Source organism: Myroides odoratimimus (genome assembly GCF_038039805.1).
Taxonomy (GTDB): Bacteria; Bacteroidota; Bacteroidia; order Flavobacteriales; family Flavobacteriaceae; genus Flavobacterium; species Flavobacterium odoratimimum_B.
The window spans coordinates 1-57671 of record NZ_JBBPHK010000018.1 but is presented as its reverse complement, the minus strand read 5'-3'; the positions used below and the strand labels follow the sequence as shown (position 1 = coordinate 57671).

The following is a 57671-nucleotide window of genomic DNA, read 5'->3' as shown; positions in this document are numbered from 1 at the left end:
CAATTGGATAGCACAAACCTATTTTTCTAATTCTGCTGATACAGTAGAATTGATAGAACAATATTGGAATTCAGATGAGGAATTACAGAAACTTCACGATGAGTTTATTGAGAATACAATCACGAATTTTTACTTGCCTTTTGGTGTAGCACCTAACTTTAGAATTAACGATAGATGGTACACTATTCCGATGGTAATAGAGGAGAGCTCTGTAGTAGCGGCAGCTTCTAAGGCTGCTAAGTTCTGGTCAGAGCGCGGAGGGTTTAAGACTACTATACTAGGGACAGAGAAGATAGGACAAGTACACTTTATATATAAAGGAGAGAAGAGTAAACTAGTTCGGTTTATTAAAGATATAGATAGCAAGTTCTATGAAGATACGAACTCTATCACGCAGAATATGCAGAAACGCGGAGGTGGTATCTCAGCGATCGAGCTAAGAGATAAGACTGCTGATGTGGATAATTATTATCAACTGCATGTGACATTCGAGACAAAAGACAGTATGGGGGCAAACTTCATCAACTCTTGTCTAGAGCAAATCGCTAAAACGCTAAAAGCTGAGGCGATGAACTGTACAGCGTTTACAGAAGAGGAGAAAGCAATAGATGTGGTGATGAGCATTCTGTCTAACTATGTGCCTAACTGTGTGGTGAGAGCAGAAGTTAGCTGTCCTATCGAAGACCTAAAAGGTAAGGATATCAAAGCACCACAGTTATTTGCAGAGAAATTTGTACAAGCTGTGCGTATCGCAGAGGTAGAGCCTTTTAGAGCAGTAACACATAATAAGGGAGTGATGAATGGGGTAGATGCTGTGGTACTAGCTACAGGGAATGACTTCAGAGCTATCGAGGCAGGAGTACATGCTTATGCGGCTCGCAGTGGTCAGTATAGCAGCTTATCTCATGCGAGTATAGAGAATGGTATTTTTAAGTTCTGGATTGATTTACCACTAGCACTAGGAACTGTGGGAGGACTGACTTCATTACACCCTATGGTAAAGGTGGCTTTAAAGATGCTTCAGAGTCCTTCTGCTACTGAGTTAATGCAAATCATAGCAGTAGCTGGATTAGCACAGAACTTCGCTGCTGTGAAATCATTGACAACGACAGGTATTCAACAAGGACACATGAAGATGCACTTAATGAATATCCTAAACCAGTTCAAGGCAACAGATGCAGAAAGAGTAAAAGTAGTAGCTCATTTCGAAAAGAATGTGGTATCTCATAGTGCAGTAGTAGAACTGCTAGAAAGCCTTCGTAAATAATGGTGAAAGAATATTATAGCAACGGAAAGCTACTTATCTCAGGAGAGTATGTCGTGCTAGAAGGGGCTAAGGCTTTTGCCTTGCCTACTAAGTATGGACAGTCACTGAAGGTGAAGGAGAAGGAAGATGACTGTATTCATTGGACGAGCTACGATGTGGACGGTAGTATCTGGATGAGTGAGGTAGTGCCTCTGCAAGATGTACTAGGTACGCATGAAATCGAACATCAATCGGAGTATTATAAAACGCTAGTAGATGTACTGCGTGCTGCACATAGACAGAATCCTTCTATCCTAGTAGAAGGAACAGGATATGAGGTGGTATCTGAGTTAACTTTTCCTCGCTTATGGGGATTAGGGACTTCTTCTACTTGGATTAATAATGTAGCGGAGTGGTTCAATATCAACCCATATCAATTATTACAAGAATCTTTTGGTGGTAGTGGATATGATATTGCCTGTGCGCGTCATAATCAGGGAGTGTTTTATACCCTGACTGATGTAAACCATCCACAGGTAGAGCTGGTGTCATTTAACCCGTCTTTTAAAGAGCACTTATATTTTGTATACCTAAATCAGAAGAAGAGCAGTAAAGAGGCTATTGCTAATTTTAAAGCGAAGCGCCATGGTATTCACCATCAGATAGAGCGTATATCAGAGATTAGTAAGGCGATGTCTGTGAGCACTACATTAGAAGAGTTTAGTCAATTAATGGATGAGCATGAGCAGATTATGAGTGAGGTATTAGGAGTCGCTACTGTGAAGCAAAGTTTATTTGCGGACTTCGACGGATCGATCAAGAGTCTAGGAGGCTGGGGAGGAGATTTTGTAATGGTCGTTTCTAAAAATGACCCTTTGGAGTATTTTAGTTCTAAAGGCTACGAAATAATAGTAAACTTTGAGAATATGATTCTTTTTTAGAAGTTTAACTACTATTTTTGATTTTAAAGCTTTATATTTATCCTTTCATAATATAGTATTTTAAAACAAAATCTATTGGATTCATTAGTGATACTTAAGTTGATATCACAAAGAGACTATCGTTAATTAAAGAAGAGGCATAAGTGCTATGTTTTGAGTATTGATTTAATTAAATAGCGATATTAACAATTAGGCTTTACTAATGCTTAATGTAGGTTTTAAGTAAAGAAAGTCTGAATCTTTATGAGCAAGTTGGAGAGAATGACAATCTGGAGAGGTTATCTGTTGTAGGATAGCCTCTTTTTTTTGTAGTGTAGTGTCCCATTTTATGTGGCCATAAGTGTTCATTAATAGGCATAAGTATACAATATCGCCACAGGTAGAAAGTATTATTATAGGCTTTCGTATTTTTGACACTGTATAAGAATGATAAAAGATTAGATCGTTTAGCATAATAAAAAGAATACCATGAGAAGAATCATATTAGACATCGATGAATATTTAGCAGGACATAAGGGAAGTTTGGTGGAGGGGATTGTGACTTTGTTGAGTTTTGCTGAGAATAAGCGTCTTGTTTCTTCAAGTAATTTTGATGAATATGGAGCGCTGAAGCGTGAAGTAGTTCTATATGAAGATGATCTAACAGCAGAAGGGAAGTTGGTGTTCATGGATATCTTAAAAGATTGGTTAGTGTATATAGAAGAAGATGAGAAGAAAGGACGTGATGGTAAGTACTTAGCTCAACTTTATAAGCGTCAGAAGGAAATTATAGAGAAAATAGAAAAGCACACACAGTGGTCATGGGCATTAGCGGTATCAGAGCATTGATCTGTAGGTATTAATAATCCCATAGGAGAAGGATATCTAGAAGATACTTTATTATTTACGGCTGAGAGTGTAAAGGATGGTAAAGGTGTGTATGTGATGTATAGAAATGATAAGGTGGGGTATGAAGTAGAATATATGGAGTATAATCGTGTACTGGGCAGTTGGGATTATGAAGGTGAGTTTAGAGAGTATGAAGTCCTTTGTCAGAATCATGACTTGGAGATTGTGAAAGAGGTTGTGCAAAAGTTATTGAATCAGACAGATCGGGATTTGCTACAGTTTGTTCAGTATGGGTATTGGTATGTTGTCATTCATAAACTGATAAGAGGGACGAAGAGTTATCAATCCAATGAGCTACTATACTTCGCTAGTAATGATAAACTATTTATAGAGGTGATCTGGATAGATAATCAGTTTAAAATATCGCTAGGTAAGGTTAAACACCCTATTGCTAAAGGGGCAATCCTTGTTCACTTCAATAATATAGTAGAGCATCATACTATTTATGTAGATACAGAAGAAGAGCTAATGCGAAAATTAGAAAGGGTATTGTGTATGCCTTCTGAGTTTATACCTCATTAATTGTAATAAATATGAATGTATATTATAGTTATAATCATTTAGAACTCGAAGGAGTAGAAGATTGTATCAGTTATTATGAAATATCTGCTGAAGGCTATTATCTGCGTAGTGTGACCAATCATAACGGTCGTTGGACGAATAGCTATATTGAGATAAGAAATCAAGAGTTCTTTTTGCCAGAAACGTTATTGGAAGAGGAGGATAAAGAGTTTCTGAACCAAATAACTCAGGAGGAATTTTTAGCTCAATGGTTACAGAGTAAAATGCCTTATGAAGAGTCTTGGACTTTGTTTAAGCAGGAAATAAGTGATTATGTAGAAGGAGAGATAGTCTGTTTTTATCCACAAGGTGTCATGGTGTATCTAGGAAGTTCTTTTTATGGTTTAGCAGATTATGGTCAGTGCCTGTCTGTATTGTCTAGAGAGAAAATGTGTTCTGGTACAAAAGCTCATTTTAAGGTAGATGGGATAGATGAAGAGAACTTTCTCGTGTTGTTGACAATCTTAGTTTAACAATACTTTGTCAATTGTAATTGTTAAAATTAAACTTAAAAGGCTATTTTTGAGCCTTTAATGATGAGATTATAAACTAGATGTTAACCTTGAAAAAGAAAGTAGCGGTACAAATACAGTGTTATCTATGGATAGCACTCTTGATGTTTACTACAGTTGGCTGTTCTGCCAAGAAGGCTTTTTTTGAGGTGTCTGGGCTTCAGATGGAACGTCCTTTGAATGCAAATAAAGCACTGGGTATTAATCAGGTTTCTTGTGATGTAGAGACTTCATCTGTAACTGTTTCTTCAAAGCAGTTAAAACAAAAAGTAAAAGGAATATCGTTGAGTTCGTTAGCTTATACAGCGGGAGTAGACTTGGCATTATTTCATCACAGTAAGGGGGTACAACTAGACTATATCCTTAGTATAGCAGGAACAGATCCTCCTAAATATATATTATATCAGCAGTTTAAATTAGCTATAGCGTAAGGAATTATATACTTGCCTAAGTGTTGTTATTCTCTTGAATGAACGATAGATAGGTGTGTATTTTAATGAGTTAAAACAAATTGATTACACTATTTTAATTTAAAATCATGCAAATTTTTAATAAGCAGTCGTATACAACGGCTGGATTTTTTACACTTGGAATTCGCTTAGTAGTTGGATGGACTTATTTTTCTGCTTTTTGGCGTAGGTTAATATTAGAGAACAAATTAATAGAAGAAGAAGCGGGATATATTGGCGCAAAGTTTAATCACTTTTTGCCAAATGCTTTAGGGATAAAACCGCTTATAGAATATCTAGTGAGTAATCCTGATATGCTATGGTGGGCGATGGTTATTTTTACAATAGTAGAGGCTATTGTAGGATTGTTTATCATGTTAGGTCTATTCACTAGGCTGATGTCTGTAGGAGTATTCTTTTTGGCGATGGGAATCTTACTAGGCTCTGGCTGGATAGGGACAACGTGTCTAGACGAATGGCAGATCGGAGTACTAGGTGTAGCAACAGGGTTTATGTTATTCTTGACAGGGGGAGGATATGGATCTCTAGACTATTATTTTGCAAAGAAAGGCAAGGCATTTACTACTAAGAAATGGTTTGGTTTCTTAGGCTCTGGTGAATTACCTATTAAGAATCTTAAGCCTGTGGTATTCATAGGGTCCTTTGCAGTGTTATTATTGACCTTATATACGAATCAAGTTTTCCACGGAGGTGTATTCGGTACGCTACACAATAAGTCTGTTAAGCCTAAGCTAGAATTGGCAGATGTGACTTGGAGAGAAGGACAGTTGAAGTTTGAAGTATATCGCGTAGAAGGTGCAGATGTATATGGATCATTCCTTATAGGTGTGCAATTAGAAACTATGGATGGAGAAGTTATCCAAAAGTGGGATGGTGAAGCACTGTCTAAACTGAGTAAAGAACAAATCAGCAATCGCTATGTAGCTAAGATAGCTCCTGGTAAACACAGTTTGATTATTCCTTTAGGCGCAAAGGCAGATATTACTTTTGAGCCAAGTGTTGAGCATCCTAAACAGAGTGTTGTTCTTCGACTGATAGATATCAGTGGGATTGAGTGGACAGCGGAAGTGAATTAATGAATATAGTGATAAGGTAGCTTCTATTCAGCTCTTGATGGTTTGAGGGTATTTGATTGATATTAATTATCTTTAAATAGTGAGAAGGTTGTATTTATTTATGTAAATTGCTTAGTAAAAATACAATATGAGCCAAATAGATGATGTGTTAAGTTCAGTATCCCATCGCCCTTGGGCATTGCCTGAAGGACCTTGGAAGTTCTATCAAGAGTGGAATAGAGCTATCTTTTTACATTTTGAAGTGCCTTTAGAGGTACTGAGACCCTTAGTGCCAGAAGACTTAGAACTGGATAGTCTAGATGGGAAGTACTATGTATCTATCGTGCCATTCACGATGGAGAATATTCGCCCACGTCGTTTACCTGCGGTGAGTATGGTATCTGATTTTGATGAGATCAACGTACGTACTTATGTTGTGGTAGATGGAAAGCCTGGAGTTTATTTTATCAATATAGAAGTAGGGAAGAGCCTATCTGCATTTGTATCTCGTACGATATCTGGGTTGCTTTATGAAAAGTCAGATATAATTCGTGAGAAAAATGCTTATTTATCTTTAAACGAGAAGAAGAACTTCTTTCTAAAGCTTGAGTATCAGAAAGGGGAGAAAGTTAAGAATAAGACTACGTTAGATTTGTGGTTGACAGAGCGTTATTGTCTCTAAGTATATGTACATGAAGAACTGTTTCGATACCAGATACACCATAAAGAATGGCCTATTAGAACAATAAAATTTGATACAATGGAGTTTGATTATAGTATAGGCAATCTGCATTTGACAGAAGCTGATGTAATTGCACAACATTATTCTAAAGGTGTTGTAGTAGTGTCATGGGATAAAGAAAAAATCAAACTCTAATAATGTATATAATGTCAAGATTACTTTTTTTGTGCTGTAGTTTTTTGTTTATCTCCTCTGTTGCGATGGGACAAAACACAAGAAACTTAGAGCGTACCTTACAACCTAAATGGAAGATGCAGATATACGATAAGGAATCTCCTGTTAAGGCAAAGACGCTATTGTATAACGATATTCCGAAGACCTTTGATTTTAGAGGAACTGTAATGGAATCTATTAGTTGGAAAGATAAAGAAGGAGAGAAAATATTGATTCTAACAACTACAGGGTATTTCCCTTATAGAGACTTATCACAGAAAGGGTTTGGTCAATATTCTTCTGGAACGAAAGGTGAAATCTATATGTATATGTTCACGAATAAAGATGATGATAATGGCTATGTGATGACGATGAAGATGTATGATGTCGTACCCTGTGGTGAAGGAAGCCCTGCACCATATATAGGATATGTGCCTATGGGGACTGTGGTGACTGATTTAGATAATGATGGAGTGACTGAAGTGATCGTGTCTTATGTGACAAGCTGTAATGATGGTGAGAAAGGAGAGTATGATTTAAAAGTCATGTTGTTTAATGGTGAAGAGAATATTCTAGCCAAAGGAGCATCTATACCTAGTGAGGGCAAAGTAGATAAGCCTGTGATAGAAAAGGCAGATAAGACGAAGAAAGTATTCTCTAAGTCGGTAGAAGAAGGCTGGAAGAAAATAGCCAATAGTTTTAAATAATAAAAAACGCATAGTGGTATCTATGCGTTTTTATTATTTATGTTTGTGTTATCATTCGCTATAATAGTAACTATGAAATACAGAATCGAAATACCAGAACCCTGTCATGAAGATTGGGATAAAATGACTCCTCAAGATAAAGGGAGACACTGTGTTGTATGTGATAAAGTAGTCGTTGACTTCTCTAAAGCAAGTAAGAAAGACATCATTGCTATCATAAAGAAAGAAGGAAAGATATGCGGGCGTATTCCACGTCAGTATATAGGTACAGACTTAGAGGAGGAGAAGATCAGCAAGTCATTTGGACTGAATGGTATGGTGGCTACGATGGTAAATTTGTTAGCGCTAACAACTATAAGTACAGCTGTAGCTCAAGAGAAACCAAAGGTAGAATCTGTATGTCAAGATACTAAGACAAGTACTTCTGTACCAACAGTTGTTCAGAATGGTATTAAGTCTGAAGATGCTAGAGTAATTAGAGGAAAGGTTTATGAGTCAAACCTTGAATTACCTGGTACGGTTATTATGATTAAAGGAACTAATATTGGTACTCAAACTAATATGGAAGGAGAGTATGAGTTAGTTATTCCTAAAAAATATAATACTAAAAGGCTTACTTTAGTAGCTTCATTTATTGGATTTGAAGATAATAAAATCAAAGTTGGTAGATCAACAAATAATATTGATTTTCATTTAGAAGTAAGTAATGAGTCATTAATAGGTGAAGTAGTAGTAAAAGCGTATAAAAAAAGTAGAAACAAAAAGAAATATGAAGAGAAGTAAAGGGTTATTAATAGTAGGATTATTAATGATATCTATAGGTACAAGTCTAGTAGCAATGCAAAACTTTGGGATAGGACTATTTCTGCTTATTTCGGCAGTAGTAGTATTGTTGTTTGCCTTAGTGATCGGAGCTAAAGAAAAGAGAGCTTCTAAGAACTAAGTTAGACGACTTTTTAGGGTATTGATTTTATTCTCTCTTCCCCAATCGTAGGTCTTAGATGTATCTGATACGTATTGAAATAACAGGAGTGCTTTGCTATTTAGGAGAGCACTTTTATCGTCTAAAGCATCTTGAGTTTTGAGAGCTAGTAGTCTTAGAATGTCAGCCAGTGATTCTATATTATTTATATCCATTCCCTCTATGGTTAATAAAGATGCTAAAGCTTCTTCATCTGTATGAAGGATAAATCTGTCTATATCTAGGTGTAAGTTCTCCTTAATAGAAGAGGTGAAGTCTTGTACTTGCTGTTCGGTCTCGAAGTTATCGATAGGAAGCGAATTAAAAACGGCTCTAAGTAATTGAGCCGTTTGTTGTATCATTCTAAGGACAAGGTCTCTTTTTTCCATTATTGAAGATTATCGAACAGGACGCAGCGTATTGCTAAATGTTACTTTAAAAGGAGTTTCCTTATTCGCGTTGTTTTTCATCACATAGATGAATTTAAACATTTTAGCATGGTCACTTTCTATCGTCAGTGAGCCTCCTGTATAACTGTCTTTTAATACTATATTCTGAGTGTTGTCTACACGTATAGACTTAGCTATACCTGAGCGTAGGTCACTCATGGTCATGGCGTAGTAATAGGTTTTGCTACTTCCTTTAATAGAGATATTTTCTCCTTTGAAGCCTTTAGTTAAGATCACTACAGAGTAGTTATCAGCAGAGGCATTCATACCTCTAAGGTAATTATCTCTAGTTTTGTCTGTTACAGATCTAAAGTCGTCTCTCACCTGAGCATAATCAGGTAGGTCCATTACATCATCTTCTTCAGGAAGTCTGTCTTCCTCTTTGATTTTTTCGATACGCTCATCTACTGTCAGTTCTTTAGGTGGTTTAGTCGCTACGTGAGAAGCAGATTTACACATAGAGAACAAGACAATTAAAGCTAAGAAAGGTAATTTTTTCATATTCTTAATTTAACAATGATAGTGGTGCGATCGTAAGTAAGTATCTTTGTTGGCGTAAAGATAATTTTTTACACTCAATAAAAAAACTCTAGAAGAGAGTCTTAAACGTTAAAATAGGTTTTTCAATGAATTATGATGTCATATTAGTCGGAGGTGGAGCAGCAGGTTTTTTTACTGCAATTAATCTTGCAGAACAAAATAAAGGACTAAAAATAGCGATTATCGAGAGAGGAAAAGAAGTGCTTTCTAAAGTAAGAATATCAGGAGGAGGAAGATGTAATGTAACGCATGCTTGTTTTGATCCGAAAGAATTAACGCAGTTCTACCCTCGCGGTGCAAAAGAGCTATTAGGGCCTTTTCATCAGTTTTGTTCAGGTGATACTATTGAATGGTTTGATAGACATGGCGTGACATTAAAGATAGAAGAGGATGGTAGAATGTTTCCTGATACAGACTCTTCTCAGACTATTATAGACTGTTTTATGAAGGCAGTACAGAAGCTTAAGATAGAAGTCATCACGAGTAGTAGTGTACAGGGCATCTTTAAGAAAGAGAGCAGTTGGAAGCTAGATACCACAACAGGTAACTACGAAGCGACTTATCTAATCATGACTACGGGGAGCAATCCTAAGATGTGGAATACAGTAGCCGAATTAGGACATAAGATCGTAGAGCCAGTACCTTCATTGTTTACATTTAATATCAATGATAAGCGCATCAAAGATTTGATGGGAGTAGCTACACCTGCTGAGGTAAGTGTTAAGGGGACTAAGCTAGAAGCATCAGGACCTTTATTAATTACCCACTGGGGGATGAGTGGACCTGGTATATTGCGTCTTTCTGCTTGGGGTGCTAGAATATTAGCAGACAAGAAATATCAGTTTCATATCACAGTGAATTGGATGCCACAGCACAGCTTCGAATCTTTAAAAGAAGAATTGCAACGCATCCGTAAAGATCATGCAAAAAAGAATGTGATTAAGCGTATAGAATTAGACCTGCCTAATAGACTATGGGAGCGTATGGTCGTGATATCAGGAATAGCAGAAGATACCAAATGGGCAGATGTGACTAATAAGCAGTTAGATATACTATGTGGGGAGTTGACTCAAGGAGAATATCAAGTCAATGGTAAAAGCACGTTTAAAGACGAGTTTGTTACTGCTGGAGGAGTAGACCTAAAAGAGGTTAACTTTAAAACTATGGAAAGTAAATTGCACAATAATTTGTACTTTGCAGGAGAGATTTTAAATATAGATGCCATCACAGGAGGGTTTAATTTTCAGAATGCATGGACGAACGGATACCTTGCTGCATTAGCGATAACTACTAAAATAGAGCATAAATAAGATGAGGTTTAGTTATTATAATTTGACGAGTAAGATATTGCTATTCGTGTTTTGTTTACTTCCTTTTTTAGGGATGTCTATTTTCTTTATACAAGTAGGCAATGGATTAGCCAAGTCTCTCAGTGCTGTTATGTTATTCCTATTCGTCGTTTTTGTCTATAAATGCTTCTTTATCAAAGTAAGTATAGACGCAGAAGGAGTGACGTATAAAAGTCTGCTCAAAGAGAAGCAACTCAAGTGGAATGAGATAAACGATGTACTGATTGTGGTGAGAGAGAGACGCTCTGTAGCTGATTATTATAAATTTGACGAATGGATGAATGCGGGTAAAGCAGGTAAGAGTTATTTCGTCTTATTTAGAACGACAGAGGGGTTTCCTGAGAATCCTATGTTTATGTTTAGTGCACCTACTAGTGAAGATTATATCAGCGTACAGTTTAGACCTGCTATACAGAAGGCAATAGCACAATATCGAAAATAGAAACAATCATTTTAAAGAAAATATAAAATATCAGAAAAGGCAGTAAAACCACGGTTTTACTGCCTTTTTCGTTGGTTTATTTTTGATTTATCGCATAGTGGTCGCATAGTTATGGGATAGTGCTCACATAATTAAGGCTTTTTTTAATGCGATCACTATGAGAACACTATCCTATTTAATTGCGATTAAGGGGAGGGAGGAGGTTTGTTTTTTTTTGTAACATGCTTATTTTTAACTATTTGATTTTTTTATACTGGAGATTACTGACCTAAAGGAGAAAGTAGAGTTCATAGTAACGCCTATATTGTTTTATTATGTATACGTCTATACGATTAGGGGGGGCATAAAGAGTGTTGCTAAACTATGGCTAAGTAAATAGTGAACTATAAATTAGTAGAAAGAATTATATTGTAAATACTTACTGAAAATCAATGAAATAAAAGAGTTTGCTATTAGCAGATGCTTTTATTTTATTGAAAAACACAATTCGTATGTTGTACATTGAACTGTGTTTACTATATTTGTTTTTTAAGTTAATTTAAAGTTAATGTTTTCTAACTTTATTATTGTTTAATGTGACATGATGTTTATTTTGTTATATAAGTAAATATTTTGTTGTGATATGAGTTGTTTTGTTGTGATTATTTGTTAGTGTAATCAAAATAATTAAAATATATTGTAGACGAATAGAATATGACTCAGAAAGTATATCTAAATAGTGAAAAGGTACCATTATAATTAGCAAATATATTAGTGTTTAGCTCTATTGAGTGGCATGTTACCTCAAAAGCTTGTAATGGTACTCAGTATGAAGAGCTGTTTAATTTTCTTGTTAAAAATAATATTAATAGTTTCAAATTATTTATGATAATCTAGAAAGAGTCCCAAGACCAGTTGTTAGTTTTTGTATGATTTAAAAGTTTTTACAATCCTTCTGTTTACAGTAGATCAGTTTGTATTTAAGTAAATATATTGTCAAATGTTCAAGTATATCTTAGTCTTTTTTTTGTTGCCTTTATTTTTGTTTTCACAAACTAAAATAAAAGGACAAGTCCTTACTTCAGACGGTAATTCTATTGAATTTGCAACAATACAATTACAAACCAAAGATGGAGTTTTATTAGTATCTGATGTTTCTGATGAGAATGGTTTTTTTCAGATAGAGAAAGAACAAGGGAAATACCTATTTAAAATTTTTTATTTAGGGAATGAACTCTTTAAGAAAGAGATAAGCTTAATTGACGATGTAGACTTAGGAAGGATTACCATCGACTACGGAATAGAATTGAAAGAAATAATGATAGAGTCGAAGCTTAAAATGAAAAGAAACTTCGATAAATATGAAGTAACTAATATTTCTAACTCAGTATTAGCTAAAAATAAATCTACATTAGAGTTTTTAAATACTGTTCCTATTGTCAATGTTACTCCTGACGGAAAATCAATCAAGATTAAAAATAGCAAGAGTGTATTGGTTCTTATCAATGGTAGAAATGTAGGGGGTAATAATGTGGCGATGAGTATGTTACAATCTATCCCTGCAATAGATATAAAGAAAATAGAAGTGATAGAGAATCCTGGGAGTGGTTATAGGGCAGGTGATAATGGTATCATCAATGTGATTGTAAACAAAACAAAGGAACAGCCTTTTAAAGTAGTATTAAATGCTAAGTCTACACAATCATTTTATAATACACAAGACGGTTCAGCTTACTTAGCGTTCTCTAAAAATAAATGGGCGGTCACTTCTGGAGTAAAATTGGAAAATTCTAAATATAAAGCACATAGATATGATTCTTATACTGACTTTAAAAGTAATGAGGAAACTCAAATAGAAAGTAATGCTATTACAAAAGGAACAAATTATACTCCTTATGTAAATATTGATTATACTCTTAGCAAAAATCAGACTATAGGTATGAGTTTTAGCTCTAGGTTCAGTGATAACGAAGCCAATAGAGATATTGTTAGTTCTTATTACAATGTAACAACCAACCAATTAGATTCCTTGAATATTGCAAAAAATAAAGATAAAATAAGTAATTACCATGTAGTGTATTATAACTTAAACCATAAGATTATATTAGATACTTTAGATAGTAGTATAAACTCAGATTTTAACTATTATAATTCTAGGAATAATAGAGATATGTTTAATGTATTCGCTTACGCGAATGGCAAAGAAAAGAGGTTTATCCAAAATCCTGACAATACTGCAGAACTAATAGAGTTTAAAACAGAATATGAGAAAAACTTCAAAGACAGTAGTAAACTGACTACAGGGATTAATTATTCAAAGAGTAATATTAAAAGTGATAACTTTCTTGGGAATTACAATGGTGTTGAATATGTATCTGATGATAGGCAAACTAATGTGTTTAAGTATAAAGAAGACTATTTTGCTTTATTTGCGAATTACCGTAAGTTGTTTTCAGAGACTTTTGGAGTGCTTATTGGTTTGCGCTACGAATATTTATCGGCAGACGGTACTTTAAAATCAGACTCAGAAACTGTAAAAATTAGTAATTCTAACTTGTTTCCATCTGTAGCCCTTTTGTATGGAATAAGTGATGAGCATCAATTGACTCTAAATTTTGCTAGTTCTATAACTCGCACACCTTATAGTAATCTTAATCCGTTTATATATATAAACTCACCGAATTCAATTAGGGTGAATAATCCTTACCTTAAAAATACTAAAAAATCATTTATAGGTTTGACTTATACCTTTTTTGATGATTATAATTTAGAATTAGGTTATGCGAAAACCCATAATTTATTTAATAATTTTGATGCTGTAATTGATAACGTCATTGTGAATACAATAGATAATTATGGAAATGGAGATGGGTATGGAGGTAATTTCTATTTTAATAAGAATCTCTTTAAGAACTATTGGAGTTTTTCATTCAGTATGTCTTTAGAAATGTCTAAAATTAAAGGAGAGTATAATAATATTCCAATAAAAATAGACAATACGAACTTCTATTTCAACATCAAGAACAATCTGTTTTTTGATAAGAAAAAGAACACAGTTTTAACTTTAACTTACGGTTATGACAATGGTTTCGAAGATGTATTCGGTAAAGTAAATGCTCAACATTCTCTAAGTGTTGATTTTGGAAAATCGTTTAATGATTTCTACATAAGTATTGGGGCGTACGATTTATTAAGGCCAGATACTAATATGAGGTTTAGTAATTCTGCCTATAGCTTTAATAAAAAGCAAGAATATTTTAAGAGCTATTTTATAAATATGAGATATACATTAGGTAATAAGAGAATAAAGAATGTAACTTCAAAAGAACAAAATGAACGACTGAATTAAATAGGATGGAAGTTGTAATAGAGCTTTTGCTTGTATAATAACTAATCTTTAGTGATTAGTGTAATTTTGTTTTTTTAGAAGTTAATACAGCTTAGAAGAAAAGTATAATGTAGAGGTTTCTAATTACTGATGTGACATTTAATTCCTAAACATCATTACTTAGGAGTTTTTCTATAGTGTTTGAATAATGTTATTCTGTTGAGAGAATGAAGGTTAATTTTATTACACTTTGCTTACAGTAGAAGGAAGTAAAGAACTAATAATATAGGTGTAAATCATTAGCTCTTTTATCTTAGTGTTGTTCTAAAAAAGAGAAGTTTCTAAAAGAATAGAGGGGCTATTAATAAAAGATGTTATTTTTGTTGTTTAGAAATCGATGAACAATGAATATAGAAGACTTTATTTTTAGCCAAGATATAGATGTTAATCAAGTAAAGGAGGGAACATTCTCATGGAGTTCTCCTAGTAATATCGCTTTAGTTAAGTATTGGGGTAAAAAGGAGAATCAGATTCCTGCTAACCCGTCTTTGAGTTTTACTTTAAACAACTGTAAGACTGAAACGACTATGACGTATAAAGCAAAGTCAGATAAAGGCATCAGTTTTGATCTTTTATTTGAAGGACAGCCTAAAGAAGAGTTTAAACCAAAGATTCAGAAGTTTTTTGAGAGAATTCTAAAATACTGCCCTTATATCGAGTATTATCACTTCACGATAGATACTAAAAATACATTTCCTCATAGCTCAGGGATAGCTTCTTCTGCGTCTGGTATGGCAGCGATGGCAGTGAATATTATGTCATTAGAAAGAAAGTTGAATGTGGATATGACAGAAGACTATTTTGACCAGAAAGCTTCTTTTTTAGCTCGCCTTGGATCAGGTAGTGCATGTAGAAGTATAGCGGGAAGTGTAGTAGTATGGGGAGAACAACGCGATATACCTGGAAGTACAGATTTATATGGGGTTAATTTTCCTTTTGAGGTACACCCTATCTTTAAGGGGTATTGTGATACTATCTTGTTAGTGGATAAAGGAGAGAAAAAAGTGTCTAGTACAGTGGGGCATGATTTGATGCATAATCACCCTTATGCAGCACAACGCTTTGAACAAGCTCATGAGAATCTAGCTCGATTGAAAAAAATATTAATAGAAGGTAATTTAACGGAGTTTGTAGCGTTAGTAGAGAGCGAAGCATTGACTCTACACGCAATGATGATGACTTCTATGCCTTATTTTATCTTAATGAAGCCAAATACGCTTCAGATCATCGAGAAAATTTGGGCATTTAGAGAAAAAACATCAATCAATGTGTGTTTTACACTTGATGCTGGGGCAAATGTACACGTTTTATACCCAGAAGGGGATAAAGACTTTGTACAGACATTTATAAGACAAGAATTAGCACAGTTCTGTCAGAATGAACAGTATATAGATGATAAAGTTGGATTCGGTTCAGAAATAATTAAATAATTTTTTGTAACTTTATACTACGGTATGCTAATTGCATATACTAATATAAATATTGAAGATATGAGAAAGTTAATGACAATTTTTGGTTTAGCACTAGGTAGCTTACTATTTAGTCAAGCAACTTATGCACAAGAGTTAGCACCAGATCAAAACCCTAATTATAGAGTAAGTATGGTAAAGTATATGGCACAGAAAGATTCTCTGACTGCGACTTTAAGTACTACTGTACAGGATACTTATAAAGCGTACGATTGGTACGAGGCTAAGATGGAGCGCAAAGCTCAGAAAAAGCAATGGAGACATGAAGAACGCATGGCTCGTGCTAAATATGGTAGAAGTTACTATAGCTATGATAATGGGTATTATGGTAACTATAATAGCTATTATTCTGGATGGAATAACTGGAATACTTGGAGACCAAATATTGGTTTTAGAACTGGTAACTGGTGGTTCTCTATTTAAGAATTAGGAAAAAAACATAAAGAAAAACAAATAAAAGGATTATGCAAATTAAACGTATAGCATTAGCTGCAATATTAGCTGTTTCAGGACTGGCTATTACATCATGTGGACGTCAAGTAACTAGAGTAAGCACAGAAGAAACGATCGACATTAGTGGAAGATGGAATAACTCTGACTCTAGAGAAGTAGCTGACCAAATGACTCAGCAAATATTAGAAGAGCCTTGGATCTTTAACTTCCGCGAAGAGAATAAAGGAGAGAAGCCTGTGGTTATTGTAGGGATGGTTTATAATAAGAGCCATGAGCACATTGAAGCTGAGACGTTTGTAAAAGATGTGGAACAAGCATTTATTCGTTCTCAAAGAGTACGTTTAGTTCAAGGAGGTAAAAAACGTGAGGAGTTACGTGGTGAACGTGCAGATCAACAAACGAATGCATCATCATCATCTATGAAACAATTCGGTTTAGAACAAGGAGCTGACTTTATGTTACAAGGTTCTATCAACTCTATTGTAGATTCTCACAAAAAGAAAAAAGTGGTTTATTACCAAGTTAACTTAGAGTTGACAAATATTCAGACAAATGAAGTAGTTTGGATTGGTGAAAAGAAAATCGCTAAGTACGTAAAAAACTAATTTAAAGTAAAATAGATGGTTTCAAGTAGAACCATATATTCTGTTATAAAAACATCATTGCTTTTTGCAATGATGTTTTTCGTGTTTGGATGTGCTTCATATCATGACCGTATAACAGACTATTATCAGAAAGTAGGTGCTTCTGAACTAGATCTAGCAGACAAAGCTTTAGATAAAAATGCTTTATTACAAAAGCCTCGTAATCTATTGCTTTTTTATATGGAAAAGGGAAAAGTGGCACACTTAAGAGGAGATTATGAAGCAAGTAATAAATATTTTAACCAAGCAGATTTATTGGTAGAAGACGGACTTTCTACTACAGGTGATTTAGCGGTAGGATTATTCCTTAACTCTATGTCTCAGAATTATAAAGGAGAAGAGTTTGAGATATTTATGATCCATTACTATAAAGCGTTAAACTATATGTATCTCGGTCAACCGAATGAGGCTATAGTAGAGGCTAGACGTATCTCACTACAGAACTATGCTCAAGGTGATAAATATAATGATAAGGCAAAACGTTATTCGAAAGATGCTTTCTCCCTTAATCTACAAGGATTAATCTATGAACAGAGCAAGAATTATAACGATGCTTTTATAGCGTATAGAAACGCAGTAGAGACCTATCAGTCTGGAGGAGGAGTGTATTATGGTGTGAAAATGCCTACTGCTCTAAAATACGATGTTATGCGTATGGCAGATAAAATGGGATTCGCAGGTGATGTTGCTAAGTATGAGAAGGAGTTTAAGTTGAAGTTAAAAGATGTTCCTGTAAGTAATGGAGGAGATGTGGTTGTGTTCTGGGAGAACGGTAGGGCTCCGATTAAAGAACAGGAGAACCTTTTCTTCACTTTAGCAAAAGGAGACTCTGGATCTTTAGTTTTTACCAATGCTCTAGGATTTGTAATTCCATTAGATTTTGGTATCGCAGGAAAGACTAACTTGAGTGATATACACAGTGTTAACATCGCTTATCCTAAGTATATTGTTCAACCATTGCCCTATACAGAGGCTTCTGTTACAGTAAAAGATACGTATGTATTGCCGTTCGAAAAAGCGGAGGATATAGACGCTTTAGCTGTATTGACTTTAAAAGAACGTGCAGGTAAAGAATTGGGAAAGATACTGACGAGGATGGCAGTTAAGAAATCTGCGGAATATGCGGTAAAAGCGGCGGCAAGATCGACTAGTAAAGATAGTGATGCTAATGCGGTATTAGAAGGAATAGGACTAGGAGTACAGTTGTTTAACTTGTTTTCAGAGAAAGCAGATACACGTAACTGGCAGACCTTACCTGCGCAAATAAACTATGTTCGTATCCCTTTAGAAATGGGTAAAAACAGCGTGAAGGTTTCTAAGAAGCGAGCTAATGGGCAAGTAGTCGATGGTGTAGTAGAATTAGAAGGTAATGGTGAGATGCAGTTCTTTAATATCACCACAATGAAGTAATAGATTATGAGTGAGAATAGAGTGTGCACACATTGTAAGACAGAGATAATTTGTAATACGGAGGATATTAAACAATGTGACTGTACTAAAGTGAGTATATCTAATGATACACGTGTTTTTTTAGCAGGTTCTTTTCATAAATGTTTATGTAATAATTGTTTGTCTAAGTTTGATGAAATGGTGATTTCGTCAAAGGGGAAGCCTTTTCCAAAACGCAGAAGTGAGATGGAAGAAGGGGTGCATTATTATATGGAAAATGAGTATTTTGTGTTCACAGAATTGTATCATTTAATGAAAGGACAATGCTGTCAAAATGGGTGTAGACATTGTGTTTATGGCTTTAAAAACAGATATTTATAAAAATAAAGTAGTAAAAAAGACGGTGTGCGAATATTATGTGTATTTTTGCAACGTGAATTTACAATAACAGCTATGAAAGGACCATTATTTTATTCAAAAATTCTTCTTTTTGGGGAATATGGGATTATTAAAGACTCTAAAGGATTATCTATTCCTTATAATTTCTATAAGGGAGCATTAAAGATGGCAGAGAATCTAGAAGGAGTATCTTTAAAGTCTAATCAGAGTTTAAAAAACTTTGCAGCATATCTACATGATTTGCAGGAGCAAGAACCTACTTTAGTACAGTTCGATCTAGAGCGCCTAAACGCTGAGATAGAACAAGGATTGTACTTTGATTCTAGTATTCCACAAGGATATGGTGTAGGAAGTAGTGGAGCATTAGTAGCTGCTATTTATGATCAGTATGCTTATGATAAAGTTACTGTTCTAGAGAACTTGACTAAGGACAAACTTTTAGTATTAAAAGGAATCTTTGGAAAAATGGAAGCATTCTTTCATGGAACGAGTTCAGGATTAGATCCACTAAACAGTTATCTAAGCTTGCCTATCCTAATTAATTCTAAAGATAATATCGAGCCAGCAGGTATTCCTTCTCAAAGCGTAGATGGAAAAGGCGCTGTGTTTTTAATAGATTCGGGTATCGTAGGAGAGACTGCACCGATGATTACAATCTTTATGGAGAACCTAAAAGATCAAGGTTTCCGTCAGATGTTAAAAGATCAGTTCGTGAAATATACAGATGCTTGTGTAGAGAACTTCTTAAAAGGGGATGTGAAATCGTTATTTAGTAATACGAAGTTATTGTCTAATGTAGTGTTTAATCACTTTAAGCCAATGATTCCAGAACAGTTCCACAGTGTATGGCAAAAAGGAATCGAGACTAACGATTACTATTTAAAATTATGTGGCTCTGGTGGAGGTGGTTATATCTTAGGATTTACTGCTGATATCGAAAAAGCAAAAGAGTCTTTAAAAGATTATAAATTAGAAGTTGTATATCAATTCTAATTCAGATATGAAAAAATAGATATTATAACCTTTCGCAGTAGCGATATAAAATTGAAACAAGAGATAATGTTATCTAGGAAAAATAAACTACTCTTAGCTAAAATATTCAGCTTGTTCTCTGTTGTGAGAGGTTATAATATTTTTATTATAGTACTAGCACAGTACTTAGCGTCTATCTTTATATTTGCACCTGAACTTAGGGCGTTAGACGTGATTTTAGATTGGAAACTCTTTCTAATTATCTTTGGATCTTCCTTAGCTATCGCAGGAGGGTATATCATTAATAATTTTTATGATGCAGAAAAAGATTTAATCAATAGACCAATTAAGTCTATGTTAGATCGACTGGTGAGTCAGGCAACAAAATTACGTGTCTACTTTGCGCTTAACTTTTTGGCTGTAGGGATTGTGTTTCCGGTATCTTGGCATGTGTCTGTGTTCTTTTCTGCTTATATATTTCTGTTGTGGTTTTATTCTCATAAGCTTAAGAAGTATCCTATTATAGGTAATCTTACTGCTTCATTACTAGCGATATTACCTTTCTTTAGTATCTTGATGCATTTCAGATTCTATTATCCTTCTATCTTTCTACATGCAGCTTTTCTGTATTTAGTCATTCTAATCAGGGAGTTGATAAAAGACATGGAGAATATTAAAGGGGACTTTGCAAATGATTATCAGACTATCCCTGTTCGATTTGGAGATAGAGTAGCGAAAGAGGTAATCACAGTCGTAACAGTATTGACACTGATACCGATCTATTTTTTAGTCAATAAAGAGAACCTTGGGTATATGGTATATTACTTTTATCTAAGTATTATCGTATTAATCTTGTTCTTATACAGATTATGGACATCCAAGGAAATAGAACAGTATCACAGTTTACATATTAGTTTAAAATTGTTGATTTTATTAGGAGTATTCTCGATTATGCTAATAGACCCAGATGTGGTAATTAGTGGCAAAGTACTGCTAGAAGAAACTTTATAGTATTAAAAGTTGTGTAAACTTTTAGAGTTATATTAATAAATGCATAGAATAAAACTATCTTTGCAAAAATCTTTAGATATGAATAACGGTAGGTCGAATTCAGGAAATAATAAATCGAATCGCTCAGGAAATAGAAATGCAGCGGGAAAGAAGTCTTTTGGTTCTAAGGATGGAGCTAAAAAGACTTATGGGGGAAATGATAGCAAGAAAAGATCATTTGACAATAATAAAGAAGGAAATAAAACGCATGGTGCTAATACTACAAAGAAATTTGATAGTAAACCAAGAGTAAAAAATACACCTAAAGAAACAGATGAAGTACGTCTGAATAAATATATTGGTAACTCTGGAGTATGTTCACGTCGTGAGGCAGATATCTATATCGTGTCTGGAAACGTGACTGTAAATGGAGTAGTGGTTACTGAATTAGGGTACAAAGTAAAGAAAACAGATATTGTGAATTTTGATGGTACAGTATTAACACCAGAGAAATTGACTTATGTATTATTAAATAAACCGAAAGGATTCGCTACTATTAATGAGCCAATCGTATCAGCTGAGAATGTATTAAGCTTATTAAAAGGAGCTTCTAAATATCCTTTAGCTCCTGTCGGTCGTATGGATAAGACTACTATCGGTCTAATGTTATTCACGAATGATACTAACTTATTACAGAAGTTAAACTCTACTGATTCTCGTTCTTCTAAGTTATACCATGTGTCAATAGATAAAAACCTTAAATATGAAGATCTAGAAAAGATTAAAAAAGGAGTTTATATCGATGAGCGTCGTGTATTCGTAGAAGAAATATCTTATGTAGATGATCAACCTAAGACAGAGATCGGTATTAAGCTAAAAGCTTCTAATGTGAAGTTAGTACGTGCTATATTCGAATCTTTAGGATATAATGTTATTAAACTTGACCGTGTGATGTATGGTCAGTTAACAAAATGGAATCTACCAAGAGGTAAATGGAGACATTTAACAGATGAGGAAGTAAGAAACCTTAAAAACGGTTAATATAGATATTAAAAAAGCTCGCTATCATCTAGCGAGCTTTTTTGTTGATATTTATTGAAGATAACTTGGTAGTTCCATAGGTATCTCCATGACTAATATTTGACTTTTCTCATTTGCTTTAATCGTAAACTTATCTTCTCCGTCAAAACCAATAGCGTCTCTTCTTTGTAGAGTGTCTTCACCTAAAGTAATATCTCCTTCTAGAACAAATAAGAAGATACCATTAGACTTATCCTTTAAGTCATAAGATAACTCTTTACCTTGATCTAAATCAGCCATGTGGAACCAAGCATTCTGATGGATCCATACTCCTTTATCGTCAGGATTAGGAGAAAGTATTTGATCCCATTGATTCACGCGATCTTCTATGTTTAATTTTAGTTGATCATAACGTGGTTTTACATTTAGTTTATCAGGGAATATCCATATCTGTAAGAATTTACTCTCTTTATTCTCATCAGGGTTAAACTCACTGTGTTGAACACCTGTTCCTGCACTCATGATCTGTATTTCACCTTCATTTATAATCGTACCATTACCCATATTATCTTTGTGTGAAAGACTTCCTGATAAAGGAATAGATATAATCTCCATATTATCATGAGGATGTGTACCGAATCCCATACCTGCAGCTACCTGATCATCGTTAAGTACACGCAGCACACCGAAGTGTATTCTTTCGTTGTTTCGATAGTTAGCAAAGCTAAAGGTATGATGAGATTTTAGCCATCCGTGGTTAGCATATCCTCTACTATCTGCTGTGTATATAATTTTTGTGTTCATAGCTTTATGATTTTAATACTACAAAGATACGTTATGGACTGATTACCATTGCTTAATGTAGGTTAAGAACGGCTTATATCTATGAATGTCAGTTATTTTTTTCTAGTATTATCAAAGTATTCTCTTAAAATATCTTCTCTAAAATCTGGGTGAGCAATATTAGCAAGAGCGTGTACTCTATCTATAATAGACTTACCTCTTAGATCTGCTACTCCATATTCTGTTACGATGTATTGAGCATGTGCACGAGACGTTACCACTCCTGCTCCTTGTTTAAGGAATGGAACTATTTTGTTTCCTCCTTTTTTAGTAGTAGCAGAAAGTGCTATGATGGCTTTCCCTCCTTTACTCAGCGTAGCTCCTCTCATAAAATCAACTTGTCCTCCTACACCTGAGTAAATATTTGCCCCGATAGAGTCTGCGCATATTTGTCCTGTAACATCTATTTCTACAGCAGAGTTAATCGCTATCATCTTAGGATTCTGACGAATCACGAATGGATCGTTCGTATATGAACATTCTCTAAGTTCAAAGAATGGATTATTGTCTACATAGTTATATAATCTCTCTGTTCCGATAAAGAAAGTAGAGATAGCTTTGCCATTAGAAGTAGTTTGTTGAGAACAGTTTAGAGCTCCTGCTTCAATTAGATCAACAACACCGTCTGCAAACATCTCTGTGTGTAATCCTAGGTTCTTATGCCCTTTCAGTTTTTGAAGAACGGCATCAGGTATAGATCCAATTCCCATCTGTAAGGTACTACCATCTTCTATCATAGAAGCGATGTAATGCCCTATTTTATCTTCTACTTCACTAAAGTCAGAACTGTATTCTGTCAGAAGTGGTGTGTCATGCTGTACTAATATATTAATTTTAGAGATGTGTACTAGCGCATCTCCAAAGGTACGAGGCATGAATTTATTGACCTGTGCTATAACTATCTTGGCTGTGCGAATAGCTGCTTGTGCAGCAACTACAGAAGTTCCTAATGTACAAAAGCCGTTCTCATCAGGAGGAGAAACTTGTATTAATGCCACGTCTAAGGGAACAAGACCATTGTCAAATAACGTCGGTAGCTCACTTAGGAATACAGGAGTATAGGTACCATTACCTTCTCGTATAGTGTGTCTCACATTACCACCAGTAAAGAAAGAATTCACAAAGAAACTTTCTCTATATTTTGGATCAGCATAAGGGGCTTTGCCTAAAGTATGGATATGACAGAACTCTACATTTCTTAATTCGGACGATCTTTCTACAATAGCATCAATGATATGATTAGGCGTACAGGCTACTGCATGTACGTAAACTCTGTCACCCGACTTGATCAGCTTAGCTGCTTCTTGTGCTGTTGTGTAATTCATTTTGTGTGTAATTTTGTGTATTTAGACAAATGTTTCCTTAAAAGTAAAGCATTAGTCTTTATAAGGCAAGTAAAAAGTGTGGCTAATCATTTTTTTCATTAACTGTAATAGTGTAATTTTGTAGGATATAAAATTTTAAGGTATGATAATTCCAAAAACTCTTGAAGAAATCGAGTTGATGAGACAGAGCGCATTGCTTGTTTCTAAAACATTAGGGATGATAGCTACAGAGCTAAAACCAGGAGTAACGACTTTAGAGCTTGATGCAAAAGCTGAAGAATTTATTAGAGATCACGGAGCAGTACCAGGATTTAAAGGCCTTTATGGTTGTCCTTCTACCTTGTTGACAAGTGTGAATGATCAGATTGTACACGGATTACCTACAGATCGTCCTTTAGAAGAAGGAGATATCGTATCTGTGGACTGTGGTACAGTGATGAATGGATTTTATGGAGATCACGCTTATACATTCGAGATAGGTGATGTAGATCCAGCTACTAAAAAGTTATTACAGATTACAAAAGAATCTTTATACGTAGGTATTAGAGAATTCAAATTAGGAAATAGAGTAGAAGATGTAGGTAGTGCTATCCAACGCTACTGTGAGAAAGAAGGGTATACGGTAGTACGTGAGCTAGTAGGTCATGGACTAGGACGTAAGATGCACGAATCTCCAGAAATGCCTAACTACGGTAAACCTGGTAAAGGTAAGAAGTTCGTAGAAGGTATGGTGGTAGCTATCGAGCCTATGATTAACTTAGGTACTCGTAATATCAAACAACTGAATGACGGATGGACTATCGTGACTCGCGATGGAAAACCTTCTGCTCACTTCGAACACGATGTAGCATTAGTAAATGGTAAACCAGAATTGTTATCTACTTACCAATATATCTATCAAGCATTAGGTATCACTAGTAATGAAGAAGATGAGTTTAGAGCTAAACCATTAGTTCTGTAATTACTCATTTCTATTAATGAAGAAGTTATTTAAAACAATATTGAACATTGTGCCTCGACCGATATTAATTCGGTTGAGTTACGTTGTTCGACCTATGATGGCATGGTACCTAAAAGGGGATGTGTACACAGATCCTATTGATGGTAAAAGCTTCAAGACTTTCTTGCCTTATGGATATGCGAAGCAACGCAATAATGTCCTTTCTCCTAGTACACTTTCACTAGAGAGACACCGCCTATTATGGCTTTATCTTCAGCGCGAGACCGACTTCTTTAGCACTCCAAAAAAAGTGTTGCACTTCGCACCTGAGCAGGCGTTCTATAAACGCTTTAAAAAACAACCTAATTTAGATTATACAACTACCGATCTAGAATCTCCTTTGGCAGATGTGAAGGCGGATATTTGTAACTTACCTTTTGAGGATAATAGTTTTGATATGATTTTGTGTAATCATGTCTTAGAACATATTCCAGATGATACGAAAGCTATGCAGGAACTGTATCGCATTCTTAGACCTGGAGGTATGGGAATCTTCCAAATCCCACAAGATATGTCTAGAGAAACTACTTTTCAAGATGATACTATAACAGACCCTAAAGAGCGTACACTCATCTTTGGTCAATATGATCATGTACGTGTGTACGGACGTGATTATTTTGATAAGTTAAGAGCGATTGGTTTCACTGTAGTAGAAGAAGATTTTATTCATAAACTTACTCCAGAGGAAGTAACTAAATACTGTTTAGCAGAAGGAGAGATTATCCCTGTATGTTTTAAGTAGAATGACTATAATATTTCTCTTAGACGTAGATAGAATTAGTTAAAGTATCCTTATAAGGGCTTCCCTATCTATAACCTATTGTGTATCTTCGTAATTATTTAGCAAGATTATGAAGAATACATTGATTACTACTGTACTTTTTGATATGGATGGAGTTTTAATAGACTCAGAAGGATTTTGGCAACAAGCAGAACAAGAAGTGTTTACTTCTATGGGAGCTACTTGGGATGAAGAGATCGCTATCCAAACACAAGGTAAAACGACTAGAGCAGTGACTGAACTGTGGCATAGTCTGTTTCCATGGGAAGGAAAGACCATTGAGGAGGTGGAGCAAATGGTGATTGATAGAGTCGATGAGTTAATTAGTACAGAAGGAGAAATAAAAGAAGGCGTAATTCAGACCTTGGATTTTCTAAAAGAGAGAAAAGTGAAGATTGGTCTTGCTACTAATTCTCCAGAATCTTTGATTAATACTGTTTTAAAGAGATTAGGTATTCGTGATTACTTCCAAACCATAGTTTCTGTAGATCATGTAGAACATGGAAAGCCTGCACCAGATGTGTATTTAAGAGCAGCTCATAATCTAGGGAGTGATCCTAGAGAGTGTCTAGTAGTAGAGGACTCGTTCACAGGAGCTACAGCTGGTAAAAATGCAGGGATGACTGTAGTAGCCATACCAGATCATTTGCAGTACGAACAAGAAAGATTTGATATTGCTGACTTTAAATTGAAAAGTATGATTTTTTTAAACGAAAATATTGTATCTTTTTTGCACGAAGTAACGGTTTAGTTTAAAATGGTCATTATGCGAAATAAGGTTTGGTCTGTTATTCTTTTTTTTCTTTGGATAGGGTGCGTTTTGGCACAATCTCCACAGAACTATACTGCAGATTATATTAAGTCAGTAGGATTTATGAGTAATAATAGAGCAGTTACACCGTTCTTTCAAATAGGGGATCAGTTTACACTTGCTTTTGATGACTTATACGGAGATGATAGTAATTATTTTTATCGAGTTAAGGCTTATAACTATGACTGGACTCCATCTAAACTGAAGCAGATAGAGTATATAGATGGATTAGACAGACAGCGTATTATGACGTATGAAAACTCGTTTAATACTTTGCAGAATTATACAAACTATAAATTGACACTTCCTGCTCAACGTTATAGAATATTGAAGAGTGGTAATTATGTATTGGAAATATATAATGAAGATGACGAAGTAGTAATTAGAAGGAAGTTTGTCTTATATGAGAGTTTAGTCAATGTACCTATTCAGATTAAAAGAACTAGGAATCTAGATGTCATCGAGACGAAGCAGAATGTAGAGTTTAGTGTATTACTAGGGGAAGCTGTATATCAAAACCCAGTTCAGAATATCAAGATAGCGATTTTTCAGAATGGAAGATGGGATTCTTATCTGACGAATATTAAGCCTCAGTATACTATGGGGAATGATCTTATCTATAAGTATGAAAATGAGACTCAGTTCTGGGCAGGCAATCAGTTCTTAAACTTTGATAATAGTGATATTAAACAAGTGAATAATATGATCGGATCTGTGACTACAGATAACGGTATATATAATACGTATTTGTACACAAATGAGAGTCGAAAAAGTAAGGGATATACTTATTTTCCAGATATCAATGGGAGTTTCTATCCTCGAAATATTAATGGTAGAAATCCTAATATCGAAGCAGAGTATAGCTGGGTATACTTCAGTTACCGTCCAGAGGAAGATGTACAGAAGGGGATAGATTATTATGTGACAGGATTATTTAATGATTATGCATTGGTACCTGCTAATAAAATGAAGTATAATGAAGAGAAGGGATATTATGAACAAATCATTTTAGTGAAACAAGGTTTTACTAATTTTAGTTATACAGCAGTTCGAAATGGTGTTGTTGATCCAAGCATTGCACCAGATGGGAACTATGCCATGACAACTAATCGCTACCAAGTACTCGTTTATTATCGTGGCAATAATGACTTGCATGATAGAGTAATTGGTATAGGAGAGGCGAGCGCAGAGAACATAGTGTATTAGACACTGTGATAAAACAAAGAATTCAATGTGTTTTTTATAGTAAATTATTAAGATGGAAAAGATGATTTCACAAACGACGAAGGGAATTAAAATATCTGTAAATACTGAGTATGAAGGCAATTTTTTTAAATCAAAAAAAATATGTTATGCCTTTTCATATAAAATAACCATTGAAAATAATTCTACGGATTACATCCAAGTGAAAGGGAGGTTATGGGAGATATACGATGCTCTGAATAGTGTACAGATTGTAAAAGGTGAAGGAGTTGTTGGTGAACAACCAATTATAGAACCAGGTATGAAATATTCCTATAGTAGTGGATGTATTCTAAACTCTTCTATGGGGGCTATGCAAGGATTTTACGAAGTATTAAACTTAAGTAATAATACTTATTTTAATGTAGAAATCCCAAACTTTAAGCTAGTAGCGCCTTTTGTACTGAATTAAAAATAGATTGATGACATTCTTATAGAGTGTTATTATAATAACAAATATATTCTTTAAACCATCTTTATGTAATAGCATAGAGGTGGTTTTTTTATAAGTTAATAGAAGTAATATAAAGTGGTGATATTTAGTTGGTTTTCATCTTACTATAATTGGAACTTCAGTTTAATTTTAATAAACATATATTTGTGTATAATGGTATTCTTTTAACGTGATATCGCTATACATGAATAGACTAAAATGAAAATAGGTATTGAATTTTTAAAACGAATACACGAGTTTTGATTACGATTGCTATTTATGAATGAGAGAATAGCCTTTTGCTTGCACTTCTTAGGGGATTACTAGGAGATTTCCTGGACTTTTCTTGCCCAGAAGGTGTATTTCTCGAAGAAAGGTGCAAGAAACCCTCAAGCAATCCCCTACCAATTTAGTACAAAACCAGTGTTAGTAAATCAATACATACTGAATTGAAATAGATTTACTCTCTACTTGTAATTTTTTCTAAAGAATATTAATTGGTTGTGATTCATTTACATAAAAATATTTTGTTTTATTTCTTATGTAGTTATATTAATTAATTATTAATCAGACTCAGGTTTGTATTCAGTGTAAAGTATAACAGATAGTTAGAAGAAAGCAGTGTAATAAAAAGACTATTGATAGTCAATGTTTTGAAATCGTTAAGCAGATGTTTTTACGATTTTAGAGAAAAGTGGTTTCAATTTTTTTCGTTATATTTGTACTTATTCATTTAGAAACTACATAAATAATACGCGTAATATGTCAAAAGGATTCTATCAAGTTCCAACTGCGTTCAATGAGCCAGTTAAGTCTTATGCACCAGGAACAAAAGAAAGAGAATTGACTTTGAACTCGTTCAAAGAGCAATACAACACAACAGTTGATATTCCATTATACATTGGTGGAGAAGAAATCAGAACAGGAAATACAAAAGATTTATTCCCTCCATTTGATCACAAACATAAATTAGGTGTTTACCACGAGGCTGATAAAGCGTTAGTAGAGAAAGCTATCGCTACTGCTTTAGAAGCTAGAAAAAAATGGGCTGCAATGCCATGGGAACACAGAGCATCTATCTTCTTAAAAGCTGCTGAATTATTAGCTGGTCCTTACCGTGCTAAGATTAATGCTGCTACGATGATCGCTCAAGCAAAAACATTACACCAAGCTGAGATCGACTCTGCATGTGAGTTCATCGACTTCTTACGTTTCAACGTAGAGTATATGACTCAAATCTATTCTGAGCAACCAGCTTCTGTAGACGGAGTATGGAACAGATTAGAGCACCGTCCATTAGAAGGATTTATCTATGCGATCACTCCTTTTAACTTTACAGCTATCTCTGGTAACTTACCTTCTGCTCCTGCTATGATGGGGAATGTAGTGGTATGGAAACCAGCTGCTACTCAGATCTACTCTGCAAGAGTAATCGTAGAGGTGTTTAAAGCTGCAGGTTTACCTGACGGTGTTATCAACGTAGTATATGGTAACTCTGGAATGATCACGGATACGTTATTAGCTAGTCCTGACTTCGCTGGTATCCACTTCACAGGATCTACAGGAGTATTTAACAGTATGTGGGCTCAAATCGGTCAAAACATCGATAAATACAAAACTTACCCACGTATCGTAGGTGAGACAGGAGGAAAAGACTTCGTTGTAGCTCATCCATCAGCTTGTCCTAAAGAGGTAGCAGTAGCTCTTACAAGAGGTGCTTTTGAATACCAAGGACAAAAATGTTCTGCAGCTTCTAGAGCTTACATTCCAGCTTCATTATGGAATCAAGTGAAAGAATATATGACTGCTGATTTAGCTACTATCAAAATGGGTTCTCCAGAAGATCCAAGTAACTATGTGTCATCTGTGATTACAGAAGCTTCGTTTGACAAATTAGCGAAAGCTATTGATCAAGCAAAAGCTGATGCTGATGCAGAAGTAATCTTAGGAGGTAAGTATGATAAGTCTATTGGTTACTTTATTGAACCAACAGTTATCTTAACTACTAATCCTAAGTATGCAACGATGGAAACTGAGTTATTCGGTCCTGTATTAACTATCTATGTATACGAAGATGCTAAATGGTCTGAAACATTAAAATTAGTGGATGAGACTTCTATCTATGCATTAACAGGGGCTATCTTCTCTGGATGTCGTTACGCTATCGTAGAGGCTACAGAAGCATTAGTAAACTGTGCTGGTAACTTCTATATCAATGACAAACCAACAGGTGCTGTAGTAGGACAACAACCATTCGGTGGTGCTAGAGCTTCTGGTACTAACGATAAAGCGGGTTCTATCCTTAACTTACTTCGTTGGGTATCACCAAGAACGATTAAAGAAACTTTCGTTCCTGCAACTGATTATAAATATCCTTTCTTAGGATAATCAAATTATAATAAAAAGGCGGTTGCAAAAGAGTTAACCGCCTTTTTTAATTAACACTAGAATACAATTCAGTGCTTTTTATTGGGAATGTATAACCGATGATGAATGACATGATAAGAGTTGTTCAGGATATACTACTAAGTAAGAATACACTATCTATTTTGCTTTTATCTTTTTTCGAATGCAGAAAAAAGTCCCTTTTTATTAGGATCGTTTTTAAGAGAACACTATTTACCAATAACACTTATAAAACGACTGAGTAAAAACTATTATCTTTTTGCTTTTATTATTTTTCGATTACTGAAAAATGATCCTTTTTTATCTTTAAAGTACTGGGTTATAATTATTAATTTAAATAGTATAACTCATGTTTAAAAAATTACTTGATAACAAAAATTTGGTGATTAACCCACCAGTTTTTATTACCTCAATATTATTAATAGTAGCTTTAATCTTAACCTGTGTCCTTTTTCCTGAAAAGGTAGGGGTGTGGTTTCCTGCTGCCCAATTAGCGGTAACTTCTAACTTCGGTTGGTTCTTTGTTGTGACAGTGAATGTTATTTTAATATTTGCTATTTATCTAGCTTTTAGTAAGTTCGGTAAGATACGGCTAGGAGGGGATGATGCAGAACCAGAGTTTACCAAGGCATCTTGGTTTGCCATGCTGTTTAGTACAGGTATGGGAATTGGTATTATGTTCTTTAGTATTGCCGAGCCTGTATCTCATTTCTTTAATACTCCTAGACCAGTAGATACTGATATAGAAGCGGCTGTACAAGCGATGCAATTTACGAGTTTGCACTGGGGATTACACGCTTGGGGTATTTATGCGATGGTTGGTTTGGCCTTGGCTTTTTTTGCTTTTAACCGAAAATTGCCAATGACATTTAGATCTCTTTTTTATCCATTCTGGGGAGAGAGAATACATGGATGGTGGGGACACATAATAGATATATTATCTGCATTAGCCACAGTATTTGGGTTATCTACATCTTTAGGATTAGGAGTAATACAGATTACAGCAGGTTTAGAATACTTATATGGATGGGAGATCAGCCCTATGATGCAAGCTGGGATTATTCTATTTGTGATTGGTATCGCTACTATTTCTGTTTTTTCAGGATTAGATAAAGGGGTTAAAATACTTAGTAACGCTAATATGTATATAGCAGCCAGTTTTATGTTGCTAATTTTTATTCTAGGGCCGACTCTATTTATCATGAAAGGCTATGTAGAAAATACAGGAGCATACTTAGCTAATTTTATAGATATAAGTACATGGAATGATACCTACTTAGGCTCTGGATGGCAGAATGTATGGACTATATTCTATTGGGCTTGGTGGATAGCATGGTCACCTTTTGTAGGAAGTTTTATTGCTCGTATTTCTAAAGGACGTACAGTGAAAGAGTTTGTATTAGGGGTGTTGATTGTACCAGGGTTGATTACCTTATTATGGATGAATGTATTTGGAGGTAGTGCATTACACACTATTCTATCAGGTGATGTAACGATGATAGCGGCGGTTAAAGCTGATGTATCTACTGCATTATTTGTATTCTTAGAGAACTTCCCTTTTACTAAGTTCCTTTCTATTGTAGCGATTATTTTGATTTTCTCTTTCTTTATTACCTCTTCTGATTCAGGTTCGTTAGTTGTGGATAATATTACCTCAGGTAGTAATGGAGAGTCTCCTGTATGGCAGAGAGTGTTTTGGTCTTTTGCACAAGGGATCATTGCTATCGTATTATTATGGGGAGGAGGCCTTGATGCCTTACAGACAGCAGTTATTATTACAGGATTGCCTTTTGCAGTGATACTTCTAGTGATGTGTTATAGTCTACAAAAAGGGTTAAAAGAAGAGTTAGCTAAATCGTCTAAGAAGGCTAAGTCAAAAGAAGAAAAGAGCTATAAAGAGATTATAGCAGAACTATTAGATGAACCTCAAAGCAAATAAGGATGGATAAAAATAAAAAATTAGATATAATTGTTGGTTTAGACTTGTCTACAATGGATCAATATCTATTGCAGTATATGCAAGTACTTGACCAAATCTTAGATATAAATAGAGTAACCTATGTACACAATCTTAAAGTAGGTGAGTTACCTAAAGAATTGCTTAAACCAGAAAGTATTGTCGTTATTAAGGAGAAGATTAAGAATAAGCTTACGCAGTATTTCACAGAAGCAGGAGTGAGTTATGATTTTGAGATTTTAGTTACTGTAGAAAGTTATACAGAGATTGCTTTTATGAACATTGCTAAGAAGTCTTCTTATGATCTGATGGTTTTAGGTAATAAACAAGAGCTAGAAGGTACCGGGGCACTAGCTGATAAGCTGGTACGTATATTCCCTTCAGCACTATTATTAGTGCCAGATACTTTTAAAGTGCCTATCACTACAGTGATTGATGCGATAGACTTCTCTCGATATACTAATGATATTATGATGTGGGCAGATCGTTTTAAAAACAACTCGAAAGGGCAAAAGATAGAGCATTCTGCGGTACATATTTCTAAGTCTTATATGGGATTCTACCCAACGATGACAAATAGAGAATTAGAGAAGGTAACGAAGGATGATATCAAAGAAAAACAGGAGAAATGGAATAAGAAGTACGCTACTTATTCTGATATTGATATAGTGCCTGCGGGAGAACGCAATATCTCAGCTTCTTTGATCGCTTATGCGCGTAGTAAAAAAGCGGATATGCTGATATTAGGAGTGAAGGGTACTACAGGATTTAAAGAGATATTCTTAGGTAGTGTGGCAAACCATTTGCTACACAGAAATACGAATACTTGCTTATTATTCGTTAAGCATAGTAAATAAAAGAAGAAGGGCCGTCTATAAGACAGCCCTTTCTTTTATCCTTTATATTTTAAGGGTAAGTACACCACTTTTTTCGTTTCAAAGAATTCATCTGAGAAGATATTAGCTAGGTCAAACTGAACAGCTTTAGGGAAATCTTTAAGCTCTTCTGTTAAGTCTCCACCTTTTAGGTATAATATACCATTGTCAAACTCATGTTTGTTTTCTTTCTTCGTTTTGTGTCTAATCCACTCTACGAAGTCAGGCATATTCGTAACAGCTCTACTCACGATAAAGTCAAACTTCTCGTCTATAGTTTCGGCACGTTTTTGTTCTGCTTTAACGTTTTTTAGATCTAGGGCTTTTACTACTTCATTAACTACGCGTATCTTCTTTGCGATAATGTCGATTAGGTAAAAGTTAGTTTCTGGATATAAAATAGCTAAAGGAATACCAGGGAAACCTCCACCAGTACCTACATCCAGTATGTTAGCTCCAGGTAGGAACTCCATAACCTTAGCGATTCCTAGTGAATGTAATACATGCTTCGTATATAGCTCATGTATATCCTTACGTGAAATAACGTTAATTTTAGCATTCCAATCCGTATATACTTCTTCCAATTTCTCAAATTGAGCAATCTGTTCAGGAGTTAAATTAGGGAAATATTTTAAGATTTCTTCCATGTCGTAAATTTTGACAAAAGTAGGCTTTTTATCGTGAATAAATAAAAGATAACACAGATTAATAGAGATATAATAATTACCTTTGGGATTAAGTTTCATTAAAATCACAACAAGATGAGCAACCAATTTCTATCTAATAGAATAAACAATTTGACTACTTCACAGACATTAGCAATGGCTGCGAAAGCAAGAGAGTTAAAAGAACAAGGCGTAGACGTAATTAGTTTGAGTCTAGGTGAGCCAGATTTTAATGCTCCTGAGTTTATCAAAGAAGCTGCTATTCAGGCTGTAAAAGATAATTATAGTAAATATCCACCGGTAGAAGGATATAAAGAACTAAGAGAGGCAATAAGCAATAAGTTTAAGAGAGATAATAATTTAAATTATTCACCAAGTCAGATCGTTGTATCTACTGGTGCTAAACAGTCATTATACAATGTAGCTCATGTCATGATTAATCCTGGTGATGAGGTAGTAATTCCTGCTCCATATTGGGTGAGTTATGCAGAGATTGTTAAGATGGCTGAAGGTACTCCTGTAGAAGTGTCTACAAGTATAGAGAGTGATTTTAAAATTACTCCTGAACAACTAGAAGCTGCTATCACTCCTAAGACGAAGATGATATGGTTCTGCTCACCATGTAATCCTAGTGGTTCTGTGTATAGCAAAGAAGAATTCGAAGCTATAGCTAAAGTATTAGAGAAATATCCAAATATCTTTATCTTGTCAGATGAGATATATGAACATATCAACTTTACTGGAAATTACTGTAGTATCGGAACTATCGGTAATTTAATTGACCGAACTATTACTGTAAATGGTATTGCTAAGGCATTCGCTATGACGGGATACCGTATCGGATATATCGGTGCTCCTGAGTTTATCGCTAAGGCGTGTACTAAGATGCAAGGACAAGTAACTTCTGGTGCTAATAGTATTGCACAACGTGCTACTATAACTGCTGTAGAAGCTGACCCTAGTGTATTAAAAGATATGGTTGCAGCATTCAAGAATAGAAGAGATTTAGTAGTAGGATTATTAAAAGAGATTCCAGGAGTTAAGATTAATGTACCAGAAGGAGCATTCTATGTGTTCCCTGATGTATCTTCTTTCTTCGGAAAGACACTTCAAGGTGTAAAGATTAATAATGCAGATGATTTATCTATGTATCTGTTAGAGAAAGCACACGTAGCTACTGTAACAGGTGTGGCATTTGGTAATCCAGACTGTATACGAATGTCGTATGCAACTAGTGAAGATCAATTAATCGAAGCATTCAAAAGAATTAAAGAAGCATTAGCATAAGTTATAATAGTTAAAAAAGCCTTAGAAATAAGGCTTTTTTAGTTATCATGAACATTATTCCTTATTTTTATACTTTATAAAAGTTCATCATCGTGGATATATTATTACAGAGTTTTGCAAAACATGTTTCTTTAACTAAAGAGGAGCAACAAATTGTTTTAGAGTCGTTTACAGTTACTCGCTATCCAGCTAAAACAAAGTTGTTAAGTGCAGGAGAGGTATGTGTTAATTCTTTTTTTGTAGTTTCAGGTATTGTACGTAACTATTGTCTAGATGATCAAGCAGTAGAACACACTGTTAGCTTTGCAGCTTCAGGATGGTGGATAGCTGATATGTATAGTTATTTATCTCAAAAACCTGGCAACTCTTATCTAGAAGTAGTAGAAGATGCGATAGTAATGAGTTTGAGTAGAGATCATCAGTTAGCTCTATTTGATAGAGTTCCTAAGATAGAACGTTATTTTAGAGTCTTAATAGAGAGATCGCTAGTAGCTACACAACAACGACTGATGGATAACTTATCTCTACCTGCAGAAGAGCGTTACACACGCTTTTTAGAGCGTTTCCCTGAGATAAAGTATTGTCTACCACAGAAGCAAATTGCTTCTTATCTAGGGGTTACTCCTGAGTTTTTTAGTAAAATGAAGAAAAAGATGCTTACAGGAAAGTAAATGTCTATTGATATAAAATAGAAAAGCCACTCGATGAGTGGCTTTTTTGTATATTATACTAGAGAGTGTCTAGTCATCTCCTCTGGTTGAGGTATACCTATTAGTTTTAGAATAGTAGGAGCTAAGTCTCCTAATACACCATCTTTTACTTCTTTGATATCATTGTCTACGATAATGATTGGCACAGGATTAGTAGTATGTGCTGTGTTAGGAGTACCATCAGGGTTAATCATTACCTCACAGTTACCATGATCTGCTAATACAATAGTTGTGTATCCATTATCAAGAGCAGTTGTGATTACTTCATTTACACATTGGTCAACTGCTTCACATGCCTTGATAGCAGCTTCCATCACACCTGTGTGTCCTACCATATCTCCGTTAGCAAAGTTTAGACATACGAAGTCTGCTTCACCTTTTTTAAGCTCGGGAATAAGTGCATCTTTAAGGTCATAAGCACTCATCTCAGGTTTAAGGTCATAAGTAGCTACTTTAGGAGAAGGACATAAGATACGCTGTTCTCCATCGAATGGAAGTTCTCTACCACCAGAGAAGAAGAAAGTCACGTGTGGGTATTTTTCTGTCTCAGCAATACGTATTTGTTTTTTGCCATGTTTTTCTAAAACTTCACCCAATGTATTGTGTAAGTTCTCTTTATCATATACTACATGTACATTTTTATAAGTATCATCGTAGTTCGTAAGCGTTACAAAGTACAAGTCAAGTTTCTTCATGTCATGATCTGAATGATCTTCTTGAGATAATACACGAGTTAATTCTCTTCCTCTATCCGTTCTAAAGTTAAAGAAGATCACTACATCGTCATTTTCAATCTTTCCTATAGGCTGATTGTTTTCATCAACCATTACGATAGGTTCAATAAACTCATCAGTCACATTATTTAAATAACTTGCTTCAATGCTTTTTACTGCATCAGTAGAGTGAATACCTGTACCATTTACTAACAGATGGTAAGCCTTTGCTACTCTTTCCCAGCGTTGGTCTCTATCCATTGCGTAGTATCTTCCAATTACAGAAGCTAGTTTAGCATTAGATAGGCTCAGTTTATCTTCTAATTGTTGTACGTGTTTTGCACCAGATTTAGGATCTACATCTCGTCCATCTGTAAAGGCATGAACACGGATGTCCGTTACTCCTGCTGCAGATGCTGCATCTACTAGACCATATAAATGTTGCTCGTGAGAGTGTACACCACCATCAGATAGTAGTCCTAAGAAGTGTACTTTTTTATTATTTGTCTTAGCGTATTCGAATGCTGCTTGTAATGCAGGTTCTTTAGCAATAGTCTGATCTTCTACTGCCATATTTATTTTTACAAGGTCTTGATAGACGATTCTACCAGCACCAAGATTCATGTGGCCTACTTCAGAGTTACCCATTTGACCTTTTGGAAGACCTACATTTAGTCCATCCGTAAGAACAAAAGTGTTTGGATATTTAGTATATAGACTGTCTATAAATGGTGTATTTGCGTGCTCGATAGCCGATACATTAGGATCTTGAGTCTGTCCCCAGCCATCTAGAATCATTAATATTACTTTTTTATTCATAATAGTGAAACTTTAAATATTATTAGTTGTGTTATACAAATTTACGCATACTTATTCAAAAAAGGTCATGTTTGATTCTTGAAATAATGGGGTATAATACTTTTATTAGTAAAAATTCCTTTGGTCGTATAATATTTTTTTTAAATTTACGTTTCTAAAATTAGAATTAAAGACTATAAATGAGAAGGTTATATGAAACAAAAGAATTTTTATTGGTTATTTGCCTCAATGGCATTTTTTGGGAATGTAGTAGGAAGTAATACTTTACCAACGTCGAATGATTATACAAATGTTATTGAAAAAGCTGTTGATAATACAGTAGATTCTGAAGAATATAGTTTTGAAAGTACGGCTAAGAGTTTGTATTCTAGTTTAGAGTTAAATCATTATAATGCTCCTGCTAGAGCGGTGTATACTGCAGCGCTGAAAGGATATTATAAGATGTTAGAGGCTGGTAAGATTAAGAACGAAAAGTTAACCATAGTTGACTTTAGTTTATCATCAGCTAAGCCTCGTCTATGGGTTATTGATATGAAAGAGAATGCTGTTTTACTACAATCATTAGTAGCACATGGCAAGAAGACTGGAGAAGAATACGCTACTACGTTTTCTAATCGTGTTAATTCTCATATGAGTAGTTTAGGATTTTATACAACAGGAGAGACGTATAATGGAAGAAATGGATTCTCTCTTAGACTAGATGGATTAGAGGCAGGTATTAATGATAAAGCTAGAGAAAGAGCGATTGTAATCCATGGAGCGGATTATGCTTCACCTGATTTAGTACGTGCTCAAGGAAAGTTGGGACGTAGTTATGGTTGCCCAGCTGTGCCTGTTGAAGTTAATGATGATTTAATCGAAATGATTAAAGATAAATCTCTATTGTTTATTTATTATCCGAGTAATCAGTATGAGTTAAAGTCAAAATTTGTTTAAGACCTTTTATATAAAGAAAAACACCCATTAAGATTTCACTCTTAATGGGTGTTTTTTTGTTATTGTAGTTTAGTGTATAAATCGTTATCAAATTTATAGACATCTCTAAATTGAGTTATTTTACCATCGTTAGCTACTTGGATAGTCCAGTATAGTTGGTGGATGTGTACAGCCTCTTTACTAGTTGTAATATTTTTAGTGTTTTGAGAATCAAGAATCTTTTTTATTTCTTCTTGAGAGATTTCATTTTGCTGTATATCAAATACAAACTGTGCTAAGTCAAAAGGATCTTCTACACGTATACATCCAGAACTTAAACTTCTTTGTGTTCTGCTAAAATTTGCTTTATTAGGAGTATCGTGTAAGTACACTGCATGATTGTTGTCAAACATAAACTTAATACGGCCTAATGTGTTTCCTACACCAGCTTTCTGTACATATCTGTATGAAGATGCCTTACTAGAATCCCAATCCTCTGGAGCTACAACTTTTCCTGTACTTTTATCGTAGATTGTAAATCTAGCATTAGAGAAGTAACTTAAGTTAGCACTAGCTTTAGGTGTTAAGTCATTTTTTAGAATAGTAGGAGGAACTGTCCATGTTGGATTAATCACAATTGTCTTTAGAACAGAACTTAGGATAGGAGTTTTACGACCTGTCGTACCTACGATTACCTTGTGTTGTTTTATTGTATCACCTGACTTTACGGCAACTAGACTATAATCAGCGATATTGATTAAAATATAGTTATCACCTAAGTCTCTAGGGAACCATCTCCATCTTTCTAGATTGACTATTAGTTTTTCTTTTATAGTAGCTTCTTCTTTTAAGATTGCTTCTATCGTTTTTTTATCTGCAATACCGTTCTCTACTAGTTTACTGTTTTTCTGAATTTGTTTTAAAGCAGTTATGACTCCCTCATTATTGATAAAATCTTTTGATAGGCTATCAGGATAGTAGTTTAAAAAATCTAAATGCTTCTTTATATTTACTAATTCTGGTACTGTGTCATTTAGCTTATACTTAGCTGTGACAGCTTTGATTGTATCTTGATTCAGTTTATATAAGCTTGCTAATTTGTTTTTAAGATTAGCATATATTTTATGAGGTGATCTTAAACTATCAAACGTAGTTTGTATTGTTCCTCTACTTAAAGCGAGTTGCATGGTAGCAGCTGTATTCAGATCTTTTGGAAACATATCCCAGTCATTGTATAATCTTCTAGGATTCTGTACTCCGTTATACAAGTCTTTACTAGCATTAAAAAATGCTTTAGTAAACAGAAAGTCTGCTTGTATTTTATCTAAGTCTGATAGATTCTTATACTCTTTGTGTAATTGATGAACTTTTTCAGTATTGTACTTTGAGTTATTGATTCCATCTAAGTACGCTTCGTCAAGTACTTTTAAGAGTTGCTCTCTATTACTTGTTCTTCCCCAACCGATTTGGTATAGGTTTTCTACATAGAACTTTTGAATGTCCTTTGGAAGATTGACTATCGATGCACTATCGATGTGTATCTTTATTTGATCCTCAATAGGGTCTACCTTGATGGTATCATTGAGAATCAAAGTTCCTGCCATAGTATCTGCCTTTTTACAAGAGGTAAGGACGAGTATACTCAAAAAACTGAAGATTAAATTTTTCATTTTTTTATATATTATACTGCGAATTTAATATAATATAGTGAATAATTTGTTGTTTATTCTTAAAATGTTCTAGAAACCGCGTTGTAGAGTACTGTAGGCCGGACTAGCTGTTATTTTAAAAGTGGACTAGCATCTATGAGTGGAATAAGAATAGTTTTGCATAAATAAACTATCTGGAATGAAGAATAATTATGTCATTTTAACCTTGTTAAGTACTTTTCTTACTGTACAAGCGCAAGGACAAACTAAGACAGAGAATCCCCTTGAAGATAAAATAGAAGAAATAGTAATCTATAATCAGCGATTACAATTGCCAAGTTCGCTGAAGAATAGAAATATTACATTTATTAATCAAGAACAGATAAAACAATTGCCTGTATCGTCTATTAATGAATTATTAACTTATGCTACTGGTGTTGATATTCGTCAAAGAGGCCCATTTGGAACACAATCTGACTTTAGTATTGACGGAGGAAGCTTTGAGCAGAATGTATTGTTGCTTAATGGACAAAAGATTTCGGATCCACAGACAGGACATAATAGTCTTAACGTGCCAATTCCACTAGAGGCGATTGAACGCATAGAGATAGTACGTGGACCTTCTGCTCGTCTATATGGTGTGAACAGTCTGACTGGGGTAGTAAATATCGTAACAAAGAACCCTAAGAAAGACGGTCTTTTTGCTAATGCATATATCGGAAGTAGTTTTAAGAAAGATAAAGAGGGCGATCATGGAGAGTTGTTTAATAATCGTGGTATTCAATTAGGAGGTACGCTTGTACGCAAAAAAGACAATCATATGTTATTCGGTAGCCATGATTCAGGTAATGGTACCCGCTATAACACTGCTTTTCACAATAATAAAATCTTTTATCAAGGGAACTACACGCCTAATGAGAATAATGCTATTATGGTACTAGCAGGTCATGCTAGAAGTTCTTTTGGAGCAAATGGATTCTACGCAGCTCCTGGAGATAAAGAATCAAAAGAAGTAGTATCTACATCAATGATAAATCTGAGTTCACGTCATTATTTAAGTGATCGTTTTACATTAATGCCTAGTGTAGCTTACAGATATAACTTTGATGATTATCGTTACTTCAGGCATGAATTAAGTAAGGCACGTAGCCGTCATTACTCACATGCGATTACTAGTAATATTAGAGGAGAGTACTTAGCAGATTTTGGTAAGATATCTTTTGGAGGAGAGATGAGGTATGAAGAGATTAACTCTACTAATATCGGAGATCACAGCAAGAGTAACTACGGGTTGTACGCTGAGATACAGCGTGAGTTCTTTGATCGACTAGATGTAAATCTAGGGGCTTATGTTAATTATAATACGAAGTATGGATGGGAAGTTTTCCCAGGGATAGACGCTAGTTATACTTTTAACGAACATTGGAAAGCCATGTTTAATGCAGGTACAGCAAGTAGAATACCTTCTTTTACAGATTTATATTTAGATCAGCGCCCTGGTAATATTGGTAATCCAGACCTCTTACCTGAAAAAGCCTATCAGATAGAATTAGGAGGGAAGTATGTCAATAAAGGATTTAGAGCAGAGGCTTTTGCTTTTTATAGAGATATTGATGACTTTATCGATTGGATAAGAGTTGATACAACAGTGCCATATCAACCATATAATGCTTCTAAGAATAAGACTAAAGGATTTAATACAGCATTAAAGTATAGACTAGGATCAGAGAAGTCTTATTGGGATCTAGGATTATCATATACTTATTTATCTCCTAAAGTAGAGAATAAAGGAGAAGATAAGATCTCTAAGTATGCGATAGAGAGTTTAAAGCACCAGTTAGTAGGAACAGTGAATTATACTTACAATAACCTTAGTGCTACACTGGCTAATCGCTTTAATGAGCGTATCAGTTATAAGAATTATTGGATTACAGACATAAGAGTTAACTATAATCTAAAGAAATATAGCATCTATTTAGATGCTCAGAATATATTTGATACTACTTATATAGAGGCAGGTGCAGTACCTATGCCTGGTAGATGGTTTATGTTAGGAGTGAAGTTTAATGGACTTTAGTATATAAATTGGTTAGTTAGAGTTTTCAGAAGACTACATATTATTTTGATTATCGTGGGGGTAGTTTCAATAGTATGGATCAATTATTACAAATACTTAGAATACGCTTTTTTGCTATGAAATTCTAGTATACAAAAACGGTAAGCCTTGTACAGCTTACCGTTTTTTATTTTAATAAGATACCTTAGTTCCTTTTTTATCAATAGTAAAAGATTGAAACTTTAATTCTACTTGTGCTTGCCCATCTTCGAAGTTACTAGCGTAGTCGTATTGAAATGGGATCACGACTCTTCCTTTATGATCGATATAACCAAACAACTGATCTTTAGAGGCTAATGCTAATCCATCAGAGTAGCTTCCTACATAATCATATTGGGCAGAAATAACCTTTTTGCCTTCTGTGTTGAAGAATCCCCATTTACCACCTTCTAAGAAAGCTATTTTGTACTCACTACTTGTCTGTAGCTCTTCATAAGCAAAAGGAATAATCACTTCTCCTTTATCATTTATAGCGCCTTGGAAGTTGTCCATAGACACGATAGATATTCCTTCTATAAAAGATTCTATCTGATAGAAAAGAGGCTCAATGAAGATTTCATTCTTATTGGTTTTGATTCCGAACAATTCTAACTTCTTATCTTGATACCATCTTAAGTTGTTTTGAAACTTAAAGTCTGGATCATTTTTTAAGTCAAGATAGACGGTGTCTAGTTTTACACTTTCCTCTAACTGTACATTGATGTGTGAGTAGGTACTTTTATAAGCCCAACTAGATGTGCAACTCAGTCCTAATAAGAGACTTATTGCTAAGATTTGTTTCATTCTAATAGAAGATTAACATACTGTAATTCCTCTGCAAATGTATTAGTTTTGGGATGATTAATATGATAATTTTTACAATTTTTTATGAATGGTCGTTGCACCAGCTTGAGCCTTCGGAAATACTGTAATATCAGCTATTTGTACATGTTCAGGTTGGTTGACGATATAGGCTATAGCATTCGCTATATCGTCTGCTACTAATGGAGTATACCCTTCATATACCTTTGCTGCTCTGTCGCTATCTCCTTTAAATCGGATTAGTGAGAAGTCTGTTTCTACTGCTCCTGGAGCTACATTAGTTACCTTAATTCCATCTGATAGGAGATCGTATCTCAGTCCTTTAGAGAATGCTTCTACAGCAGCTTTAGAAGCACAGTAGATTGTACCGTTTTGGTAAGACTCTTTCCCTGCTATAGAAGATAGATTGACGATATGTCCATACTGTCTTTTGATCATAAGAGGAACAATAGCTTTAGTTACATAGATTATTCCCTTTACATTGATATCTATCATAGCCTCTAAGTCTTCTAGAGAAGCTTCTTGGAAAGTAGCTAATCCGTGAGCATTTCCAGCGTTATTGATAAGCACATCTATATCTTGCCATGCAGTAGGAAGAGAGGCTATTGCCTTAAAGGTAGCTTCTTTATCACTCACATCGAAGATTAGTGTTATCACTTCTGTCTGCTCTGCTAGTTCACACTCTATGGCTGCTAAGTTCTCTTTATTTCTTCCACACAAGATTAGTCTGTGATTAGCAGCTAACGCTCGTGCTGTTGCTTTTCCTATACCTGATGTAGCTCCTGTAATGAATGCTGTTTTCATATCTTTTTGTTTTGTGGTGTTGTACTATAAGACGGTTTGCTTTAAACCTTGCATTATGCATAACCAAAGATAATTGAAAAAAGACTTTTCTTGAACTCTATCTACTTTTTTAATATTAACTGTCTTGATTTCATCCTTAGTACTCTTGCGGATAAACATATTCCCTACAGCAGATAAGAACTTTTTCTTTTGCTGCCCATCTTTCCTATATATAGTCACCTTTAGGTCTTCATATCTCATACCATAGGTTCCTGTAGCAGAAGTACTATTACCAGAGAAATTAAAAGTAACTAGACTTATACTACCCTCTGTATTAGCCTTGACATACGGCTGTAAGAACGGACGCATAGAATTAGCAGGGAAGTTTGTAATCTTTCCTTGTATATTGAAGTTATCTCGTCTGTTAAGTACATTGAAAGACCAGTCCACACGCAGTGGAGCAGCATTCATAAACCTCGCATTGACAGCTATCGTAGTAGTAGGTACTTTAGTCACACCATATCCACTATATACATTCTTAATAGTCGCATTGAAGTTGTGGAACATAATTTTACCAGGAGCTACTGCCTTAGGGTCAGTCTCTTCATAGACTAACTTAGAGTTGCGTATTGCAACATTATTTACTTCTAGTCCAAATTTTAGATCTCTTAGTTTTTTACTAAACATGGGCTTGATACTCATATTGAATGTAGGAGCCTTATCTCTAAAGATATTAGCATCAAGTTGATTGATGTTGATCTGTTCTGTTTTAAACATTAGAGTTCCTTTGGCATCGAAGTCATAGTTATAATTCTTTAAAGCTATCTCTTTGGCATGTAGTGTGAAGATATCATCTGCATATCTAAACATGCTTACAGTCTTCTTTCTAGAGTACTTTGGCTTCATAGTGAAGTTAGCCAGTTTTAGCTCCTTATTGTCGATAGATAGAGAGTCTACACTTATATCATAATATTTCTTCGTATCGTATGTAATCGCTCCAGAAGATAATGTTGTCTTGCCATAAGTAAAAGGAATCTTCTTTCCACCAGTATTTTTATCAATACGGATATCTGTTATCACAGCATTGATATTATTCACTTTTAGGCTACTGCTATTTGTCTTTCTATCGTGTATTTGGAAAGCTGCCTTGCGCAGTACTAATGAATCTAATGTGATATAGTCAGACAGTAGCTTAGCAGTAGTCTTAGGCTTGCTCTTTACATCATTAGGAGTATAGGTGATAACAGGAGAGTCTATCGCTATTTTAGCTACTTTTAGTTGTTCTCCTACCTTATTGTTTATATCCGTTAAGACGATATTGGTCTTAGAAGTATTCCAAGTATCTAAAGCGTCTAGTGATAATTTATTAATCTTAATATCACCTATCTTTAAGGCAAATGGCACAAGCGCAGGCAATGTATCATATACCGCTGCTATCTCTTGTTTTTTCTGCTTTTTAGTTTTTTTAGCAGGTTGTTTTTCTGCTACTTTGATATCTTGTTTGAGTTTATTATTCTTGATATTTATTGCTGTAGAGTCTGTCTCTATAGAAGCAATGTCGAGGTAGAAGTCTTGTTCGTTTCTATACCCCCAGTCTGTCCCAGTCAGCTTTAGCTGTGGGATATCTACAGACAACAAGTTCTTAGCTAGTTCTTTTGACTCGATAGTCTCTGAGAAGGGCTTTACAGATAGCTGGTGCATCTCTAAAGCAGTCGGTTCTATGATAATCTTACCGATGGTGAACTTATGCCACTCATTCAGTTTGCTATAGATAGAGTCTGTAGTCATCACATAAGAGTCATAACTAAAAGGTATTGCCTTCTCTATGACCTCTTCACCGAAATGTACTCCTCTGATTGTTGCATTGAAGTTATAGACCTCATTTAGTCTTGTATTACTCTTTCTGTCTTTTATTAAGACATGAGCATGCTCTACGATAATAGATTCAATATCTATATCATTCTTTACCTTTATTTTAGCTTGCTTTTGTACTACACTATCCCCTTTAATCATCACTATACTAGGATGACTCAGCTTAATTTTGTTTGCACGTAGATTCTTGTTCTGTAGTAGTTCTTTGATAGCTACCCCTTGAATCACTATTTTATCTAGTCTTGCACTGATATAAGTAAGATTAGGGTGAGTGATAGTATCTTTAGGAGTCACTGTGATTCCAGAGACAGTTAGTCTTCTTAAGGCAGGGTAGTAACTGATGTCCTCATACGCTAGATCATAAGGAGTATCATTCTTCTCTGCGATAATCTCTGGTAAGTGCTTATATATAAAACGGTTTAATGCATACCTCCCTATCTGGTATAGCCCTAGTAGACTGATACCAACTATTAAAAGGATTTTGACACGTTTTGATAATTTCATTTTTATTAAAGATAAATTAATACTTAAAAGTACTGATTTATCTTTATGTTTTTGTAATTATTATGAATTACTTTAAGACTAATTGATGCTTTGTTAGTAAACCAGCTAATCCGTCCATAGAGAATATTGCTTTTTTAATCTTAGTGAACTGCGGGTCTATATCATAGTTATAACTCGTGTAGAAGTCCGCTTTCTCAGCGTTGGCTTTGTGAAATACTGCACGGTGTAAGTTACAGTTGTCAAACAGTGCCATACTCAAATCTGTATCAGAGAAATCAGCACTGATCAAACTACAGTTAGAAAACAGTTGCTTTTTAAGCTTTAGACCATAGAATTGAGTTAATTCTAAGTTACAGTCTGTAAAGGTAAATTCAAATATAGTCTGGTCTATCATGGCGAAGTTTACACGCGTAAAATTACAAGCTGTAAAGTTGACATTGCGCAGTCCGACATAGTTCACCTCTGCATCTTTAAAATTGCAGTTTATAAAATCACAGTCTATAAAAAGAGTAGCTAAGAATGAACAAGCGCTTAGATCACAGTTTTCAAACTTACAATTCTCAAATTCTTTAAATGAGATATCATTATAGTTAAATACAGTGTTGCTGTATTGTTTGTCGTATATAAATTCTGGTGTCATCTGTCTAGTGTTAAAAGTTAGCTACCGTATATAGAACTCATCCATATACGGTAGCAAGATATAATATTATAAAGATTTATCCTTATGATTCTTCTATGATATGAGGTATAAATCTGCTTTTGTCTGTTGTGATTCGATTGTTGCTTTCTCGGAATGTAATACCACATGACTCTTGACCTATGATCCAGCTCCCGATGATAGAATATCCTGTAGACTCTTGGTGTAAGTGAGCTAGCTCTTGACAGATATAGCCTTCATCTCCATAGTCTCCAGGAGTTGCTTCTACGATAGCTCCGTGTTGGTATAGCGTTACATTAGCACCTTCTCTTGAGAGTAAAGGTTTCTTTACATAGTCTTGCATCCCGTTAGGTGTATCGAAGTAAGTCTCTAGTAGCAATGGATGGTTAGGATACAGCTTCCACAGTACAGCCATGATAGCCTTATTAGATAAGATCATCTTCCATGACGGTTCTATCCAGTTCGCTTGTGCTTCGTCATTCGGTATATGTAGCGCAAAAGGTTCATATACTAACCATTCCCACGGATATAGTTTAAATATATCAGTTATCGTCTCTTCTTCTAGGTCTGTAAAGTTTACCCCATTCCATCCGATATCATCTATGAAGATTAGCTTCGTGTTGATACCAGCTTGTATAGCGGTGTCTCTTAGGTACTCTATATTCGTTAGGTCCTCTAAGGTCTCACGCATACAACTGAAGTGCAGGGTATCCCCTTTTAGATAAGGCTTTAGATCACGCCATGAAGCGATTAATTGATCGTGTACAGAATTAAATTGGTCTTTGCGTTCACCGAAGTAATGTTGCATCCATTGCCACTGCGTCACTCCTGTTTCATAAAGAGAAGTAGGAGTATCCGCATTAAACTCTAATACTTTTAGTTGTTGTTTTTTCTCATCGTAGACAAAGTCAAAACGACCGTAGATACTTGGAGCATCATTCTCCCATGACTGCTTTATATGATCGTGAAAGAATATCGGAATCTGAAATTGATCAAATAGATTATGTGTGATCACGTGATCTACTGCTTCTAAGCACATCTGCCATAGCTCAGTAGTAGCATTGTATATCTCGTCAGCGAATGCTGGCTCTATACTGTAATAGTAGTGTTCTATCCAATAAGGGACATTGTTCTCATCTGTGTGAAATCCAAATCCGTTGTCCTCTAATCTCTTTTGCCAATTTGCATCAGCTGTTAGGTATTTTATTCTCATAGATTATGAACTAACAGTAGATGACTTAGAAGTATTCCCAAAACCTCCTCTGGCTGACTTATGTGTCTTTACAGCATTAGATTTAGACGTATTCGTACCTACATTAGCTTGGTGAGATAATCCATTACTAGCATATCCCATACCTCCCCCCATTAGTGGTCTGAAGGCCATGTACCATAGTAGCGCACTACCCATACCACCTCCACTATGATGGCGTTGTTGATTATATTGTTCAGTTACATCTGTATAAGGTGCAGAGCTATCTGCTCTCATATATACTTTCTGTGCTTGTTCTTGTTCTTCTTGTTTATCAGGAGTCTTAGAGCATGAAGCTAATGCTGCTGTGATAAGTACTAGACTCACTGCTTTACTACTTTTTCTATTCATGATATTATTATTCTACAGTTACATAAATCGGCACTTTTACTAGAGAAGTAGGCTTAGTATCTCCCCATGCGCTTACTTCTTTTGCAGTTTTGATTGTGTCCGTCTTTTGTGTTACTAGTTGACCATTCGCCCATATTTTTTGACTTGTGATATGTAGGATACTATCTCCTGCTACTACAGATTTGATCGTTACTTCTCTTGCAGACTGTTTATCGATAGTCTCAAGATCTGTTTTTTTAGATTCACCACCTCCACATGAGGCTAATCCTAGTACCATAAGAATAGGTAGAATATATTTCATAACAATTATTTATTTTAACGAGTGCTAAAGATAGTAAAGTTTACTCAAAACTTTGTTTGTTGTACAGTAGACTTTTTGGATATTATTCACGCTTAGCTCTTGACCAAGTGTGTACTAGCGCATTATAGAGTCTATTTGTTTTTTAAATACATAGAGTAGAGTGGCAGCTAGGACATAAGCCATTAGCATAAGAATTATTTAGTGTAAACTAAAAATGCTATTTTTGTTTGACCATATATTTGATTGATGAAAGATATTACTATTTTACAAATGCGAGATTTGACTGAGGAGGTTAAAGGAGCTGATTTTTATGCTAATACGATACCACAACACCTTATTACAAATCACGATCATGTGGAAAAACCACATCGACATGATTTCTACGTTTGTATGATTTTTACGAAGGGGAGTGGAACCCACGAGATAGATTTTCAGAGCTATGAGATACAGCCTGGTATGGTGTTTATGTTAGCGCCAGGGCAGACGCATAGTTGGATCTTATCAGAGGATATAGATGGTTATATCTTTTTTCACACTCAAGAGTATTTTGATTTGTTCTTTGTCCGAGAGACGATACGCGAATACCCTGTATTTAGATCAGCATACTATCCCAACGGGTTTTTATTGAATAAAGAGAGCAGTGTATTAGTAGAGAGTCTGATGAAGAGAATGACGGATGAGGTGAGTCAACCCAACTGGAAGAAGAACTTCTCTCTAGTGAATCTAGCTTCACTCTTCTATATAGAATGCAATAGACAATTATTAGAAGGAAACTCTTTTACAGCAGTGCCAAACTTGCAGTATAATCAGCACCTACATCACTTCGAGAATTTATTAGAAAAGAATTTTCGGACAGAGAAGTCTGCCGCAGTCTATGCAGAATGGATGAATATGACACAAAAGCATTTAAATCGCGTCTGCAAGACATTATTAGACAAGACTACTACTGATATTATTATAGACAGAATCGTCTTAGAGGCTAAACGCATGCTTATCTATACCGGCAAGAGCTTTAGTGAGATTGCTACAATGCTAGGATACGATGATTATTCATACTTCTCTAAGGTGTTTAAAAAGAGAACAGGTATCTCTCCAAAAGAGTTTCTTAAAAAGTATGTGTAAAATATAAATACAGTATAAAAACAAAAAGCTCCTTAATGTAATATTAAGGAGCTTTTTTTACGCTGCACGGGTGGAGGGATTCGAACCCCCATCAACGGTTTTGGAGACCGCTATTCTACCCTTGAACTACACCCGTTTCTCTGTTAGGTGGCGCAAATATAATAACTTTTATTTTAATAAACCTAGACTATTGCTCATCTTTTTTATAAAATAAATTTAACCACATGATTCGAGATAAGCGATAATTAAATGTCCATAGAATAAATATTACAAATACAATTGCAATAAATGCATGTAACATTGTGATATTCAAATCGAATAAGTGATTGATGATAAGACGAAGCACCATCACGGTTACCATTTCAGCAACTGTAAGTGCATAACTCATATACATAGCCCCAAAATAAAATCCTGTTTCTCTATGGAAGTTATATCCACAAGATCCACATTCTTTCGTCATTTTTGGCATCTTAAATGTAATCGGATTTCCTTTGTCATGGAATATGTGCTCTTTACCACAGTTAGGGCATTTTCCACTAATAACTTTGCTGATATAAGACATAATTTAATTTTTATGCAAAGTAACTTAAAAAAACTGAAAGCTTTACGCTTAATATACTTGTATTTTGGTAATATTCAGACATTTTGACTGTTAAAGTACCTTAAAGTATTTAAATAGTACAAAAAAAAAGAAGGAGATTAATACTCTCCTTCTTCTTCTGTTGTTATTTCTTCTGTCTCATTAGAATATTCTTCTTTTACATCTAAGTATTCTAATGGATTAGCTTGTGTCGGTTCATTGTAGTAATCGTCGTATTCTTTATATAAGTTCGCGATTTCTTCTAGTGTTAATACTTTATCACCTTCTTCACCTTCTTCTTCTACTGCTTGATTGTATTTTTTGTAGATACGTAGCTTATCAGCATCGTACTGCTTTCTCACTATATTTCTACTTGCGTAGTATAATTTACGATCTTTACTATACTTTCTGTATACCTCTTTTAGTTCTGCCTTATAAGCTGAGTCTAGTGCAGCCATCTCTGTTTTTAGATCAGAGCTTTCTTCTTCACCAGCAGCTATTTCTTTTTTAATTACATTCCAACTTTCTAACTGATCTTCATTTAGTGTTCTATTCACGAAGTTGTTATAACCAGCGAATAGTTGGCGTTGGTGCATGTTCTTCTCTACTTCCTGCATCTTTGTTTTAGAATTCAGGTTCTGTAAGTCACGCTTAATGTATTCATTTTTGATTGTCAAGGCTCCTACCTGTTGTTGAGTTAATTTAAGCTCATCTTTATTTGATAGAATTTGAACAATGTCTAGGTACTCAATCTTTTTAACAGGTTCTTCCTGCTTTTTAGATTTTCGCTGACCATAAGAAGTACTAATTGACATTAGTATTACAAACAAGAGTAATATCTTTTTCATTCCAATTTATTTTTGATTCAATAACAATTTGTTTTTCACTCTGCAAATTTAAGATAAATATTAATATTTTATTTCAAAAAAATATTGCAGACTAACAAACATACTTTAAAAAATAGACATAATAGAGTTAATCCATTTTTTCTGCATTCTATTAGCTATTTATATAACGTTTTGGATTATTTGATATTGTATAGAAAACTTATTTTTTTACTTTTTTAAAATTATGTTCACTTTTGTTTAGAAGATATTAATTGTTATTTCTATATTTGATTATTATAATTAATTTAAATTAACATATTTGGTAATTTAATTTTATTAAAAATATTAAAATGAGAATGAGAGGTGATTGCTATAGCTTGGCATTTCGGTTTTTGCACTGGAGTATAGCATTCGTAATGTTAGGGATGCTTATCACTATACTGCTGCGATATAGCTGGTTAAATAAAGAGGAGATGAGTGAGATCATCATGGGGTACTCCACTTCTCAGGATGTAAATATGACTAAGGAGAAGGCTGTCGTACTGGCGAAGCGTATACGTGCTCCTCTGTGGGAGTGGCATGTGTATCTAGGCTATGCCTTGATGGGATTAGTGTTCATCAGAATTATATTAGGGATGATGGGTAGAGTACCGTTCTTAAATCCATTTAAGGGAGGTATTATACTTAATCTACGTATTAGAGCTATCATATACTTGCTGTTCTATGTTTGCGTGGTTATCTCGCTAGTTACAGGTCTTGTCTTAGAGTTAGATATTGAGACAGCTTATAATAATGAAATAAAGAGTATTCATTTTGGTTCTATATATTATTTTGTAACGTATTTAGTTATTCACTTTATCGGGGTGCTATTCGCTGAGCTGAGTTCAGATAATGGGATAGTCTCTCGCATGATCAACGGGAAGAGTAAGTACGACCTATAAGTATAGAACTGTCTAATGATATATTAGGTTAGTGTAAATGTGTTTTGTTGAAAAGCATCTGTAGTGATACAGATGCTTTTTTTATAATTCTAAATTATTAGCTTGTTTTGATTTTGTTCGGAAAAACACCCCTTTTACTGAAGGATTACCGAACATGACCCGAACCATCCCCGAACAAAACTTAAATAGGAAAAAAGTTTTCTAGTGTAGATAAGGGATGCTGTATTTAGAAAGAATCACGTAGTAACTTTATTTTTTATCCATATTTATGGATGTATTAAAAATAGTTTTGTTCAGACTTGCTAGGGGATTGCTTGAGGGTTTCTTGTACCTTTCTTCGACAAAAACGCCTTTTAGGCGAGGAAATCCCTAGGAATCTCCTAGCAAACCCTCAGAAAGTGCAAGAGAAACATTCTTATTGTATTGATAAGAATCGAATTCAAAAGTGGTGTGTTGGTTTTTAAATTTTAATTTGTTGGTATGTATTAATTAAAAGATTGTTGTAATAGAGAATTGCTAAAAAGTATTTAATGCGTTAGGAATGACGATAAGTCTTTCTGTAGATAATAGTAATTAAATAGGTAGAGAATATTGTTTTTATCAGTAGGAAAATAGATATTATACTGATAAAGAAATGCGTTCTTTAAGTTGTGAAATAGGATGTATCTGAAAGAACCTAGAGAGAGGTATTAATAAATATTCAGATACATCAGTAGATGAAATGATAAATATCTGTGTTCAAGATTATATGACTAAGGATAAAATTGAAATAGACCCTTTTATTCAATTGTTAAGAGAAAATAGTAAGCTTAGTGATGAAGATGAGGCTAAGTTTGCGGAAGTTGAGAGAATATACCAAGAGATAGGTTTAGCAAAGAATCAGCGTATGTGTCCTAAGTGTGAAGAAGTAATGACTTCTACACATAAATATGACTTTGTTCAGTGTAAATGCGATTATCTTGGAATAGATGAAGTATTAGACTATACTGAGGTACAAGTTTTTTGGTAAAATAAATTTTAAGGTTTTGACTTTTAATTTATTAAAAGTATTCAAGACAGAAATTAGTTTGGAATGATATAGAAAAGTGTTGTATAAAAAACAAAAACCTCGGAGCAAGTCCGAGGTTGTGATTTCTTTTTTTTAAGTGCAGCGTTAAAGCGTATTTCAGAATAACGGGACACCTTAGACCACAAAGATACAAAAAACACGGCATGGTTTGGAATTATTGGTTCTGTTTTTTGATATGATAGATTGTATATATTCTTTATTTTTAATATAAGAAGAAAACTAAGTCTTTGTTTTGTTTTTTTGCCAACTCAAAGGCGTATAGGAAGTCTTCTTGTTCAAGAGTGTATGTCTCTTCATCAATCTCTTTTTTTCTTCTGTAATTTTCGATGAATGGAGTAACTTCTTTATCTAAATCTTCTATAGCGATACTGTATATTGAAGGGAAGTCCTCTGAGAAGGGAATCGGAATAAATGCTTTGCTTGTTAGTTCAGTTTCCACAGTTTCATAGTAAGGTGTGGAATATTCATCAGAGGTAGGATAAAACACTTCTCCATAATGCTCACACAACAGCTCGTATACATAACCATACGCAAACGTTAATTCATTGTATTGAATCTCTCCATTGATGATGTCGAGTAGTATGTCTACGAAGGTGATACTATGCGGTTCTAGTTCATTATCGAAGTAGTCAGAGTGCTCGTCTAGTTGATCTTGGAACGCCTCACATAACTCGTTATATAAAGTCAAATCCTTGCAACCATAGACTTGTTGTATTTTTGTTTTGTCTGTTAGATAGCTTTGTACAGAATAACTCATTGTATGTTAGTTTTATAATTTAAAGTTAGTTCTTTCTCATTCATTAGTTGAGTTGCCTCATCTATTTGGTATAGATAGAATTTTTCTACTTTGTTTGTTAGACGATACATATATACTTTGTTTTCATCTACTTCTTTATCTTCTAGATCGTTGTAGTATTCTGTAGCTTTTTTTTCAAAATCAGGGTATGATAGTCCTGTATTCAGACGATAAAAATCATATAGTTGTTTATCTATTACAGTATTACTTGACCCTCCACCATAGTCATTGTTATAAGTGATATCTAGATTCAACTCTTTATTGTCTAATACTTCGAAGTGTATAATATTATCTTCAAACGCAAGAAGCTTTATTCTTAGGTCTTTATTGACTTGTATTTCTTTAGCTATTTGATCTTTTGTTATTTCGGTTATCTCATAATTAGTAGGCATTATTAATTGTACTTTGACGTTGCCTTTAATGTCTTTGATATTGTTTAGATAATTAAAATAAAGATACTTTTGATGGGTAGGATTTGTTTGAGGAAACCAATTTCCTGTAGATCGAATTAAATGATCATCTAATACAATGGTCTGTTTAGTGGTTGTATTTGTTAGATTACTAGATAATATTTTGATATACAGTAAATCTGCTAAAGTGGTCTTAGTTTTAATTCCACCTGTCCTTCTTTGTTCCTCTTTTTCAGATTGAGTTAAAGGAACAGTGATGTTAAACGTGTATTTATCATTTTCTAATGAAGTAAGAGATATTGTCTTTACTGCAGTTTCAAAAAAGATTTGAGGATTAAAGTTTTTTATAAGATTCCAAGGTAAATCAACTTCATTCGGAGCACCTATATCCGCTTTACTGTTTTTGGAAATAGTATGTTTATAAATGTATATGTACTCTCTGTAGTATTCTTTTTTTGAATATTTTTTATAATCATCAATAGACATTTCTATGTCATCTCTTTCTAATAGATCCGGATATTTATCTTGAGATATTGCTGTATGAGAGCTGAGTGTTATTAGAAGAATGAATAAGTACTGTTTCACTGTTTTAATTTTTTAGTAAGTAATAAAGGTAGTGATAATTAAAAGATTGTTGTAATAGAGAATTGCTTAAATTGCTTACTAATTAATATAGTATGAGAAGATTTATATTTTTTTTGATATTCATTCTTTCTATAGGAAGTGTGCAAGCGAAGTCTATTATAAAAAAACCGATGGTGATAGATGTCAATGAAAAAGGGCTTGGAGAGTTTAAAGCGATGGATTCTGGTGAGGTATGGAGCTTTAAACTTCAGCAAGGAGATAAGATATATGTTTATGAATTTACGATAGTGAAAGAGGTGCTTATATCACCTGCTATACAAAGCATACAACCACTTACTGTTAAAGAGTTTGATGAGTTTATACTCAAGGATTATAATGATAACTTCAGAGATCCCAAGTTCTTAAATATAGGTAGGATGCATGCTGAAAATATGGTATTTAAGAAGCTATATCTGAAGGTAGTATCTAGTGGTGTAGTTAAGTATTATGAGGCGACTTTCAGTCATTCGACTGCGGTGGTGTGTTATGGGTAGAATGTTAATATGTAGAAAGAAAACCAATGATAATATCATTTGATCTAGACGATACTATAATATCGAATGTGAGGTTCCCCTTAGAAGTAGAACCTATATGGGCAAAGATACTCGGTGTGGAAAGGGTAAGATTAGGTACTATAGCGTTGTTTAAAGAGCTGAGAAATAACGGACATAAGATTTATGTCTATACTACATCTTATAGGAGTGCCTTTAAAATAAGATTGATGTTTTGGAGCTATGGAATATCTATAGACTGTATCATTAATCAACAGCTACATGAAAAAAGATTAGGAAGTAAGAGCAAAAGTGTGTCTAAACTACCTTCTGAGTTTGGGATAGATATTCATGTAGATGATTCTCTAGGTGTACATAGAGAAGGAGATAAGTATGGATTTAATACCATAATAGTGGATACAGATGATGTGGAATGGGGTAAAACTGTCCTGGCTAAAGTGGCAGTATTAGCTGAGCTTAAGAGATAGAGTAGTAAAAGTATATAAGTTTAATTTCTGAATCAGATGAAAACATTTCCATTAGATCAAATCATAGATGAGCATATAGGTAAAAAGGGTACAAAAGAGCGCGATCTTTTTGAGGCACGAGTAGAAATAGGGAGGCTTGGAGTGCGGGTATATGAGTTGCGCAAAGCAAAAGGCTTGACCAAGAAAGAACTTGCCCATCTAGCAGGAGTGTCTAAAGCACAAGTTAAGAGAATAGAAAGTGATTTTGTTGATGTGAAGATAAGTGTTTTGTTGAAAGTATTTAATGTGTTAGGAATGACGATAAGTCTTTTTGTAGATAATAGTAATTAAATCGGTAGAGAGTATTGTTTAGGGATAGGGTAGAAACATAATGTTTTATACCTAGTAGGTATATAATTGTAGAGGAGTAAAATGTTAATGTCAATGTGGTATTTTAGAAGTATTTAAGTAAATTAGTGAAGAGTTTTATGCTATTTGTAATTCTCTGTATAAAAAATATTGCTTATGAGGAATATAATATGGATAATAAGTGTTTTATGTCTTAGTTGTATGGGGTATGCTCAAGAGAATACAACAACAGAGGTCATAATCCCGGAAGTATCTAAGTCTAATACTGTGCCTAATAATCCGCAACAGGATCCGAACTATGTGTATGTAGCTGTACAGGTGAAGGCTTCACCTATAATGGGGATGAGAAACTTTGTACACGAGTTTACAAATCGTTTTATGATATCACAGGAGGCGATAGAAGGTCTAGATAGGCAGAGGGCATTTCAGTGTATTCTTCAGTTTGTGGTAGAGGCAGATGGGAGTTTCTCTGATATTATGGTTGTACGTGATCCTGGCTATGGCTTAGGGGTAGAGGCTGCGCGCACGATGAGTACTGTGAATAGGTGGAAGCCTGCTATACAGAATAATAATAAAGTACGCAGTCGATTCACTTTACCGATTATAATGCGCAAGACAGAGGTGCCTATGAGATGGCGTGAATTAGCGGATGAGAGTGGGTATGGATATATAAGCTATACAATGGCAGAGTGTGGTACGGATAGTTTTAAGGAGCTCTTTAGAGAAGCGTTTATGAAGACTAAGTATTATGTAGCAGGAAGAGAGTATGCATTAAGACTAGATATATCTATAGATGAGTCAGGGGAGTTGAGCAATATTATACTTACTAATTTAGTGGAAGAGATAGAGCTCAGTACTAAGGAATTGACCATGATGGTACAGTCTCTAGCTAAATGGCTTCCAACTAGGGTGAATGGTATACCTGTGAAAGATGATATCTATATGTTGATAGGAATAGAAAGGAATTAACCCCCTAAAAAAAATAAACCCCTCACTACCAAGGTAATGAGGGGTTCTTTTGTGGTCCCACCTGGGCTCGAACCAGGGACTTGCTGATTATGAGTCAGCTACTCTAACCAGCTGAGTTATAGGACCAGTAGGTCTTAAAGACCTATGTATTGTATGTGTAATCTTGGTGGTCCCACCTGGGCTCGAACCAGGGACTTGCTGATTATGAGTCAGCTACTCTA

At 34.6% G+C, this 57671-nt stretch carries 58 protein-coding genes, 2 tRNA genes and 1 pseudogene (1 of these 61 running past the window's edge); 41 read left to right on the top strand and 20 right to left on the bottom strand.

The window, feature by feature from the left end; all coding sequences use genetic code 11:
• From AABL85_RS13295 to AABL85_RS13245, 11 genes and pseudogenes are all read left to right on the top strand, one after another.
• A protein-coding gene (locus AABL85_RS13295) for a hydroxymethylglutaryl-CoA reductase, degradative (RefSeq protein WP_341310429.1) crosses the window boundary here: on the top strand, positions 1 to 1267 show its 3' portion. Its footprint begins 50 nt before the window's first position; 1267 of the gene's 1317 nt are visible here — the last part of the coding sequence; its start codon lies off the left edge, out of view; it ends in the stop codon at positions 1265 to 1267.
• Positions 1267 to 2187, top strand: coding sequence for a GYDIA family GHMP kinase (locus tag AABL85_RS13290; RefSeq protein ID WP_341310428.1), 921 nt, complete (start codon positions 1267 to 1269; stop codon positions 2185 to 2187). The genes AABL85_RS13295 and AABL85_RS13290 overlap by 1 nt, the downstream gene beginning before the upstream one ends.
• 468 nt (positions 2188 to 2655) lie before the next feature.
• Positions 2656 to 3015 (top strand): hypothetical protein, encoded by a 360-nt coding sequence (locus tag AABL85_RS13285; protein WP_341310427.1) that lies wholly within the window; start codon positions 2656 to 2658, stop codon positions 3013 to 3015.
• 93 nt (positions 3016 to 3108) lie between these two features.
• Positions 3109 to 3597, top strand: coding sequence for a hypothetical protein (locus AABL85_RS13280; RefSeq protein ID WP_341310426.1), 489 nt, complete (start codon positions 3109 to 3111; stop codon positions 3595 to 3597).
• A gap of 11 nt (positions 3598 to 3608) precedes the next feature.
• Positions 3609 to 4109 (top strand): hypothetical protein, encoded by a 501-nt coding sequence (locus tag AABL85_RS13275; RefSeq protein WP_341310425.1) that lies wholly within the window; start codon positions 3609 to 3611, stop codon positions 4107 to 4109.
• Positions 4110 to 4189: 80 nt separating this feature from the next.
• On the top strand, positions 4190 to 4579 hold the full coding sequence (locus AABL85_RS13270; protein ID WP_286413365.1) for a hypothetical protein: 390 nt from the start codon (positions 4190 to 4192) through the stop codon (positions 4577 to 4579).
• Positions 4580 to 4686: 107 nt separating this feature from the next.
• Positions 4687 to 5694 carry a TQO small subunit DoxD gene (locus AABL85_RS13265; protein WP_286437216.1) on the top strand — a complete coding sequence of 336 codons (1008 nt, stop codon included), beginning with the start codon at positions 4687 to 4689 and terminating at the stop codon, positions 5692 to 5694.
• Between the two features lie 127 nt (positions 5695 to 5821).
• Positions 5822 to 6550, top strand: a pseudogene (locus AABL85_RS13260) (YqjF family protein).
• 11 nt (positions 6551 to 6561) lie between these two features.
• Positions 6562 to 7275: a M949_RS01915 family surface polysaccharide biosynthesis protein gene (locus tag AABL85_RS13255; RefSeq protein ID WP_341310424.1), complete on the top strand. Its 714-nt coding sequence runs from the start codon at positions 6562 to 6564 to the stop codon at positions 7273 to 7275.
• Positions 7276 to 7347: 72 nt separating this feature from the next.
• Positions 7348 to 8058, top strand: coding sequence for a carboxypeptidase-like regulatory domain-containing protein (locus AABL85_RS13250; RefSeq protein WP_341310423.1), 711 nt, complete (start codon positions 7348 to 7350; stop codon positions 8056 to 8058).
• On the top strand, positions 8045 to 8218 hold the full coding sequence (locus AABL85_RS13245) for a hypothetical protein (protein ID WP_006262708.1): 174 nt from the start codon (positions 8045 to 8047) through the stop codon (positions 8216 to 8218). Before AABL85_RS13250 ends, AABL85_RS13245 begins: the two co-directional genes overlap by 14 nt.
• On the opposite strand, the gene AABL85_RS13240 is transcribed toward AABL85_RS13245, so the two are convergent.
• Both AABL85_RS13240 and AABL85_RS13235 read right to left on the bottom strand, forming a co-directional pair.
• A complete protein-coding gene (locus AABL85_RS13240; protein ID WP_341310422.1) occupies positions 8215 to 8625 on the bottom strand; it encodes a hypothetical protein in 411 nt (136 codons plus the stop codon). The genes AABL85_RS13245 and AABL85_RS13240 overlap by 4 nt on opposite strands.
• A gap of 9 nt (positions 8626 to 8634) precedes the next feature.
• Positions 8635 to 9186, bottom strand: coding sequence for a hypothetical protein (locus AABL85_RS13235; protein ID WP_286413371.1), 552 nt, complete (start codon positions 9184 to 9186; stop codon positions 8635 to 8637).
• 125 nt (positions 9187 to 9311) lie between these two features.
• Here AABL85_RS13235 and AABL85_RS13230 point away from each other — a divergent pair, with 125 nt between their 5' ends.
• The 11 genes from AABL85_RS13230 to AABL85_RS13180 all read left to right on the top strand — a co-directional run bounded on the left by AABL85_RS13230 (position 9312) and on the right by AABL85_RS13180 (position 21740).
• Positions 9312 to 10535, top strand: coding sequence for an NAD(P)/FAD-dependent oxidoreductase (locus AABL85_RS13230; RefSeq protein WP_341310421.1), 1224 nt, complete (start codon positions 9312 to 9314; stop codon positions 10533 to 10535).
• A 1-nt stretch (position 10536) separates the two neighbouring features.
• Positions 10537 to 11016, top strand: a complete 480-nt coding sequence (locus AABL85_RS13225) for a hypothetical protein (RefSeq protein WP_041888705.1) — start codon at positions 10537 to 10539, stop codon at positions 11014 to 11016.
• Between the two features lie 979 nt (positions 11017 to 11995).
• Positions 11996 to 14344, top strand: coding sequence for a TonB-dependent receptor domain-containing protein (locus tag AABL85_RS13220; protein WP_341310420.1), 2349 nt, complete (start codon positions 11996 to 11998; stop codon positions 14342 to 14344).
• 383 nt (positions 14345 to 14727) lie between these two features.
• Complete coding sequence (locus tag AABL85_RS13215) at positions 14728 to 15813, top strand: diphosphomevalonate/mevalonate 3,5-bisphosphate decarboxylase family protein (RefSeq protein WP_286437227.1); 1086 nt, start codon at positions 14728 to 14730, stop codon at positions 15811 to 15813.
• Positions 15814 to 15873: 60 nt separating this feature from the next.
• Positions 15874 to 16275 carry a hypothetical protein gene (locus tag AABL85_RS13210; RefSeq protein ID WP_235280504.1) on the top strand — a complete coding sequence of 134 codons (402 nt, stop codon included), beginning with the start codon at positions 15874 to 15876 and terminating at the stop codon, positions 16273 to 16275.
• A gap of 41 nt (positions 16276 to 16316) precedes the next feature.
• Complete coding sequence (locus AABL85_RS13205; RefSeq protein WP_041888725.1) at positions 16317 to 16910, top strand: penicillin-binding protein activator LpoB; 594 nt, start codon at positions 16317 to 16319, stop codon at positions 16908 to 16910.
• A gap of 15 nt (positions 16911 to 16925) precedes the next feature.
• Positions 16926 to 18359 carry a COG3014 family protein gene (locus AABL85_RS13200; RefSeq protein WP_286413376.1) on the top strand — a complete coding sequence of 478 codons (1434 nt, stop codon included), beginning with the start codon at positions 16926 to 16928 and terminating at the stop codon, positions 18357 to 18359.
• A 6-nt stretch (positions 18360 to 18365) separates the two neighbouring features.
• Positions 18366 to 18719 (top strand): cysteine-rich CWC family protein, encoded by a 354-nt coding sequence (locus AABL85_RS13195; RefSeq protein WP_286413377.1) that lies wholly within the window; start codon positions 18366 to 18368, stop codon positions 18717 to 18719.
• A gap of 72 nt (positions 18720 to 18791) precedes the next feature.
• Positions 18792 to 19730: a mevalonate kinase family protein gene (locus AABL85_RS13190; RefSeq protein WP_286413378.1), complete on the top strand. Its 939-nt coding sequence runs from the start codon at positions 18792 to 18794 to the stop codon at positions 19728 to 19730.
• Positions 19731 to 19796: 66 nt separating this feature from the next.
• Positions 19797 to 20720 carry a geranylgeranylglycerol-phosphate geranylgeranyltransferase gene (locus AABL85_RS13185; RefSeq protein ID WP_286413379.1) on the top strand — a complete coding sequence of 308 codons (924 nt, stop codon included), beginning with the start codon at positions 19797 to 19799 and terminating at the stop codon, positions 20718 to 20720.
• Positions 20721 to 20798: 78 nt separating this feature from the next.
• Positions 20799 to 21740 carry a pseudouridine synthase gene (locus AABL85_RS13180; protein WP_286437232.1) on the top strand — a complete coding sequence of 314 codons (942 nt, stop codon included), beginning with the start codon at positions 20799 to 20801 and terminating at the stop codon, positions 21738 to 21740.
• 51 nt (positions 21741 to 21791) lie between these two features.
• Here AABL85_RS13180 and AABL85_RS13175 read toward each other — a convergent pair whose 3' ends face one another.
• Positions 21792 to 22523, bottom strand: coding sequence for a pirin family protein (locus AABL85_RS13175; RefSeq protein ID WP_341310419.1), 732 nt, complete (start codon positions 22521 to 22523; stop codon positions 21792 to 21794).
• Between the two features lie 92 nt (positions 22524 to 22615).
• Positions 22616 to 23887: an acetyl-CoA hydrolase/transferase family protein gene (locus tag AABL85_RS13170; RefSeq protein ID WP_341310418.1), complete on the bottom strand. Its 1272-nt coding sequence runs from the start codon at positions 23885 to 23887 to the stop codon at positions 22616 to 22618.
• A gap of 142 nt (positions 23888 to 24029) precedes the next feature.
• Between AABL85_RS13170 and map the strand changes: the two genes are divergently transcribed.
• The 8 genes from map to AABL85_RS13130 all read left to right on the top strand — a co-directional run bounded on the left by map (position 24030) and on the right by AABL85_RS13130 (position 33374).
• On the top strand, positions 24030 to 24848 hold the full coding sequence (map, locus tag AABL85_RS13165) for a type I methionyl aminopeptidase (protein ID WP_006257485.1): 819 nt from the start codon (positions 24030 to 24032) through the stop codon (positions 24846 to 24848).
• A 16-nt stretch (positions 24849 to 24864) separates the two neighbouring features.
• The gene (locus AABL85_RS13160) at positions 24865 to 25629 is read left to right on the top strand and encodes a class I SAM-dependent methyltransferase (protein WP_041888734.1); all 765 of its coding nucleotides are present in this window, start codon (positions 24865 to 24867) and stop codon (positions 25627 to 25629) included.
• Between the two features lie 109 nt (positions 25630 to 25738).
• Complete coding sequence (gene hxpB / locus AABL85_RS13155; protein WP_341310417.1) at positions 25739 to 26419, top strand: hexitol phosphatase HxpB; 681 nt, start codon at positions 25739 to 25741, stop codon at positions 26417 to 26419.
• Between the two features lie 15 nt (positions 26420 to 26434).
• Positions 26435 to 27685, top strand: coding sequence for a DUF5103 domain-containing protein (locus tag AABL85_RS13150; RefSeq protein ID WP_341310416.1), 1251 nt, complete (start codon positions 26435 to 26437; stop codon positions 27683 to 27685).
• A 52-nt stretch (positions 27686 to 27737) separates the two neighbouring features.
• Positions 27738 to 28133 carry a Co2+/Mg2+ efflux protein ApaG gene (gene apaG, locus AABL85_RS13145; protein ID WP_286413386.1) on the top strand — a complete coding sequence of 132 codons (396 nt, stop codon included), beginning with the start codon at positions 27738 to 27740 and terminating at the stop codon, positions 28131 to 28133.
• Positions 28134 to 28916: 783 nt separating this feature from the next.
• The gene (pruA, locus tag AABL85_RS13140; protein WP_006266256.1) at positions 28917 to 30542 is read left to right on the top strand and encodes an L-glutamate gamma-semialdehyde dehydrogenase; all 1626 of its coding nucleotides are present in this window, start codon (positions 28917 to 28919) and stop codon (positions 30540 to 30542) included.
• A gap of 367 nt (positions 30543 to 30909) precedes the next feature.
• Entirely contained in the window at positions 30910 to 32499 is a 1590-nt protein-coding gene (locus AABL85_RS13135) for a BCCT family transporter (protein WP_286413388.1), read from the top strand.
• A gap of 2 nt (positions 32500 to 32501) precedes the next feature.
• Positions 32502 to 33374: a universal stress protein gene (locus AABL85_RS13130; protein ID WP_286413389.1), complete on the top strand. Its 873-nt coding sequence runs from the start codon at positions 32502 to 32504 to the stop codon at positions 33372 to 33374.
• Positions 33375 to 33409: 35 nt separating this feature from the next.
• On the opposite strand, the gene rsmG is transcribed toward AABL85_RS13130, so the two are convergent.
• Complete coding sequence (gene rsmG, locus AABL85_RS13125; RefSeq protein WP_286413390.1) at positions 33410 to 34039, bottom strand: 16S rRNA (guanine(527)-N(7))-methyltransferase RsmG; 630 nt, start codon at positions 34037 to 34039, stop codon at positions 33410 to 33412.
• Positions 34040 to 34153: 114 nt separating this feature from the next.
• Between rsmG and AABL85_RS13120 the strand changes: the two genes are divergently transcribed.
• Positions 34154 to 35344 carry a pyridoxal phosphate-dependent aminotransferase gene (locus tag AABL85_RS13120; protein ID WP_286437243.1) on the top strand — a complete coding sequence of 397 codons (1191 nt, stop codon included), beginning with the start codon at positions 34154 to 34156 and terminating at the stop codon, positions 35342 to 35344.
• A gap of 92 nt (positions 35345 to 35436) precedes the next feature.
• Complete coding sequence (locus AABL85_RS13115) at positions 35437 to 36015, top strand: Crp/Fnr family transcriptional regulator (protein ID WP_286437244.1); 579 nt, start codon at positions 35437 to 35439, stop codon at positions 36013 to 36015.
• A 53-nt stretch (positions 36016 to 36068) separates the two neighbouring features.
• On the opposite strand, the gene gpmI is transcribed toward AABL85_RS13115, so the two are convergent.
• Positions 36069 to 37586 (bottom strand): 2,3-bisphosphoglycerate-independent phosphoglycerate mutase, encoded by a 1518-nt coding sequence (gene gpmI, locus AABL85_RS13110; protein ID WP_341310415.1) that lies wholly within the window; start codon positions 37584 to 37586, stop codon positions 36069 to 36071.
• Positions 37587 to 37778: 192 nt separating this feature from the next.
• Here gpmI and AABL85_RS13105 point away from each other — a divergent pair, with 192 nt between their 5' ends.
• Positions 37779 to 38522 (top strand): murein L,D-transpeptidase catalytic domain family protein, encoded by a 744-nt coding sequence (locus AABL85_RS13105; protein ID WP_286413394.1) that lies wholly within the window; start codon positions 37779 to 37781, stop codon positions 38520 to 38522.
• Positions 38523 to 38581: 59 nt separating this feature from the next.
• Here AABL85_RS13105 and AABL85_RS13100 read toward each other — a convergent pair whose 3' ends face one another.
• A complete protein-coding gene (locus AABL85_RS13100) occupies positions 38582 to 40171 on the bottom strand; it encodes a L,D-transpeptidase family protein (RefSeq protein WP_341310414.1) in 1590 nt (529 codons plus the stop codon).
• 178 nt (positions 40172 to 40349) lie between these two features.
• Here AABL85_RS13100 and AABL85_RS13095 point away from each other — a divergent pair, with 178 nt between their 5' ends.
• Positions 40350 to 42227 (top strand): TonB-dependent receptor, encoded by a 1878-nt coding sequence (locus AABL85_RS13095; RefSeq protein ID WP_341310413.1) that lies wholly within the window; start codon positions 40350 to 40352, stop codon positions 42225 to 42227.
• 171 nt (positions 42228 to 42398) lie between these two features.
• Here AABL85_RS13095 and AABL85_RS13090 read toward each other — a convergent pair whose 3' ends face one another.
• From AABL85_RS13090 to AABL85_RS13060, 7 genes are all read right to left on the bottom strand, one after another.
• A complete protein-coding gene (locus AABL85_RS13090) occupies positions 42399 to 43049 on the bottom strand; it encodes a WG repeat-containing protein (RefSeq protein WP_286413397.1) in 651 nt (216 codons plus the stop codon).
• A 72-nt stretch (positions 43050 to 43121) separates the two neighbouring features.
• The gene (locus AABL85_RS13085; RefSeq protein WP_286437258.1) at positions 43122 to 43871 is read right to left on the bottom strand and encodes an SDR family NAD(P)-dependent oxidoreductase; all 750 of its coding nucleotides are present in this window, start codon (positions 43869 to 43871) and stop codon (positions 43122 to 43124) included.
• Between the two features lie 24 nt (positions 43872 to 43895).
• Positions 43896 to 46226, bottom strand: coding sequence for a hypothetical protein (locus AABL85_RS13080; RefSeq protein WP_286413399.1), 2331 nt, complete (start codon positions 46224 to 46226; stop codon positions 43896 to 43898).
• 67 nt (positions 46227 to 46293) lie between these two features.
• Entirely contained in the window at positions 46294 to 46866 is a 573-nt protein-coding gene (locus AABL85_RS13075; protein WP_006262737.1) for a pentapeptide repeat-containing protein, read from the bottom strand.
• Positions 46867 to 46948: 82 nt separating this feature from the next.
• Positions 46949 to 48097 (bottom strand): glutathionylspermidine synthase family protein, encoded by a 1149-nt coding sequence (locus tag AABL85_RS13070; protein ID WP_286437261.1) that lies wholly within the window; start codon positions 48095 to 48097, stop codon positions 46949 to 46951.
• A 3-nt stretch (positions 48098 to 48100) separates the two neighbouring features.
• Positions 48101 to 48484 carry a hypothetical protein gene (locus AABL85_RS13065; RefSeq protein WP_286413402.1) on the bottom strand — a complete coding sequence of 128 codons (384 nt, stop codon included), beginning with the start codon at positions 48482 to 48484 and terminating at the stop codon, positions 48101 to 48103.
• 7 nt (positions 48485 to 48491) lie between these two features.
• Entirely contained in the window at positions 48492 to 48785 is a 294-nt protein-coding gene (locus tag AABL85_RS13060) for a hypothetical protein (protein WP_286413403.1), read from the bottom strand.
• A gap of 246 nt (positions 48786 to 49031) precedes the next feature.
• Between AABL85_RS13060 and AABL85_RS13055 the strand changes: the two genes are divergently transcribed.
• Entirely contained in the window at positions 49032 to 49907 is an 876-nt protein-coding gene (locus tag AABL85_RS13055) for an AraC family transcriptional regulator (protein WP_286413404.1), read from the top strand.
• 65 nt (positions 49908 to 49972) lie between these two features.
• On the opposite strand, the gene AABL85_RS13050 is transcribed toward AABL85_RS13055, so the two are convergent.
• From AABL85_RS13050 to AABL85_RS13040, 3 genes are all read right to left on the bottom strand, one after another.
• Positions 49973 to 50043, bottom strand: a tRNA-Trp gene (locus AABL85_RS13050).
• Positions 50044 to 50094: 51 nt separating this feature from the next.
• A complete protein-coding gene (locus tag AABL85_RS13045; protein ID WP_006257459.1) occupies positions 50095 to 50469 on the bottom strand; it encodes a DUF983 domain-containing protein in 375 nt (124 codons plus the stop codon).
• 137 nt (positions 50470 to 50606) lie between these two features.
• A complete protein-coding gene (locus AABL85_RS13040) occupies positions 50607 to 51335 on the bottom strand; it encodes a hypothetical protein (RefSeq protein ID WP_341310412.1) in 729 nt (242 codons plus the stop codon).
• 329 nt (positions 51336 to 51664) lie between these two features.
• On the opposite strand from AABL85_RS13040, the gene AABL85_RS13035 reads away from it, so the two are divergent.
• Positions 51665 to 52255 carry a cytochrome b/b6 domain-containing protein gene (locus tag AABL85_RS13035; RefSeq protein ID WP_341310411.1) on the top strand — a complete coding sequence of 197 codons (591 nt, stop codon included), beginning with the start codon at positions 51665 to 51667 and terminating at the stop codon, positions 52253 to 52255.
• 721 nt (positions 52256 to 52976) lie between these two features.
• The gene (locus AABL85_RS13030) at positions 52977 to 53264 is read left to right on the top strand and encodes a DUF7695 domain-containing protein (protein ID WP_286413407.1); all 288 of its coding nucleotides are present in this window, start codon (positions 52977 to 52979) and stop codon (positions 53262 to 53264) included.
• Positions 53265 to 53526: 262 nt separating this feature from the next.
• On the opposite strand, the gene AABL85_RS13025 is transcribed toward AABL85_RS13030, so the two are convergent.
• On the bottom strand, positions 53527 to 54081 hold the full coding sequence (locus tag AABL85_RS13025; RefSeq protein ID WP_286413408.1) for a DUF7691 family protein: 555 nt from the start codon (positions 54079 to 54081) through the stop codon (positions 53527 to 53529).
• The gene (locus AABL85_RS13020; RefSeq protein WP_341310410.1) at positions 54078 to 55115 is read right to left on the bottom strand and encodes a hypothetical protein; all 1038 of its coding nucleotides are present in this window, start codon (positions 55113 to 55115) and stop codon (positions 54078 to 54080) included. Before AABL85_RS13020 ends, AABL85_RS13025 begins: the two co-directional genes overlap by 4 nt.
• A gap of 92 nt (positions 55116 to 55207) precedes the next feature.
• Between AABL85_RS13020 and AABL85_RS13015 the strand changes: the two genes are divergently transcribed.
• The 4 genes from AABL85_RS13015 (at position 55208) to AABL85_RS13000 (ending at position 57450) form a co-directional block, all read left to right on the top strand.
• The gene (locus AABL85_RS13015) at positions 55208 to 55648 is read left to right on the top strand and encodes a hypothetical protein (RefSeq protein ID WP_341310409.1); all 441 of its coding nucleotides are present in this window, start codon (positions 55208 to 55210) and stop codon (positions 55646 to 55648) included.
• Positions 55649 to 55674: 26 nt separating this feature from the next.
• Entirely contained in the window at positions 55675 to 56133 is a 459-nt protein-coding gene (locus AABL85_RS13010; protein ID WP_286413411.1) for a hypothetical protein, read from the top strand.
• A gap of 36 nt (positions 56134 to 56169) precedes the next feature.
• On the top strand, positions 56170 to 56463 hold the full coding sequence (locus tag AABL85_RS13005; RefSeq protein ID WP_341310408.1) for a helix-turn-helix transcriptional regulator: 294 nt from the start codon (positions 56170 to 56172) through the stop codon (positions 56461 to 56463).
• A gap of 174 nt (positions 56464 to 56637) precedes the next feature.
• Positions 56638 to 57450: an energy transducer TonB gene (locus tag AABL85_RS13000; protein ID WP_341310407.1), complete on the top strand. Its 813-nt coding sequence runs from the start codon at positions 56638 to 56640 to the stop codon at positions 57448 to 57450.
• A gap of 52 nt (positions 57451 to 57502) precedes the next feature.
• On the opposite strand, the gene AABL85_RS12995 is transcribed toward AABL85_RS13000, so the two are convergent.
• Positions 57503 to 57576 (bottom strand) — tRNA-Ile (locus AABL85_RS12995).
• Positions 57577 to 57671: the final 95 nt, after the last annotated feature.

What these genes read in the sequence shown, in the direction of transcription:
- AABL85_RS13290 (WP_341310428.1), top strand. Translation starts at nt 1,267, where the DNA reads ATGGTGAAAGAATATTATAGCAACGGAAAGCTACTTATCTCAGGAGAG.
- AABL85_RS13285 (WP_341310427.1), top strand. Translation starts at nt 2,656, where the DNA reads ATGAGAAGAATCATATTAGACATCGATGAATATTTAGCAGGACATAAG.
- AABL85_RS13275 (WP_341310425.1), top strand. Translation starts at nt 3,609, where the DNA reads ATGAATGTATATTATAGTTATAATCATTTAGAACTCGAAGGAGTAGAA.
- AABL85_RS13270 (WP_286413365.1), top strand. Translation starts at nt 4,190, where the DNA reads ATGTTAACCTTGAAAAAGAAAGTAGCGGTACAAATACAGTGTTATCTA.
- AABL85_RS13265 (WP_286437216.1), top strand. Translation starts at nt 4,687, where the DNA reads ATGCAAATTTTTAATAAGCAGTCGTATACAACGGCTGGATTTTTTACA.
- AABL85_RS13255 (WP_341310424.1), top strand. Translation starts at nt 6,562, where the DNA reads ATGTCAAGATTACTTTTTTTGTGCTGTAGTTTTTTGTTTATCTCCTCT.
- AABL85_RS13250 (WP_341310423.1), top strand. Translation starts at nt 7,348, where the DNA reads ATGAAATACAGAATCGAAATACCAGAACCCTGTCATGAAGATTGGGAT.
- AABL85_RS13245 (WP_006262708.1), top strand. Translation starts at nt 8,045, where the DNA reads ATGAAGAGAAGTAAAGGGTTATTAATAGTAGGATTATTAATGATATCT.
- AABL85_RS13240 (WP_341310422.1), bottom strand. Translation starts at nt 8,625, where the DNA reads ATGGAAAAAAGAGACCTTGTCCTTAGAATGATACAACAAACGGCTCAA.
- AABL85_RS13235 (WP_286413371.1), bottom strand. Translation starts at nt 9,186, where the DNA reads ATGAAAAAATTACCTTTCTTAGCTTTAATTGTCTTGTTCTCTATGTGT.
- AABL85_RS13230 (WP_341310421.1), top strand. Translation starts at nt 9,312, where the DNA reads ATGAATTATGATGTCATATTAGTCGGAGGTGGAGCAGCAGGTTTTTTT.
- AABL85_RS13225 (WP_041888705.1), top strand. Translation starts at nt 10,537, where the DNA reads ATGAGGTTTAGTTATTATAATTTGACGAGTAAGATATTGCTATTCGTG.
- AABL85_RS13220 (WP_341310420.1), top strand. Translation starts at nt 11,996, where the DNA reads ATGTTCAAGTATATCTTAGTCTTTTTTTTGTTGCCTTTATTTTTGTTT.
- AABL85_RS13215 (WP_286437227.1), top strand. Translation starts at nt 14,728, where the DNA reads ATGAATATAGAAGACTTTATTTTTAGCCAAGATATAGATGTTAATCAA.
- AABL85_RS13210 (WP_235280504.1), top strand. Translation starts at nt 15,874, where the DNA reads ATGAGAAAGTTAATGACAATTTTTGGTTTAGCACTAGGTAGCTTACTA.
- AABL85_RS13205 (WP_041888725.1), top strand. Translation starts at nt 16,317, where the DNA reads ATGCAAATTAAACGTATAGCATTAGCTGCAATATTAGCTGTTTCAGGA.
- AABL85_RS13200 (WP_286413376.1), top strand. Translation starts at nt 16,926, where the DNA reads ATGGTTTCAAGTAGAACCATATATTCTGTTATAAAAACATCATTGCTT.
- AABL85_RS13195 (WP_286413377.1), top strand. Translation starts at nt 18,366, where the DNA reads ATGAGTGAGAATAGAGTGTGCACACATTGTAAGACAGAGATAATTTGT.
- AABL85_RS13190 (WP_286413378.1), top strand. Translation starts at nt 18,792, where the DNA reads ATGAAAGGACCATTATTTTATTCAAAAATTCTTCTTTTTGGGGAATAT.
- AABL85_RS13185 (WP_286413379.1), top strand. Translation starts at nt 19,797, where the DNA reads ATGTTATCTAGGAAAAATAAACTACTCTTAGCTAAAATATTCAGCTTG.
- AABL85_RS13180 (WP_286437232.1), top strand. Translation starts at nt 20,799, where the DNA reads ATGAATAACGGTAGGTCGAATTCAGGAAATAATAAATCGAATCGCTCA.
- AABL85_RS13175 (WP_341310419.1), bottom strand. Translation starts at nt 22,523, where the DNA reads ATGAACACAAAAATTATATACACAGCAGATAGTAGAGGATATGCTAAC.
- AABL85_RS13170 (WP_341310418.1), bottom strand. Translation starts at nt 23,887, where the DNA reads ATGAATTACACAACAGCACAAGAAGCAGCTAAGCTGATCAAGTCGGGT.
- map (WP_006257485.1), top strand. Translation starts at nt 24,030, where the DNA reads ATGATAATTCCAAAAACTCTTGAAGAAATCGAGTTGATGAGACAGAGC.
- AABL85_RS13160 (WP_041888734.1), top strand. Translation starts at nt 24,865, where the DNA reads ATGAAGAAGTTATTTAAAACAATATTGAACATTGTGCCTCGACCGATA.
- hxpB (WP_341310417.1), top strand. Translation starts at nt 25,739, where the DNA reads ATGAAGAATACATTGATTACTACTGTACTTTTTGATATGGATGGAGTT.
- AABL85_RS13150 (WP_341310416.1), top strand. Translation starts at nt 26,435, where the DNA reads ATGCGAAATAAGGTTTGGTCTGTTATTCTTTTTTTTCTTTGGATAGGG.
- apaG (WP_286413386.1), top strand. Translation starts at nt 27,738, where the DNA reads ATGGAAAAGATGATTTCACAAACGACGAAGGGAATTAAAATATCTGTA.
- pruA (WP_006266256.1), top strand. Translation starts at nt 28,917, where the DNA reads ATGTCAAAAGGATTCTATCAAGTTCCAACTGCGTTCAATGAGCCAGTT.
- AABL85_RS13135 (WP_286413388.1), top strand. Translation starts at nt 30,910, where the DNA reads ATGTTTAAAAAATTACTTGATAACAAAAATTTGGTGATTAACCCACCA.
- AABL85_RS13130 (WP_286413389.1), top strand. Translation starts at nt 32,502, where the DNA reads ATGGATAAAAATAAAAAATTAGATATAATTGTTGGTTTAGACTTGTCT.
- rsmG (WP_286413390.1), bottom strand. Translation starts at nt 34,039, where the DNA reads ATGGAAGAAATCTTAAAATATTTCCCTAATTTAACTCCTGAACAGATT.
- AABL85_RS13120 (WP_286437243.1), top strand. Translation starts at nt 34,154, where the DNA reads ATGAGCAACCAATTTCTATCTAATAGAATAAACAATTTGACTACTTCA.
- gpmI (WP_341310415.1), bottom strand. Translation starts at nt 37,586, where the DNA reads ATGAATAAAAAAGTAATATTAATGATTCTAGATGGCTGGGGACAGACT.
- AABL85_RS13105 (WP_286413394.1), top strand. Translation starts at nt 37,779, where the DNA reads ATGAAACAAAAGAATTTTTATTGGTTATTTGCCTCAATGGCATTTTTT.
- AABL85_RS13100 (WP_341310414.1), bottom strand. Translation starts at nt 40,171, where the DNA reads ATGAAAAATTTAATCTTCAGTTTTTTGAGTATACTCGTCCTTACCTCT.
- AABL85_RS13095 (WP_341310413.1), top strand. Translation starts at nt 40,350, where the DNA reads ATGAAGAATAATTATGTCATTTTAACCTTGTTAAGTACTTTTCTTACT.
- AABL85_RS13090 (WP_286413397.1), bottom strand. Translation starts at nt 43,049, where the DNA reads ATGAAACAAATCTTAGCAATAAGTCTCTTATTAGGACTGAGTTGCACA.
- AABL85_RS13085 (WP_286437258.1), bottom strand. Translation starts at nt 43,871, where the DNA reads ATGAAAACAGCATTCATTACAGGAGCTACATCAGGTATAGGAAAAGCA.
- AABL85_RS13080 (WP_286413399.1), bottom strand. Translation starts at nt 46,226, where the DNA reads ATGAAATTATCAAAACGTGTCAAAATCCTTTTAATAGTTGGTATCAGT.
- AABL85_RS13075 (WP_006262737.1), bottom strand. Translation starts at nt 46,866, where the DNA reads ATGACACCAGAATTTATATACGACAAACAATACAGCAACACTGTATTT.
- AABL85_RS13070 (WP_286437261.1), bottom strand. Translation starts at nt 48,097, where the DNA reads ATGAGAATAAAATACCTAACAGCTGATGCAAATTGGCAAAAGAGATTA.
- AABL85_RS13065 (WP_286413402.1), bottom strand. Translation starts at nt 48,484, where the DNA reads ATGAATAGAAAAAGTAGTAAAGCAGTGAGTCTAGTACTTATCACAGCA.
- AABL85_RS13060 (WP_286413403.1), bottom strand. Translation starts at nt 48,785, where the DNA reads ATGAAATATATTCTACCTATTCTTATGGTACTAGGATTAGCCTCATGT.
- AABL85_RS13055 (WP_286413404.1), top strand. Translation starts at nt 49,032, where the DNA reads ATGAAAGATATTACTATTTTACAAATGCGAGATTTGACTGAGGAGGTT.
- AABL85_RS13045 (WP_006257459.1), bottom strand. Translation starts at nt 50,469, where the DNA reads ATGTCTTATATCAGCAAAGTTATTAGTGGAAAATGCCCTAACTGTGGT.
- AABL85_RS13040 (WP_341310412.1), bottom strand. Translation starts at nt 51,335, where the DNA reads ATGAAAAAGATATTACTCTTGTTTGTAATACTAATGTCAATTAGTACT.
- AABL85_RS13035 (WP_341310411.1), top strand. Translation starts at nt 51,665, where the DNA reads ATGAGAATGAGAGGTGATTGCTATAGCTTGGCATTTCGGTTTTTGCAC.
- AABL85_RS13030 (WP_286413407.1), top strand. Translation starts at nt 52,977, where the DNA reads ATGATAAATATCTGTGTTCAAGATTATATGACTAAGGATAAAATTGAA.
- AABL85_RS13025 (WP_286413408.1), bottom strand. Translation starts at nt 54,081, where the DNA reads ATGAGTTATTCTGTACAAAGCTATCTAACAGACAAAACAAAAATACAA.
- AABL85_RS13015 (WP_341310409.1), top strand. Translation starts at nt 55,208, where the DNA reads ATGAGAAGATTTATATTTTTTTTGATATTCATTCTTTCTATAGGAAGT.
- AABL85_RS13010 (WP_286413411.1), top strand. Translation starts at nt 55,675, where the DNA reads ATGATAATATCATTTGATCTAGACGATACTATAATATCGAATGTGAGG.
- AABL85_RS13005 (WP_341310408.1), top strand. Translation starts at nt 56,170, where the DNA reads ATGAAAACATTTCCATTAGATCAAATCATAGATGAGCATATAGGTAAA.
- AABL85_RS13000 (WP_341310407.1), top strand. Translation starts at nt 56,638, where the DNA reads ATGAGGAATATAATATGGATAATAAGTGTTTTATGTCTTAGTTGTATG.